The 46,473-nt window shown below is 72.9% G+C and carries 36 protein-coding genes and 1 pseudogene (1 of these 37 running past the window's edge); 13 read left to right on the forward strand and 24 right to left on the reverse strand.

The genetic code is table 11. The annotated features are described in order from the left end of the window. Both ACFYP4_RS29395 and ACFYP4_RS29400 read right to left on the reverse strand, forming a co-directional pair. Positions 1-3,314, reverse strand: partial view of an amino acid adenylation domain-containing protein gene (locus ACFYP4_RS29395; RefSeq protein ID WP_388789465.1) — the beginning only. Its footprint begins 3,943 nt before the window's first position; only the first 3,314 of its 7,257 coding nucleotides appear in the window; it begins with the start codon at positions 3,312-3,314; the stop codon falls past the left edge of the window. A 64-nt stretch (positions 3,315-3,378) separates the two neighbouring features. Beyond that, entirely contained in the window at positions 3,379-9,663 is a 6,285-nt protein-coding gene (locus tag ACFYP4_RS29400) for an amino acid adenylation domain-containing protein (RefSeq protein ID WP_388789468.1), read from the reverse strand. Positions 9,664-9,946: 283 nt separating this feature from the next. On the opposite strand from ACFYP4_RS29400, the gene ACFYP4_RS29405 reads away from it, so the two are divergent. Next, entirely contained in the window at positions 9,947-10,243 is a 297-nt protein-coding gene (locus tag ACFYP4_RS29405; RefSeq protein WP_358850608.1) for a hypothetical protein, read from the forward strand. 86 nt (positions 10,244-10,329) lie between these two features. On the opposite strand, the gene ACFYP4_RS29410 is transcribed toward ACFYP4_RS29405, so the two are convergent. The 6 genes from ACFYP4_RS29410 to ACFYP4_RS29435 all read right to left on the reverse strand — a co-directional run bounded on the left by ACFYP4_RS29410 (position 10,330) and on the right by ACFYP4_RS29435 (position 20,475). After that, positions 10,330-12,543, reverse strand: a complete 2,214-nt coding sequence (locus ACFYP4_RS29410; protein ID WP_388789471.1) for a SpoIIE family protein phosphatase — start codon at positions 12,541-12,543, stop codon at positions 10,330-10,332. A 42-nt stretch (positions 12,544-12,585) separates the two neighbouring features. Further along, a complete protein-coding gene (locus ACFYP4_RS29415) occupies positions 12,586-12,969 on the reverse strand; it encodes an STAS domain-containing protein (RefSeq protein WP_358850610.1) in 384 nt (127 codons plus the stop codon). Between the two features lie 109 nt (positions 12,970-13,078). Further along, positions 13,079-13,384, reverse strand: a complete 306-nt coding sequence (locus tag ACFYP4_RS29420; RefSeq protein ID WP_358850611.1) for an STAS domain-containing protein — start codon at positions 13,382-13,384, stop codon at positions 13,079-13,081. Then, on the reverse strand, positions 13,384-17,361 hold the full coding sequence (locus ACFYP4_RS29425) for a SpoIIE family protein phosphatase (protein WP_358850632.1): 3,978 nt from the start codon (positions 17,359-17,361) through the stop codon (positions 13,384-13,386). The genes ACFYP4_RS29420 and ACFYP4_RS29425 overlap by 1 nt, the downstream gene beginning before the upstream one ends. Positions 17,362-17,826: 465 nt before the next feature. Further along, entirely contained in the window at positions 17,827-20,106 is a 2,280-nt protein-coding gene (locus ACFYP4_RS29430; protein WP_388789475.1) for a heavy metal translocating P-type ATPase, read from the reverse strand. Between the two features lie 84 nt (positions 20,107-20,190). Next, entirely contained in the window at positions 20,191-20,475 is a 285-nt protein-coding gene (locus tag ACFYP4_RS29435; protein WP_358850613.1) for a heavy-metal-associated domain-containing protein, read from the reverse strand. A 182-nt stretch (positions 20,476-20,657) separates the two neighbouring features. On the opposite strand from ACFYP4_RS29435, the gene ACFYP4_RS29440 reads away from it, so the two are divergent. From ACFYP4_RS29440 to ACFYP4_RS29455, 4 genes and pseudogenes are all read left to right on the forward strand, one after another. Continuing rightward, positions 20,658-21,635, forward strand: a complete 978-nt coding sequence (locus ACFYP4_RS29440) for a hypothetical protein (RefSeq protein WP_388789478.1) — start codon at positions 20,658-20,660, stop codon at positions 21,633-21,635. A 116-nt stretch (positions 21,636-21,751) separates the two neighbouring features. Further along, on the forward strand, positions 21,752-23,410 hold the full coding sequence (locus tag ACFYP4_RS29445) for a molybdopterin-dependent oxidoreductase (protein WP_358850615.1): 1,659 nt from the start codon (positions 21,752-21,754) through the stop codon (positions 23,408-23,410). Between the two features lie 135 nt (positions 23,411-23,545). Beyond that, positions 23,546-24,196 carry a fasciclin domain-containing protein gene (locus tag ACFYP4_RS29450; RefSeq protein ID WP_358850616.1) on the forward strand — a complete coding sequence of 217 codons (651 nt, stop codon included), beginning with the start codon at positions 23,546-23,548 and terminating at the stop codon, positions 24,194-24,196. A gap of 21 nt (positions 24,197-24,217) precedes the next feature. After that, positions 24,218-24,382, forward strand: a pseudogene (locus tag ACFYP4_RS29455) (anti-sigma factor domain-containing protein); the annotation flags it as partial. Positions 24,383-24,390: 8 nt separating this feature from the next. On the opposite strand, the gene ACFYP4_RS29460 reads toward ACFYP4_RS29455, so the two are convergent. Beyond that, on the reverse strand, positions 24,391-25,293 hold the full coding sequence (locus tag ACFYP4_RS29460; RefSeq protein WP_388789482.1) for an endonuclease/exonuclease/phosphatase family protein: 903 nt from the start codon (positions 25,291-25,293) through the stop codon (positions 24,391-24,393). A gap of 132 nt (positions 25,294-25,425) precedes the next feature. Here ACFYP4_RS29460 and ACFYP4_RS29465 point away from each other — a divergent pair, with 132 nt between their 5' ends. Continuing rightward, a complete protein-coding gene (locus ACFYP4_RS29465; RefSeq protein WP_388789485.1) occupies positions 25,426-26,334 on the forward strand; it encodes an NAD-dependent protein deacetylase in 909 nt (302 codons plus the stop codon). A gap of 156 nt (positions 26,335-26,490) precedes the next feature. Here the strand turns inward: ACFYP4_RS29465 and ACFYP4_RS29470 are convergent, their stop codons facing one another. Then, the gene (locus tag ACFYP4_RS29470) at positions 26,491-27,267 is read right to left on the reverse strand and encodes a crotonase/enoyl-CoA hydratase family protein (RefSeq protein ID WP_358850619.1); all 777 of its coding nucleotides are present in this window, start codon (positions 27,265-27,267) and stop codon (positions 26,491-26,493) included. A gap of 72 nt (positions 27,268-27,339) precedes the next feature. Here ACFYP4_RS29470 and ACFYP4_RS29475 point away from each other — a divergent pair, with 72 nt between their 5' ends. The 4 genes from ACFYP4_RS29475 to ACFYP4_RS29490 all read left to right on the forward strand — a co-directional run bounded on the left by ACFYP4_RS29475 (position 27,340) and on the right by ACFYP4_RS29490 (position 30,473). Continuing rightward, complete coding sequence (locus tag ACFYP4_RS29475) at positions 27,340-28,704, forward strand: PLP-dependent aminotransferase family protein (protein WP_358850620.1); 1,365 nt, start codon at positions 27,340-27,342, stop codon at positions 28,702-28,704. A gap of 191 nt (positions 28,705-28,895) precedes the next feature. After that, positions 28,896-29,168, forward strand: a complete 273-nt coding sequence (locus ACFYP4_RS29480) for a GlsB/YeaQ/YmgE family stress response membrane protein (protein ID WP_358850621.1) — start codon at positions 28,896-28,898, stop codon at positions 29,166-29,168. Between the two features lie 45 nt (positions 29,169-29,213). After that, positions 29,214-29,666 carry a SpoIIE family protein phosphatase gene (locus ACFYP4_RS29485; protein WP_388789514.1) on the forward strand — a complete coding sequence of 151 codons (453 nt, stop codon included), beginning with the start codon at positions 29,214-29,216 and terminating at the stop codon, positions 29,664-29,666. 648 nt (positions 29,667-30,314) lie between these two features. After that, positions 30,315-30,473 (forward strand): hypothetical protein, encoded by a 159-nt coding sequence (locus ACFYP4_RS29490; protein ID WP_358850622.1) that lies wholly within the window; start codon positions 30,315-30,317, stop codon positions 30,471-30,473. 242 nt (positions 30,474-30,715) lie between these two features. Here ACFYP4_RS29490 and ACFYP4_RS29495 read toward each other — a convergent pair whose 3' ends face one another. The 9 genes from ACFYP4_RS29495 to ACFYP4_RS29535 form a co-directional block, all read right to left on the reverse strand. Next, positions 30,716-31,609, reverse strand: a complete 894-nt coding sequence (locus ACFYP4_RS29495; protein WP_388789488.1) for a lasso peptide biosynthesis B2 protein — start codon at positions 31,607-31,609, stop codon at positions 30,716-30,718. Further along, entirely contained in the window at positions 31,606-33,498 is a 1,893-nt protein-coding gene (locus ACFYP4_RS29500) for an albusnodin/ikarugamycin family macrolactam cyclase (RefSeq protein ID WP_388789491.1), read from the reverse strand. Before ACFYP4_RS29500 ends, ACFYP4_RS29495 begins: the two co-directional genes overlap by 4 nt. 17 nt (positions 33,499-33,515) lie before the next feature. Then, a complete protein-coding gene (locus ACFYP4_RS29505; RefSeq protein WP_358850625.1) occupies positions 33,516-33,935 on the reverse strand; it encodes a lasso RiPP family leader peptide-containing protein in 420 nt (139 codons plus the stop codon). Between the two features lie 159 nt (positions 33,936-34,094). Continuing rightward, positions 34,095-35,285, reverse strand: a complete 1,191-nt coding sequence (locus ACFYP4_RS29510) for an ROK family transcriptional regulator (RefSeq protein WP_388789494.1) — start codon at positions 35,283-35,285, stop codon at positions 34,095-34,097. Between the two features lie 270 nt (positions 35,286-35,555). Further along, on the reverse strand, positions 35,556-36,128 hold the full coding sequence (locus ACFYP4_RS29515) for a dihydrofolate reductase family protein (RefSeq protein ID WP_358850627.1): 573 nt from the start codon (positions 36,126-36,128) through the stop codon (positions 35,556-35,558). Positions 36,129-36,397: 269 nt separating this feature from the next. Continuing rightward, positions 36,398-36,592: an antitoxin gene (locus tag ACFYP4_RS29520; protein ID WP_358850628.1), complete on the reverse strand. Its 195-nt coding sequence runs from the start codon at positions 36,590-36,592 to the stop codon at positions 36,398-36,400. 92 nt (positions 36,593-36,684) lie between these two features. Then, positions 36,685-37,074: a VOC family protein gene (locus ACFYP4_RS29525; RefSeq protein ID WP_358850629.1), complete on the reverse strand. Its 390-nt coding sequence runs from the start codon at positions 37,072-37,074 to the stop codon at positions 36,685-36,687. Positions 37,075-37,270: 196 nt separating this feature from the next. After that, a complete protein-coding gene (locus ACFYP4_RS29530) occupies positions 37,271-38,497 on the reverse strand; it encodes a cytochrome P450 (RefSeq protein ID WP_358850630.1) in 1,227 nt (408 codons plus the stop codon). Between the two features lie 162 nt (positions 38,498-38,659). Then, entirely contained in the window at positions 38,660-38,899 is a 240-nt protein-coding gene (locus ACFYP4_RS29535) for a hypothetical protein (protein ID WP_388789498.1), read from the reverse strand. Positions 38,900-39,327: 428 nt separating this feature from the next. Here ACFYP4_RS29535 and ACFYP4_RS29540 point away from each other — a divergent pair, with 428 nt between their 5' ends. The 3 genes from ACFYP4_RS29540 (at position 39,328) to ACFYP4_RS29550 (ending at position 41,777) form a co-directional block, all read left to right on the forward strand. Then, entirely contained in the window at positions 39,328-39,852 is a 525-nt protein-coding gene (locus tag ACFYP4_RS29540) for a hypothetical protein (protein WP_388789501.1), read from the forward strand. Between the two features lie 201 nt (positions 39,853-40,053). Continuing rightward, positions 40,054-40,809, forward strand: coding sequence for an alpha/beta fold hydrolase (locus ACFYP4_RS29545; protein ID WP_358855992.1), 756 nt, complete (start codon positions 40,054-40,056; stop codon positions 40,807-40,809). After that, the gene (locus ACFYP4_RS29550; RefSeq protein WP_388789504.1) at positions 40,806-41,777 is read left to right on the forward strand and encodes a BTAD domain-containing putative transcriptional regulator; all 972 of its coding nucleotides are present in this window, start codon (positions 40,806-40,808) and stop codon (positions 41,775-41,777) included. Before ACFYP4_RS29545 ends, ACFYP4_RS29550 begins: the two co-directional genes overlap by 4 nt. Here the strand turns inward: ACFYP4_RS29550 and ACFYP4_RS29555 are convergent. From ACFYP4_RS29555 to ACFYP4_RS29575, 5 genes are all read right to left on the reverse strand, one after another. Continuing rightward, positions 41,735-42,523, reverse strand: a complete 789-nt coding sequence (locus ACFYP4_RS29555) for an ABC transporter permease (RefSeq protein WP_358855994.1) — start codon at positions 42,521-42,523, stop codon at positions 41,735-41,737. The genes ACFYP4_RS29550 and ACFYP4_RS29555 overlap by 43 nt on opposite strands. Further along, on the reverse strand, positions 42,520-43,521 hold the full coding sequence (locus tag ACFYP4_RS29560) for an ATP-binding cassette domain-containing protein (RefSeq protein ID WP_388789507.1): 1,002 nt from the start codon (positions 43,519-43,521) through the stop codon (positions 42,520-42,522). Before ACFYP4_RS29560 ends, ACFYP4_RS29555 begins: the two co-directional genes overlap by 4 nt. 287 nt (positions 43,522-43,808) lie before the next feature. Beyond that, positions 43,809-44,651: a DUF4097 family beta strand repeat-containing protein gene (locus tag ACFYP4_RS29565; protein WP_358855996.1), complete on the reverse strand. Its 843-nt coding sequence runs from the start codon at positions 44,649-44,651 to the stop codon at positions 43,809-43,811. An 81-nt stretch (positions 44,652-44,732) separates the two neighbouring features. Next, positions 44,733-45,251, reverse strand: coding sequence for a hypothetical protein (locus ACFYP4_RS29570; protein ID WP_358855997.1), 519 nt, complete (start codon positions 45,249-45,251; stop codon positions 44,733-44,735). 343 nt (positions 45,252-45,594) lie between these two features. Then, on the reverse strand, positions 45,595-46,473 hold an 879-nt coding region (locus ACFYP4_RS29575), incomplete at its 5' end, for an alpha-isopropylmalate synthase regulatory domain-containing protein (protein WP_388789511.1).

Genomic DNA, 46,473 nt, shown 5'->3' on the forward strand with positions numbered 1-46,473 from the left:
GAGAAGGGGGCGGTGGGGGCGGGGGCGTCGCCGGCGTCGGTGACGAGGGTGGCCAGGTCGGCCAGGGTGCGGGCGCGGAAGACGTCGGCGACGGTGAACCCGAGTCCGGCGAGACGGCCGAGGCCCACCAGGCGCAGCGCCAGGATGGAGTCGCCGCCCAGGTCGAAGAAGTTGTCGGTGCGGCCGACGTGCTCGACGCCCAGTACCTGGCTCCACACGGCGGCCAGGGCCTGCTCGCGGGGCCCGGCGGGCGGTACGTGTGCCCGGGGCCCGTCCGAGACGGGCCGGACCGCGGTCAGCGCGGCCCGGTCGACCTTGCCGTTGGCGGTCAGGGGCAGGTGTTCGTGGCGGACGAACAGCGCCGGGACCATGTGCTCGGGCAGGGTCAGCCGCAGTCCCTCGCGCAGGGCGGGCGGGTCCAGGGGGCGGCCCTCGGGCGTGACGACGTGCGCGACCAGGCGGGCGGTGCCCTCCTCGCGGCGGGCCACCACGGCGGCGTCGGTGACGCCGGGCAGCGCGCGCAGGGCGGTCTCGATCTCGCCGGGCTCGATGCGGTAGCCGCGGATCTTCACCTGGTGGTCCGCGCGGCCGACGTAGCCGAGCTGTCCGTCGGGCAGCACGCGCACCAGGTCGCCGGTGCGGTACATGCGGGCGCCGGGGGCCCCGAAGGGGTCGTCGAGGAAGCGTTCGGCGGTCAGCTCGGGCCGGTTGAGGTAGCCGCGGGCCACGCCGCCGCCGGAGACGTACAGTTCGCCGGTGCTGCCGGGCGGCACGAGCCGGCCGAAGGAGTCCAGGACGTAGCCGTGCTGGCCGGCGAGCGGGCGGCCGACGGGCGAGCGGACGCCGGCGTCGATGTCCTGCTCGGTGATGGTGCGGATCGTGACGTGCACGGTGGTCTCGGTGATGCCGTACATGTTCACCAGCGCGGGGCGGTGTCCCTCGGTCGTGAACCAGTCGCGGTAGTCGCGTACGTCGAAGGCGTCGCCGCCGAAGACGACGGTGCGCAGGGCGAGGTCCGCGAAGCCGGCGCCGGTGTCCTGGAGGTGGGCGCGCAGGCCCTTGAAGGCGGCCGGGGTCTGGTTGAGGACGGTGACGTTCTCCTCGCGCAGCACCCGGTGCACGGTTGCCGGGTCGCGTACCTCGTCCGCGCCGAGCACGACGACGCGTGCGCCGCTGGTGAGCGGTGCCCACAGCTCCCACACGGAGAAGTCGAAGGCCGGCGAGTGCATCAGGGTCCACACGTCGGCGGGGCCGAAGTCGAAGTGCCGGTCGGCGGCGTCCAGCAGCCAGGCCAGGTTGCCGTGGGTGATCTCCACGCCCTTGGGGCGGCCGGTGGAGCCGGAGGTGTAGATGACGTAGGCGAGGTCGTCGGGGGCCGGGCGGAGGTCGTCGCTGTCGGCCGGGGTGTGGGTGTCGTCCGCGTCGAGCGGGACCACGCGGGCGGGCAGTCCCTCGACGGCGGGCCGGGTGGCGGTGTCGGTGACGATCCACTCGATGCCGGAGTCGGTGATGGTGAACTCGCGGCGCGCTCTGGGGTGGGAGGGGTCCAGGGGAAGGTAGGCGGCGCCGGCCCGCCAGACGGCGAGCAGCGCGGCGGCCAGGTCGGGGGTGCGGTCGAGGCAGACGCCGACGAGGGAGCCGCGGGTGACGCCGGCGGCGCGCAGCCGCCGGGCCAGCGCCGAGGCGCGGGCGTCGAGCTGGGCGTAGGTGAGGGTGCGTCCCGATCCGCTCACCGCGACCGCGTGGGGTGTGCGGGCGATGTGGCCGGCGAGGCGGTCGGCGGCGGTGCGCGGGGCCCGGGCGGTGTCGGTGCCGGTGTTGGCGGGGCCGTTCGGGCCCAGGAGGTGGGCGCGTTCGGCGGGGGTGAGCGGGTCGACGGTGCTGAGCGGGGTGTCGGGGGCGGCGCAGAACGCCTCCAGCAAGGTCACGGTGTGCCGGGCGAGGGCGGCGACCGAGGCCTCCTCGAACAGGTCGGGCCGGTAGACGAACACCAGGTCGGTGCGTCCGTCGCCGTCGCGCAGATCGAGGGTGAGGTCGAATTTGGCGGTGGTGAGGTCGATCGGGTACGGCGTCCCGCTCGCCTGCCCCAGGTCGAAGCCGGACGGTGTGGTGTCGGTGTGCGTGCACAGCACCTGGACGAGCGGGTTGCGGGCGAGGTCGCGTTCGGGGCTGAGTGCGTCGACGACCTGCTCGAAGGGCAGCGACTGGTGCTGGAACGCCTCCAGGACCCGCTCCCGGGTGCGGGCGAGCAGCGCGGCGGGGGTCGGGTCGTCGGAGAGGTCGCCGCGCAGGACGAGGGTGTTGACGAAGAAGCCGACGAGCTGCTCGGTCTCGGCCCGTTCCCGGTTGGCGACCACGGTGGCGACGGCGATGTCGCGCTGTCCGCTGTGGAAGGCGAGCGCGGCCTGGAAGGCGGCCAGCACCGTCATGTAGGGGGTCGTGCCGGTGCGCCGGCCCAGCGCGGTGAGCGCGTCGCTCAGCGCGGGTGGCAGGGTGAGGCGGTGGGCTGCGCCGCGGCCGCCGGGGGTGTCGGGGCGGGGGTGGTCCGTGGGCAGTTCCAGCGGGGTGAGGCCGGCCAGCCGGGTGCGCCAGTGGTCCAGGGCGGCGGACTGGTCGCTCTGGCGCTGCCAGATCGCGTAGTCGCTGTAGTCCAGGGGCAGTTCGGGCAGGTGTGCGGCGCGTCCCTCGCGGCGGGCCCGGTACAGCTCGGTCAGGTCACGGACGACGAGGCCCAGCGACCAGCCGTCGGAGACGATGTGGTGCATGGCCAGGACCAGCACGTGGTCGTCGTCGGCGGCGCGGACCAGGGTGGCCCGGAAGGCGGGCTCGCGGGCGAGGTCGAAGGGCCGTAGGGCGGCGGTGTGCACGGCGGCCGACAGGCGCCGTTCGCGGTCCCCGTCCTCCTCGCACTCCTCGCCGCTCACCTCGGTCACGTCCAGGACGGTGCCGTCGGCGGGCAGGACCTGCTGGTGGGGGATGCCGTCGTGCTCGGGGAAGATCACGCGCAGCTGCTCGTGCCGGGCGACGAGGTCCGCCACGGCGGCGCGCAGGGCCGGCAGGTCCAGCGGGCCGGTGAACCGCCAGGCCGCGGGCAGCAGATAGGTGGGTGCGCCCGGGTCGAGCCGGTCCAGGAAGTACAGGCGCTGCTGGGCCGCGGACAGCGGGATTCGCTGCGGGCGGGGCCGGACCCGGGCCGGGCCGTCCTCGCGTACGGCGGCCCGGCCGCGCAGTCGCTGTTCCAGCAGGCGCCGGGCGGCCGGGGACAGGCCGCCGCCCGCGGCGAGGGGGCCGGGACGCACGTCGGATGTGGTCATGGGGGCACTCCGATCCAAGAACTGGGGAGAGGAAGTCGGGCAGGGGCGGGCGCGGGCGACGGGGTCAGAGGCCGGCCGTGAGGGACAGGTCGATCTCCTCGTCGCTCAGCTGCGAGATCAGCTCCAGCAGCCGGCGCTCCACCTCGGCGGCGAGCCGTTCGACGGTGGGGTGCTCGAACAGGTCGCGGACCTGCAGCGGGCAGTCGAAGGCGGTCCGCAGGCGGGAGGCGACCGACACCGCGCGCAGGGAGTGGCCGCCCAGCGCGAAGAAGTCGTCGTGGACGCCGACCCGGGGCAGGTCGAGGACCTCGCACCAGATCTGCGCGACGACCGTCTCGGCGGGGGTGCGCGGTGCCACGAAGGCGTGCGGTGCGCGTGCCACGGGCTCGGGCAGGGCGGCGGTGTCCAGTTTTCCCTGCACGGTCAGCGGCAGGGCGTCCAGCAGGACGAACGCCGACGGCACCAGGTAGTGGGGCAGGTGCTCGCGGCAGTGCCGCTCCAGGGACTCCTGCGAGAGGCGGGTGCCCGCGGTGTAGGCGACGAGGGCGGCCTCGCCGTGCAGGGTGCGCACCACGACGGCCGCGCCCCGCACTCCGGGGTGCCGGCGCAGCACCGCCTCGGCCTCTCCCGGTTCGACGCGGAATCCGCGGATCTTGACCTGGTCGTCGTTGCGGCCGAGGAACTCCAGCTCGCCGGTGGGCAGTCGGCGTACGACGTCGCCGGTGCGGTAGAGCCGGCCGCCTCGTCCGCCGAACGGGTCGGGCACGAAACGCTCGGCGGTCAGTGCGGGACGGCCCAGGTATCCGCGCGCCAACTCGTTGCCGCCGATGAGGAGTTCGCCGGGTACGCCGTCGGGGGTGAGTTCGCCCAGGGCGTCGACGACGTAGGTGCGGCGGCCGCCGAGGGCGCGGCCGATGGGGACCCGGCCGTGCGGGGCCGCCTGGACGGTGTGCGCGGTGGCGGAGATCACCGCCTCGGTGGGGCCGTAGGTGTTGATCACGGGTACCGCGGGCAGGTGCGCGAACCACCGCTCCAGGGGGTCGGCGGGCAGTGCCTCTCCCCCCGTCACCAGCAGCCGCAGGGAGGCCAGTCGGGGTGCCAGCGTGTCCAGGCGGGCGACGAGTTCCGCCCAGTAGGACGGGGTGAGTTCCATGACGGTCACCCGCTCGGCGGCGACCCGGGCGGCGAGTTCCTCCGGCGCCCAGATCTCGTCCGGGCGCACCACCACCGTCGCCCCGGCGCTCAGCGCGGGCAGGATCTGCTCCAGCGAGGCGTCGAAGGAGGTGGAGGCGAAGGTGAGCACCCGGTCGTCCGCGGTCAGCGCGAACGCCTCGCGGGCGGTGGCCACGTGGGCGTCCAGGGCGTGGTGTTCGACGCCGACGGCCTTGGGGCGGCCGGTGGAGCCGGAGGTGAAGATGACGTAGGCGAGGTCGTCGGGGCGGGGGGTGTGCCGGGGGCCGTCGGGGGCCGGCCGGACCCGGCCGACGTCGATCGCCGTGGCCCCGAGCCGGGTGGCCTTGTCCCGGGTGCCGGCGTCGCACACCACGTGCCGCACCCCGGCCTCGCGGAGCATGTACCGCAGGCGTTCCTCGGGGATGCGGGTGTCGAGGGGGACGTACACGCCGCCGGCCCGCCACACGGCGAGCATCGCGGCGACCGGCCACACGCCGCGGCCGACGCACACGCCCACGGCGTCGCCGGGGGCCGCGCCGGCGTCGGCCAGGGCTGCGGCCAGTCCGCCGGTCAGGGCGTCCAGCCGGGCGTGGTCGAGGGTCGTGCCCTCGCAGACGACGGCCGGGGCGTTTGCCCGGCCCCGCACCCGGAACCGCGGCGCGGGCACCGTGTCCCGGCCGGCCCCGGCCACCAGGCTCTGCCGCTCCCCGGGCGAGAGCAGCGGTGCCTCGTCGACGCGTGCCGCGGGGTCGGCGACGAGGGTCTCCAGCAGCCGCCCGACGTGCCGGGCGAACCGGGTGGCGGTGGAGGGGTCGAACAGGTCGGCGGCGTACTCGACGTTGAGGGCGAAGCAATCCTCCCGGACGACGAAGGTGGCGGTCAGGTCGAACTTGGCCGAACCCCAGGGCAGCGGGAAGTCGGTGGCGGCCGGCCCCGGCCGGGCGGAGCCGCCCGTGGAGGCGTCCTGGACGTCCACCATCACCTGGAACAAGGGGTTGCGGGACAGGTCGCGTTCGGGGCGCAGCCGCTCCACGACCCGTTCGAACGGCACCTCCTGGCGGTCGAAGGCGCCCAGGACGACGTCCCGCACCCGGTCCACGAGCCCGGTGAACGTCGGCCGTCCGGACAGGTCCGTGCGCAGCACGACGGTGTTGACGAAGAAGCCGACCAGGGGCTCGAGTTCGAGCCTTCCGCGTCCGGCGACGGGTGTGCCCACGGACACGTCGCTCTGCCCCGACCAGCGGGACAGGACCGCCTGGGCCGCGGCCAGCAGCACCATGAACCGGGTCGCGCCCAGCTCGCGGGCGCAGGTGTCCACGCGGTCGAGGAGAGCGGTGGGCAGGTCGACCTCCACGGCGCCGCCCCGGCCGGTGAACGCGGACGGCCGGGGCCGGTCCGTGGGCAGCTCCAGGGCGGGTGCGTCCTCCAGGGTGCTTTCCCAGTAGGCGAGCTGGGGTTCCAGGGCGCCGCTGTCGGCGCGTTCGCGTTGCCAGACGGCGAAGTCGCCGTACTGCACGGCGAGCGGCGGCAGCTGGGCGCGCCGGCCCGCGCGGCGGGCCTCGTAGTGCTGGGTGAGTTCGTCCAGCAGCAGGCCCTTGGACCAGCCGTCGGTGACGGCGTGGTGCAGGGCGAGGAGTACGACGTGGTCGTCGTCGGCCAGTTCCCACACGCCGGCCCGCAGCAGGGGCGGCCGGGTGAGGTCGAAGCGGCGCGTGGCCAGGGTCACGGCCCGGTGCCGTACCGCCTCCAGGCGGGTCTGCTCGTCCGGGGCCCCGGGTGCCTGCTCCCAGTGCAGCGGGACTCCCACCGGGTCGCAGATCCGCTGCACGGGGCGGCCGTCGGACTCGACGAGCGCGGTGCGCAGCACCTCGTGGCGTTCCACCAGGTCGTCCAGGGCCTGCTGCCAGGCGGTGCGGTCCAGGCCGCCGCGGGTGCGCCAGCAGTACCACAGCAGGTAGGAGTCGCCGCGTTCGGAGGTGCGGTCCAGGAACCACAGCCGTTCCTGGGCGAAGGACAGCGGCAGCGGCCGGTCGCGGTCGACGGGCACCACCTCGCTCGCGCCACAGGCGCGGGCGGCGGCCACGCGGGGGGCGAAGCCCCGGACGGTGGGGTTCTCGAACACGGTGCGCAGTTCGATCTCGCGGCCCAGGCGCTGGGCGATGCGGGAGACCGCCATGGTGGCCAGCAGGGAGTGGCCGCCCAGGTCGAAGAAGCTGTCGTCGATGCCGATCCGGTCCAGGCCGAGGACGTCGGCCCACACCTCGGCGACGAGTTGCTCGGTCTCGTCGCGGGGTGCGGTGCTGGCGGGGTCGGCCGTGCGGGCGGGGTCGGGCAGGGCGGAGCGGTCGAGTTTGCCGGAGACGCCGACCGGGAGGGCGTCCAGGACGACGAAGTCGGAGGGGACGGCGTAGTGGGGCAGATGGCGTGCGCACCAGGCGCGCAGGTCCGCCCGGTCCGGCGGGCGGGGCGCGTCCGGGGCCGGTACGACGTAGCCGGTGAGGCTGCGCCCGGTGGCGCGGTCGGGGCGGGCGGCGGCCGCGGCGATGTGCGGGCAGGCCCGCAGCACGCTCTCCACCTCGCCGAGTTCGATCCGGAAGCCGCGGATCTTGACCTGGTCGTCGCGGCGGCCGAGGAATTCCAGTTCTCCGCCCGGTGTCCAGCGGACGAGGTCACCGGTGCGGTAGAGGCGGCCGCCGGGCGGTCCGTAGGGGTCGGGGACGAAGCGTTCGGCGGTCGGGGCGGGGCGTCCCAGGTAGCCGCGGGCCACTTCCGTGCCGCCGATGAGGAGTTCACCCTGGACGCCGACGGGTACCGGCTGGTCGTCGGCGTCGACCACGTACACGCGCCGGCCGCCGAGGGGACGGCCGATGGGCACGGTGTCGGCGGGCGGGTCGTCGGCGTCGTAGGTGGTGGCGGTGACGGTCGTCTCGGTGGGCCCGTAGGCGTTGCACACGCGCACCCAGGGGACGGCGGCCCGCCAGGTGGCGAGGGTGTCGGGCGGGACGGCCTCGCCGCCGAGGACGAGCAGCCGCAGCGGGGCGAGGGCCGCGGCCAGGCGCCGGTCGAGGGAGAGCGTCAGTTCGGACCAGTAGGTGGGGGGCACGTTGACGACGGTCAGGGCGTGCCGCTGGACGATCTCCGGCACCTGGGTGGGCAGCCAGGGCTCGTCGGGGCGCATGACGACGGTGGCGCCCGAGGTGAGGGCGGGCAGCACCTGGTCCAGTGAGGCGTCGAAGGAGAAGGAGGCGAAGGCCAGCACCCGGTCGGCGGCGCCGATGCCGAGCCGCTCGCGGGTGGCGGCCACGTGCGAGGCGAGCGCGGCGTGTTCGACGCCCACGGCCTTGGGCCGGCCGGTGGAGCCCGACGTGAAGATGACGTGGGCCAGTTCGCGGGGGTGCGGGTGGTGGCGGGGGCCGTCCGTGGCCGGGGGGAGGGTGGTGACGTCGACGGTGACCGGTGCGAGCGCGGTGGCGGTGGCCGCCGTCGCGGGGTCGGTGAGCACGCAGGTGAGGCGGGCCTCGTCCGCCATGAACCTCAGCCGCTCGGCGGGGAGTTCGGGGTCCAGGGGTACGTACGCGCCGCCCGCCCGCCAGATCCCCTCGATGGCCGCGACGGACCACAGGCCGCGGCGCAGCAGGACGCCCACCGGGCTGCCGGAGCCGACGCCGGCGGCGCGCAGCGCGGCGGCGAGTGAGCCGGTCATGGTGTCCAGTTGTGCGTAGGTGGCGCTGTCGTCGCCGCAGAGCAGCGCGGTGGCGTCCGGGTCGCCGGTGAAGGTGAGCGGCGGCGCCGGGTCCGCGGGCCGGTCGGGAGCGTGGTGCCAGTCGGGGCGGGGGCGGGCGGGCGCGCCGGGTCCGGCGGGCAGCGCGCGGGCCAGGTCCTGCACGGGGGTGAGGGGGTCGGCCAGGACGGCGCGCAGCAGCGCGACGTAGGCACGGGCGAACGCGCGCATGGTGGCGGCGTCGAACAGGGCGGTGGCGTACTGGAGGATGGCGGCGATGCTGCCGTCGGTGCGCAGGGTGAGGTCGAGGAAGACGTCGAGCGGTGTCCCGGTCAGCGGCGGCTCGACCAGCGTCACGTCCAGGCCGGGCATCTCCACCGGGCGGATCGGGGTGTTGAGGAGGGTGAACGACGCCTGGGCCAGCGGGTGCCGGGACAGGTCGCGGGCGCCGCCGAGCGCGCCGACCACGAGGTCGAAGGGGGCCTCGGCGTGGGAGAGGTCCGCCAGTGCCCGCTCCCGCACCCGGTCCAGCAGTTCGGCGAAGCCGGGGCGGCCGGCCAGGTCCGTGCGCAGGACGACCGTGTTGACCAGCGGGCCGATCAGGGCCCCGGCACCGCGCTGGGCGCGGTCGGCGAGCGTGCTGCACACGGCGACGTCGGTGCGGCCCGACCAGTGGCCCAGGAGCGCCTGGTAGGCGGTGAGCAGGAGCATGTAGCGGGTGGCGCGCCGGGATCTGGCCAGGGCGTCGACGGCGGTGACCAGATCGGCGGGCAGGTCGAAACGCACGACGTCACCGGAGCCGTCCCAGACACGGGGCCGGGGCCGGTCGGTGGGCAGGTCGAGCGGGGTGAGGCCGGTGAGCCGCTCACGCCAGTGGCCGAGCAGGCGTTCCAGGCGTTCGCCGCGCAGGCGTTCGCGCTGGGTGCGGGCGAGGTCGGCGTAGCGCACCGCGGGCGCGGCGACCGGCTCGCCGCGGTATCCGGCGGCCAGTTCGTCCAGCAGCACCCCCCACGACCAGCCGTCCACGGCGATGTGGTGCACCTCCACCAGCAGCAGGTGCTCGTCGGGTGCCACGCGGGCGAGCGTGGCACGGAGCGGGTGCTGGGCGGACAGGTCGACGGGGCGGTCCAGGCACCGGGCGAACAGGTCGTCCGGTCCGGTTGCCTCAAGGTGCTGAAGGACGAAGCCGGCGGGGGCGTCCACGACCGGCACCGGCTCGCCGTCGACGGCGGTGAACCGGGTGCGCAGCACCTCGTGCCGGGTCACGATCCCGGCCAGGGACCGCTCCAGCCGGGCCGCGTCGAGGGGGCCCCGCAGCCGCAGGACCAGCGGGAGCATCGATGCGGTGGAGTTTTTGGCCAGCTGGTCCAGGAACCACAGCCGGCGCTGCGCGAAGGATGCCGTGCGGGTGTCGACGTCGTACGGTGCCCCTTCGGGGGCAGGGCCTGCTGTCACTGTGAGCCTCCAAGCCGTGTTTTGCAGCAGACTGCCGCCGGCCGGAGGACGCCCATAGGGAAGAAGGCGCAGTACCGCGAGCAGACCGGGCTGCCGTGACGGCCGTACGGCGTGCTCTTCCACCGGTCTTTCCGGGGCGTGGATCCGGTGATGCCCGATCGGGGCGGGGAGGCGGGATGGTTTCCCGCAGAGGGGTACTCGCTGATGCGGGACGCGCGTCGACCGGCGTGGTCCCAGCCGTGGAGTGCACCACGTGCTTCGCACAACGGATCGGACTCCTGCCATGAGCACTGCGAACCCGGACCCGGCCGGCCACCGCCCCGGCGGCGCCGCCGCCGGACAGCACACGCGCCGCCTGGCGACCGAGACCAAGTCGGCCCTGAAGACGACGGAATTCTTCGTCTACGTCGCTGCCGTCATCGCCGTCCTGATCGCCTCCCTGGTGGTGGGGAGCGAGGACGGGCACCTCGACTACTTCCGCGCCGACAAGGCCTGGTGGTACATCGTGATCCTCACCGTCGGCTACATGATCAGCCGCGGGCTGGCCAAGTCGGGAAGCCGGGACCACTACGATTCCTGACCCGCACCACACCGCGGGCCGCTTCCCGACGACTGCGCCCTGCTCCGGATGCCCGCAGGTGGGCCCGCCGGGCGACGGCGCTTCGGTCAGGACGGGCCAGGGGGCCGGCTCCTCGGCTGCTCGGCGGTGATGACCAGGGCGGCCTGGTCGTCCTCCACTTCCCGGCCGTCCATGAAGCGGCGGACGTCTTCGGCCACGGCCCGGACGACGTCGGCCGCGGCCGACCCGCGCGGGACGGAGGCCATGGCCGTGGCCAGGCGTGCCTCGCCGTACTGTTCGGTGCCGGTGGCCCTGCACTCGGTGATGCCGTCGGTGTACAGCAGCAGGCTCTCGCCGGGGCGGAGCGTGAGACGGCGGGCGGTGAGCCGGAGCGGGAGGCCGGTGCCGAGCAGCCCGCCGGATGCCTCGACCGTGTCGACCACGTGGCCTGCGTCCAGCAGCAGGGGCAGCGTGTGCCCGGCTCGCACGAGCTCGACGGCGAGTCCTTCGGCGGCCGGTGCGAGATGGCCGTAGACGAGGGTCACGAAGCCGTTGTTCTGGTGGGCGTAGCGGTCGTTCAGGGCCTTGTCGACGGCCTTGACGATGTCGACGGGGTCGTCGAGCAGCGAGGCGACGGCACGGGCGGTGTGGCGGACCAGGGCGGTGGTGGTGGCGGCCATGGCGCCGCGCCCGCAGACGTCGCCGAGGATGAAGGCCCAGCTGCCGTCGTCGCGTTCGAAGACGTCGTAGAAGTCGCCGCCGACCTCCAGCCCTTCACCGGCCGGGTGGTAGAAGGCGGCGAGCCGGGCGCCGGGGACGTCGGGCAGGTCGGGCAGCAGCAGGCCGGTCTGCAGGTCGCGGGCGAGGGCGGCGCGCTGCGCGTACTGACGCGCGTTGCGGGCGGCCGACGCGGTGCGGCGGGCGAGTTCCTCCGCCAGGGCGATCCGGTGACCGTCGAAGGAGTGGCCGTCCGCGGACAGCAGGGTCACGGCGCCGAAGGGCCGCCCGCGGTCCACCAGCGGGACGCAGACGTACCCGGTGACGCCCAGCTCGTGCCAGGGGCCGGGTCCGGTGGGGGTACGGCGCGCCACTTCCGTCAGCCCCGAGCTCAAAACGCGCGCGACGGCATCGTCCTGGGCCGGTACGCAGGCGGCGAGCAGGCTGCGTGCCTCCTCGCTGCGCGCGGCGGTGGCCACCCGCTGCACGCGTCCGGCCTCCAGGATGTCGACGGTGGCCAGCGGGGCCAGCGCCGGGCTCGCCAGGGTGGCCAGGCGCTGCAGTGTCTGTCTCTCGTCCAGCCGGCGGCCGGCCAGGGCGGTGCTGGCGGCCAGCAGGAAGGCGAGGTCGTCGCGGGCGGCCTTCTCCCGTGCGTCGGCCGCCTGCCTGGCCTGTTCGGCGTGGTGCCGCTCGATGGCGAGGGCGGCGGTGTCGGCGAAGACGCGGGCCAGTGCGAGGTCGGTGTCCTGAGGGGCGCGGGGGGTGCGGTGGTACATCGCGAAGGTGCCCAGGAGCCGGCCGTCACGGGCGAGGATCGGTGTCGACCAGCAGGCGGCTAGTCCCGCCCGGCCGGCGAGGTCGCGGAAGTCCTTCCACAGCGGGTCGGTGGCGATGTCGTTGACGATCACGTTCCTGCGCCGGTGCGCGGCGGTGCCGCACGAGCCGACCCCTTCGCCGGTGGCGATGCCGTCGATGGCCTGGTTGTAGAAGTCCGGCAGGCCGGGAGCCGCACCGTGCCGCAGGTGCCGGCCGTCCTGGTCCGCCAGCAGTACCGAGACGATGACCTCGGGGGTCAGTTCCTCGATCGTCCTGCACATGCCGTCCAGCACGTCCGGCAGCGGTGCCTGGCGGGCTATCTGTTCCAGCAGGGCGCGCTGTTCGGCGGCAAGCCGCCGGGCGTGTTTGACCTGTGTGGTCTCCACGCCCACCATGCGCACGCCGATGACGTTGCCGCCGGCGTCGCGCCGGGCCTCGTAGGTGAAGTCGAAGTACGCCTCGTGGGCGTCCGCGCCGACTCCGATGACGACACGGGTGTCCCGGCCGACGTGCCGCTCCCCCGACCGGTACACCTGGTCCAGGAGTCCGATGAAGCCCTGGGCGGCCAGCTCGGGCATGAGCCGCACCAGCGGCACGCCGGTGCGTTCCCGCCGTCCGCCTCCGATCGCCGTGAAGAAGGCCGGGTTCGCCGCCTCCAGCACGTGCGCGGGGCCCGTCATGGACGCGAACAGCGCGGTGGACGTCCCGAACAGCAGCGACAGGTCCTGGTCGGTGTCCTGGATCCGGCGGGCACCGCTGCCCGCCCGCCGCTCGTGCTCAGCCCTCATGTCGTCCCCATGCCGACCACCTGCCCCGAATATCGCCGGCCATCATCGGCCGGTGCCGGCATCGTCGGCCTCGGTGCGGGCGGCCCGGCCGGCCAGCGCGTCGGTGACGGTGGCGTGGACGGGCAGCAGCGCGGAGATGCCGGTGATCGTCACCATGCGCATGAGGCGGTCGGGGACGTCGGCGAGGCGGAGCGAGCCGCCCGCCTTCTCCGTCTCGAGCAGGAGGGTGATGAAGGTACTGAGCCCGGTCGAGTCGACGAAGTCCACTCCCGGCAGGTCCAGGACCAGGTGCGGAGTTCCTTCCTGCACGAGGCCGCGGACATACGCGCGCAGGGTCGGCGCCGTGTGCAGGTCCACGTCTCCGGCGACGGTGACGACGATGTGGTCGCCGATGTGCCGGGCGGTCATGTCGAGAGTGTCGGACATGTCTGTCATCACTCCTGGCTGGGGGTCTCGGGCGCTGCGGTGGTGGCGTCCTGGCCGGTGGCCGGGGCGGGGCGGGCGTCGCCGCGGGGGGCGCGCGGTGTCGCACCGGTCATGGCTGCGGCCCGCTGTCGGGGCCGTGGACGGTGGTCAGGCCGTCGAGGCCGGAGACGGTGATGACGGGCTCCAGCAGGTGCGTGACGATGAGTTCCAGCCGGGCGGCGTGGGCGAAGAGGACGCTCAGCCCGGCGCTGTCGAGATACTCCACCCCCGTCAGATCCACCACGAGGGGTCCCGGGCTGTCCTGGAGGGCATCGGCCAGGGAGCCGGCGTTGCTCATGTCGATCTCGCCGCTGACGGTCAGCCGGGCAGTACCGTCCGGGCGTCTGCCGGGGGTGATGGTCAGGGGGGTGGTCATCAGGCGATCCTCATCTGCATGTCGACGGTGGTGCCGGACGGGCCGGGGGTGAGGGTGACCTGCTGCGCCAGGGCCCTCATGAGGGCCACACCCCGGCCCCGGTGGGGGTTGAGGTCGGGCTGCGGGACCTTCCACCGGCCGCTGTCGGCGACCGTCAGGCGCAGGTTGTCGACGAAGGCCTCCGCACGCAGCCGCACGGTTTCCCCCGGAGCGTGCCGGTGACCGTGTTCGATGGCGTTGGCGCACGCCTCACCGGCGGCGATGAGAACGTTCTGCACGGTGTGCACGGGCAGGTCGCACTGGGCGAGCCAGCCGCGCAGCGCCTTGCGGACCGGCGCGAGCTGGGAGGACTCGGCCGGGAAGGTCATCTCCAGCGGTGCCGGGTGGCGGTAGAGGAGCAGCGCGACGTCGTCGTCGTAGCCGCCGTCCGGTGCGAGCCGTGACATCACCTGGGTGGCGAGGTCCTCGACCGGCACGTCGCGGCCCTCCTGCACGGCGTCGCCGGCCTGGGCGATCCCGGTTCCGAGCGGGCGTCGGCGGCGTTCGACGAGCCCGTCGGTGTACAGCAGCAGCGTGCCCCGCGCGGGCAGGGTGCACGCGGCTTCGGGGCGCTGTCTGCCCGGCCGGACGGCCAGGGGCAGGGAACGTCCCTGGTCCAGCAGCAGGGTGGTGCCGTCGGGGTGCGCGAGGATGCCCGGCGGATGCCCGGCGCTGGAATAGGTCAGCTTCCCCGTCGCGGGGTCCAGGACGCCGCAGAACACCGTCGTGCACAGGGCGCCCGGAACGCTCGCGGCGAACTGGTCGAGCGCCATCAGGGTCCTGGCGGGGCTGGCTTCCTGGAGCATCAGCGCGCGGCAGGCGCTGCGCAGCTGCCCCATCACGCTGGCCGCCTCCAGGCCCCGTCCGACGCAGTCTCCGACGACGATGCCCGTGCGCCCGTCCGGCAGGGCGACGGTGTCGTACCAGTCGCCCCCCACTTCCAGCGGCGGGGTCGCGGGCTCGTACCGCACGGCGAAGCCGGCGGGGAGTGTGGAGGGGCCCAGGATGGCGCGCTGCAGGGCGATGGCGGTCTCGCGCTGCTGGTCGATCTGGTGGGCCCGGACCAGGCCCTGCGCCAGATGACCGGCCAGCAGCGAGAGCAGAAGCTGGTCCTCGGAGGTGAAGGGGCGGTCTTCGCCCAGGTCGATCCACACGGCGAGCGGTCCGTCGGGGTGTTCCAGCAGGACACCGGAACCGGTGCCTTCGACGACCGGGGTGAGCGGGGGCTGCCGGCGCAGTCCGGTCAGTGCGTCCCGGCGTTCCGTGGGCAGGTCCTCCCACCGCAGGTCCGGGTCGGTGGCCGTGAGGGCCGGTACGTCCCCGCGTGCGAAGACGGCGGCCACCACGCTGCGGGCGCGCCACAGGGTCTTCAGTTCGGCGAGGGCGCCGGACAGCGCCTCGGGCAGACTGGCGGCCCGGGACAGGGACGTGCTCACGGCGGCCAGTGCGGTCTCGCGCTGGACGGCGTAGTGCTCGGCGGTGACGTCACGGAAGGTGCCGACGGTGACCCGGCGTCCGGTGTCGGGGTCCTGGGCCTTGTTGTAGGTGACGGCCACCCACAGCCGGTGGCCGTCGCGGTGGGTGACGGGGACGGTGTAGGAGCCCTGCGCACGTTCCAGCAGGTCGGCGAAGGCTTCGCCGACCTGACGGTGTGCGTCGGGGTCGGTGGCGGCGTCGGGCCACCAGGGGTGGACCGGTGCGTAGGGCAGGTCCTCGGGGCCGTGGCCGAGGATGTCGGTGAACGCGGCGTTGATCTCCACGACGGCTCCCGACTCGTCGCAGACGAAGAAGGCCTCCTGGAGGGAGTCGATGAGCGCTGTCCGCCAGCGGACGTGATGGCTGCGCAGCCGGGCCAGTTCGACGTTCGCGCGCACACGGGCCAGCAGCTCGGCGGCCGCGAAGGGTTTGACCAGGTAGTCGTCGGCGCCCGCCTGCAGTCCCTCGATCGATGCCTCCTGCCCGGCCCTGGCCGACAGCAGCAGTACGGGTACCGAGGCCGTACGCGGGTCCTCGCGCAGCCGCGCCACCAGTTCCAGCCCGTCCAGCCGGGGCATCATCACGTCGCTGACGACGAGGTCGGGGGTGTCGCGGCGGATGGAGTGGAGGGCCTCGGCACCGTCGCTGACGGTGGTGACCTCGTATCCCGCCTTGGCCAGGATGCGGGTGAGGTACTCGCGCATGTCGGCGTTGTCGTCGGCCACCAGCACCCGGGCGAGGACACCGGGCTGCGGGTTGGGCTCGGTGTCGTCCGCCCCGGGCCGCACGGTGTCCTGCGCCGCGGGGGCCGGCTCGCTCGCCGGCAGCCAGCGCAGGGCCTCCTGGACGTAGGGGTCGGCGGTGGCGGAGGCCGCGGCGGGGCCGGTGGCCTCCGCCACCGAGCCGGGCGCCAGATGAGCCGTCCCGAGCGGCAGCCGGACGGTGAAGGCGGTGCCTTCGCCCTCCGTGCTCTCAGCCGTGATCGTTCCGCCGTGCAGGCCGATCAGCTCCTGCACCAGGGCCAGCCCGATGCCGCTTCCCTCGTTCGAACGGGACCGGGCGTTCTCTATGCGGTGGAACCGCTCGAACAGCCGGGGCATCTCCGACTCCGGCACGCCGATCCCGGTGTCGGCGACGGTGACCACGGCGTGTGTGCCGTCGCCGCGCACGTCCACCCGGATCGCACCGTCGAAGGTGAACTTGAGCGCGTTGCTCAGCAGGTTGAGGATCACCTTCTCCCACATGCCGCGGTCGACGTACACCGGCTCGTCCAGGGACGGGCAGGACACCTCGAAGGCGAGCCCCGCCTTCTCCACGGCCGAGCGGAACACGCTGGCCAGTTCTGCGGTGACCGCGGCCAGGTCGACCGGCTCGTAGCGGGCCTGCGTGCGGCCCGCCTCGATGCGGGAGAAGTCCAGCAGTGTGTTGACCAGCTTGCCCAGCCGCAGTCCGTTGCGGTGGATGACGTCGAGTTCCTCCCGTACGTGCTCTCCGGTGCCGGCGAGCTGGGTGCGGAGCTCCCCGAGGGGTCCCATGATCAGGGTCAGCGGGGTCCGGAACTCGTGGCTGATGTTGGAGAAGAAGGTGGTCTTGGCACGGTCCAGTTCGGCCAGTTCCTCGGCCCGCCGCTGCTGCGCCTCGTAGCTGCGTGCGCTGCCGATGCGGGAGGCGATGTGTCCCGCGGTCAGCTCGACGAAACCCCGGTAGCTCTCGTCCAGCACGCGGTAGCGGTTCAGTGCCGCCACGCAGAAGCCGTAGGGGGAGGCGCCCTGCTGCAGCAGCGGGACCACGAGCGCCTGCTCGGGCGGTTCGGGCCAGTCGCCGCGGGGCAGGTCCGCGAAGGCGTCGCCGGTGAGCGGGACCAGGGCGGTCTCCCCCCTGCTCAGAGCGGCGACGGGCCACAGCGCGGCGGGGTCGTCGAGGGGCAGCGTGAGCGGTGCGGCCGGATGGCCCGCGCCGATGCCGGCCGCGCCGGCGAGCCGCGCCGTGGCGCCGTCGAAGAGATAGGTGAGGGTGAAGGGCAGGTCCCTGCGATTGCGGTCGAGCTGCCGGTCCGCGAAGGCCAGCACCTCCTGCTCGGTGCGGATCACGCTCGGGTCCGAGCCCAGGTCCCGCAGGGTGGCCATGCGCCGCTCGCCGATCACGCGGTCGGTGTCCTCGCTGACCACGCACAGCATGCCCACCACCTTGCGGGCGTCGTCGCGCAGGGGACTGTAGGAGAAGGTGTGGTACGTCTCCTCGCTGTAGCCGGAGCGCTCCAGGAACAGCAGCAGCCCTTCGTCCCAGGTGGCTTCGCCCGTGCTGAGCACGGCTTCGATGCGCGGGCCGATGTCGTCCCAGATCTCCGCCCACACCTCGTTCGCCGGGCGGCCCAGCGCCCAGGGGTACTTGCGGCCGAGGGTGTCACGCCGGTAGGCGGCATTGCAGAAGAAGGTCAGCTGCTCGCCCCAGGCCATCCACATGGGAAACCGGGAGGACAGCAGAATGCTGACGGCTGTCTGCAGGCTCTGCGGCCACTGCTGCGGTGGGCCGAGGGGTGTGGCCGCCCAGTCCACCGCGGCGAGATCCCCGCCCACCTCACGGTCGGCGGCGAACACGTCGCTGCCGGCCGCGGGCACCTGCGGTCCGCGGCCGGCCTCGTCCCAACGCTCCACGCGATACCCGTCCCCTCACGCCGGCCCGCCCCGCGGCCACTGTTCCGTCGTACACGCACCCGAACGTCACCTGACCGCGTGCCTGTGCCTGTCTGCCCCGTAACCGTCGTCCGACGCCGGCAAAGACCTGTCCGTCTTCGCAGGCCGAGGGCCTCTTCCGGTCCGGGCGGACATTGTCCCAGACGGGCGGACGGATGATTCGGTACGGGGTCGGCGGCCGGACGTGCCGTCGCCCCCGCCCGGGTGGCCGGGGCGGGGGGAGGCGGGCGGGGCTCAGCCGCCGGCGCGGAAGGAACGCAGCCGCAGGCTGTTGCCGACGACGAAGACCGAGGAGAAGGCCATGGCCGCTCCGGCGATCATCGGGTTGAGCAGGCCGGCCGCGGCCAGCGGCAGGGCGGCGACGTTGTAGCCGAAGGCCCAGAAGAGGTTGGACCTGATGGTGCCCAGCGTCCTGCGGGACAGGCGGATCGCGTCGGCCGCCGCCCTGAGGTCACCGCGGACCAGGGTCAGGTCGCCGGCCTCGATCGCGGCGTCGGTGCCGGTGCCCATCGCCAGGCCGAGGTCGGCCTGGGCGAGGGCGGCCGCGTCGTTGACCCCGTCGCCGACCATGGCCACGCTGTGGCCCTCACGCTGGAGGCGCTTGACGATGTCGGCCTTGTCCTCGGGCATGACCTCGGAGACGACCTGCTCGATGCCGACCTCGGCGGCCACCGCTTCCGCGACGGCCCGGTTGTCGCCGGTCAGCAGGATCGGCGTCAGCCCGAGGGCCTTGAGGCGGGTGACGGCTTCGGCGCTGGTGTCCTTCACGGCGTCGGCGACCTCCAGGACCGCGCGGGCTTCCCCGTCCCAGGCCACCGCGATCACGGTCCGCCCCGCCGCCTCGGCCCGGTCCTTGGCCTCCTTCAGCGCGGCGGGCAGTTCGATCGCCCACTCGGCGAGCAGCCTCTCGCGCCCGACGAGGACGGCGTGGCCCTCGACCATTCCCTGGACGCCGAGTCCGGGAATGCCGGCGAAGTCCGTGGGGGTGGGCAGGGAGCCGGCCCTGGCTGCGGCGCCCTGGGCGACGGCCTGGGCGATGGGATGCTCGGAGGCGTGCTCCAGCGCGCCCGCCAGCCGCAGGACCTCGTTCTCCTCCCCGCCGTCGGCGGTGTGGACGGCCAAGAGGGTCATCCTGCCGGTGGTGACGGTGCCGGTCTTGTCCAGAACGATGGTGTCCACCTCGCGGGTCGACTCCAGGACCTCGGGCCCCTTGATCAGGATGCCGAGCTGGGCGCCGCGGCCGGTGCCCACCATCAGCGCGGTCGGCGTGGCAAGGCCCAGGGCGCACGGGCAGGCGATGATCAGTACGGCGACCGCGGCGGTGAACGCGGCGGTGAGACCCGCGCCGTTGCCCAGCCAGAACCCGAGCGTGGCGAGCGCGAGCGCGATGACGACGGGCACGAACACGGCGGAGATCCTGTCGGCGAGGCGCTGGGCGGCGGCCTTGCCGTTCTGCGCGTCCTCGACCAGCCGTCCCATCCGGGCCAACTGCGTGGCGGCGCCGACGCGGGTGGCCTCGACGACCAGGCGGCCCCCGGCGTTCAGGGTGGCACCGGTGACGGTGTCGCCGGCCGAGACTTCGACGGGGAGGGACTCGCCGGTCAGCATGGAGACGTCCACCGCGGAGGAACCCTCGACGACGGTGCCGTCGGTGGCGATCTTCTCGCCCGGCCGGACCACGAAGCGGTCCCCCACCCGCAGCTCGCCGGTCGGGACGCGCTCCTCACGGCCGCCGCGTAGCACGGTGACGTCCTTCGCGCCCAGTTCCAGCAGCGCCTTCAGCGCGGCGCCGGCCTTTCGCCTGGACCGTGCCTCGAAGTAGCGGCCCGCCAGGATGAACGCCGTCACACCGGCCGCGGCCTCCAGGTAAATGTTCCCCGAGCCGTCGGAGCGGGCGATGGTGAACTCGAAGGGGTGCGTCATCCCGGGCATGCCCGCCGTGCCGAGGAACAGCGCCCACAGGGACCACAGGAACGCCGCCGACGTGCCGACAGAGATCAGCGTGTCCATGGTGGCGGCGCCGTGCCGGGCGTTGGTGAACGCGGCCTTGTGGAAGGGCCAGGCCGCGTAGGTGACCACGGGCGCGGCCAGGGTCAGGGAGAGCCACTGCCAGTAGTCGAACTGCAGGGCCGGAACCATCGCCATCGCGATGACCGGCACGGACAGCAGCACCGCGGTCACCAGGCGCAGACGCAGCGGCCGCAGCCCGTCGTCGGCGCCCGGCCTCCCGTCGTCGGCTCTCGCGCCCGTGCCGGAATCCGGCCGGGAGGGTTCGGGTACGCGGGCGGTGTAGCCGGTGGCCTCGACCGTGCCGATGAGGTCCTCGACCGGGACCGAGGCGTCGAAGGTGACCTTGGCCTTCTCGGTGGCGTAGTTGACCGTGGCGCTCACCCCGTCCATGCGGTTGAGCTTCTTCTCGATCCGGGCCGCGCACGAGGCGCAGGTCATGCCGCCGATGGCGAGTTCGACCTCGGCGGCGACGGCGGCGACGGTGGTGGTGGCTGCGGTGCTCATGCGTGCTCCTGGTGGCGGCGGACGGCCGGGGCCTTCGTGGGGCCCCGGCGGGCCCGGGACGAGGAAGAAGGGGCGGGGAGCGGGTCAGGCCGCGCGGCCGGTGACCTGGTAGCCGGCGTCGTCCACGACGGCGGCGATCACCCGGTCGTCGAGGTCGGCGGCGCTGGTCACGGTGACCTGGCCGGAGGCGAGGTCCACCTCGACGCCGGCGACGCCGTCCACGGCGCCGACCGCCTTGGTGACCGTGTCCCTGCAGTGGCTGCAGGTCATACCCGCCACCGCGTACACGGTGCGGACGCCGCCGGTGGTCACCGGCGAAGCCGCGGTGGTGGAGCAGGTGTTGTCCGGGGAGCAGCAGGACGAAGACATGTGGTCCTCCAACGGAGATGGATACCCCATGGGGGTATCGTCGAGTGATCCAGGTATACCCCCGCCCCGTATGGAAAAGCAATCTCCGGCCCCGCTTGCATTGATACCCCCCGGGGGTATGCTCTGGTCCATCGAAGGCTCCAGCGCGCCGCTCCGGCGCACGCATGTCACGGGAGATCACCATGAACACCGCAGCCAAGACCGGCCTCTACGGCGCAGCCCTCGCGGTGGCCTTCACCGGCGCCTACGGCATGGGAGCGGCAGCCGGCCCGCTCACCGGCGAGGCCGCCACCGCCCCGCACGCCGCTCACCGGGAGGGAGACGGGAGGAACCACGAAGGCCGGCCCACCGGGCAGACGCCGCCCCTCCCGGGCGGACTGCAGATCTCCCAGGACGGGTACACCCTCGACCTGCTGACCCCCCGCCTGACCGCCGGCCGGACCACGGTTGTGCGTTTCGCCGTCAAGGACGAGGCCGGCAGGGCCGTCACCGGCTACACCACCGCCCACGACAGGGAACTGCACCTCATCGTGGCCTCACGCGATCTGAACACCTACCGCCACCTGCACCCGACCCGGGCCGCCGACGGCACCTGGAGCACCCCGGTCGACCTGCCCGCGGCAGGCGACTACCGCGTCTTCGCCGACTTCACCCCGGCGGGGCGGGGAGCCGGGCCCCTCACGCTGGGGGCGGACCTCGCCGCCGCCGGCTCCTACCTGCCCCAGGAGCTGCCCCCGCAGAAGGCCACGGCGGAGGTCGACGGCTACACCGTCACCCTCGACGGCGGCCTCACAGCCGGCAGGACAACCGGCCTGGCACTGAGCGTCGCGAAGGACGGCAAGCCCGTCACCGACCTCGAGCCCTACCTCGGCGCCTACGGACACCTGGTCGCCCTGCGCGCCGGAGACCTCGCCCACCTCCACGTCCACCCCGAGGGTGAACCCGGCGACGGCACCACCGAGCCCGGCCCCGGCATCTCCTTCATGGCCACCGCCCCCACCGACGGCACCTACCGCCTCTTCCTCGACTTCAAGCACCGAGGCACCGTCCGCACCGCCGCTTTCACCCTCTCCACCACCGGCCGCCCCGCCCCCGCCGCACAGCACCAGGACCAGGACCACACGGGCACCGGCACCGGCACCGGCACGGGACACCACTGACCAGCTCACGGCGTGATTGATACGAAGCTGCGCGGCGAAAGGTTTGGTCCGAAACCCAGGTTCCTTCGATGGGGTGAGCGGCCAATCCAAGAGCCGGTCCGTGCCGGATTCCCCATGTGAGCGAAGACCGGAAAGTGCCGAGGGCCCAGCCCGCCCGGCGTCGTTGTCTGCTCGGGGCCGTCAGCGGCCTCGTGGCGGGTTACACGGCGCTGGCGGTCGCAGAGCTGGTGTCCGCGGCCGTGCGGCCGCAGGCAGGACCCGTGGTCGCGGTGGGGTCCGCCGCCATCGACCGCACACCGGCCGCGGTCAAGGACTACGCGATCCGCCACTTCGGCACCAATGACAAACTCGTCCTGCAGCTCGGCATCCTGGCCGCCCTGACGGCTCTCGCCCTGCTTCTCGGAGTACTGGCCGCATACCGGCGCAGGACCGGGGCAGCGGGCGTGCTGCTGTTCGGAGTGGTGGGCGCGTGGGCTGCGACGAGCCGTCCCGACTCCACGAGCTGGACGGACGCCCTTCCCTCCGCGGTCGGCGCGATCGCCGCGGCCGGCGTGCTGTACGTGCTGATGGGAAGGCTTGGCCCCGCCGGGGCCGCACACACGCCCGCGCCGGACCCCCAGCCGCGCGGGGACACCCCCGCGGCCGTCGGGCCGGCCGGTCCGGCCGCCGCGACGCGGGAAGCAGGCTGGGACCGGCGCGGGTTCATCATCGCGGCCACCGCCGCCGCGACGGCCTCCACCGCCGCGGGGGCCGTCGGGCGGACGCTCAACAACTCCCGCGGCCAGAGCGCCGTGGCCTCACGCGACAACCTGGTCCTCCCGGCTCCGGCGTCGGCCGCCGCCCCGGTGCCGAAAGGGGCTCAGCTGCGCATCCCCGGCGTCAGTTCGTTCGTGACACCGAACAAGGACTTCTACCGGGTGGACACCGCGCTGGTCGTACCGAAGGTCGACGCCGGCACCTGGCGGCTGCGGATTCACGGCAAGGGCGTGAGCCGCCCCATGACTCTCACCTTCGACGACCTGCTGCGCCGTGAACTCGTCGAGCGGCACATCACCCTGACGTGCGTCTCCAACGAGGTCGGCGGCCCGTACGTGGGCAACGCCCGCTGGATCGGCGTACGGCTCGCCGACCTCCTGACCGAATGCGGAGTGAAACCGCCCGCCAGGGGCGGCCCGGCCGACCAGCTGGTGGCCCGTTCGGTCGACGGCATGACCATCGGGAGCCCGGTCGAGGACGTCATGGACGGCCGTGACGCGCTCCTCGCGGTCGGCATGAACGGCGAGCCGCTGCCCTTCGAGCACGGCTTCCCGGTCCGCATGCTGGTGCCGGGCCTGTACGGCTACGTGTCGGCCTGCAAGTGGATCGAGGACATCGAACTCACCACGTTCGACGCCTACGACCCGTACTGGGTGAAGCGGAAGTGGGCCCGCAGGGCGCCCATCAAGACCCAGACGCGGATCGACACCCCCAAGCCGTTCGCCCGCCCCGCGGCCGGAACCGTCATGGTCGCCGGGGTCGCCTGGGCCCAGCACCGCGGCATCGACAACGTCGAGGTCCGCATCGACGACGGCCCCTGGCAGCGGGCCGACCTGGCCGCCGAGGACACCCGCGACACCTGGCGCCAGTGGTCCCTGCCCTGGAAGGCCACCCGGGGCGCCCACACCCTGACCGTGCGGGCCACCGACCGCACCGGCCGGACCCAGACCCAGCGGCGCACCCGCACCATCCCCGACGGAGCCAGTGGACGGCACTCGGTGGTGGTCACCGTCGACTGACCACGCCCGCGGGTGGCCACCGTCGGCTGACCGCGCCCGCCCCCCTCCACGACGCGCCCCTCCCCTCTGATCCCCGATCACAACCTCCGCATCACATCTCAAGATCCCCGTTCACATCCCAACAGGAGACATCTCATGAACACCCGTATCCGCCGTGCCGCCGTAGCCGTCGCCGCCGCCGCCGTCCTGCCCATCGCCCTGACCGCCTGTTCGGACGACGGCAAGGACACCTCCTCCTCCAGCTCCGGCAAGTCCTCCTCCGCCGCGAGCGAGAAGGCCACCGACAGCCCCGCCGACACGGCCGCCATGGACGAGCCGTTCGGCCCGGCCTGCTCCACGGTCCCCAAGAACGGCGCCGGCTCCTTCAACGGCATGGCAAAGGACCCGGTCGCCACCGCCGCCTCCAACAACCCGGCCCTGTCCACACTGGTGACCGCCGTCAAGAAGGCCGGTCTGGTCGACACCCTCAACAACGCCGAGGACATCACCGTGTTCGCGCCGACCAACGACGCCTTCGCGAAGATCCCCAAGGCCACCCTGGACAAGGTCCTGGCCGACAAGGCGCAGCTGACGAAGATCCTCACCTACCACGTCGTGGGCCAGAAGCTCACGCCCAAGGACCTGGAGAGCGGCTCCTACCCCACCCTGGAGAAGTCCGAGCTGACCGTCTCGGGCTCCGGCGAGTCCTACACCGTCAACGACTCCGCCAAGGTCGTCTGCGGCAACGTCAAGACCGCCAACGCCAACGTGTACATCATCGACACCGTCCTGATGCCCAAGAGCTGACCGGCGGATCGCGACGGCGGCACCATGCGGCCGGCCGGACTCATCAACGCCCGGGATGCCGTCTCCGCCGTCCTGATGAGCGGGCAGGTCGGCGACGCGTCCGGCATGGGGCTCACCCTCGAGCCCGCCGGGGGCTCACCCGAGCCGACGTCCTCACCGATCGTCCTGATGCCATTCCCCGCCTGACATCCGCATCACCGCTGCCGCACGCGGCGCGCGGTGTCCGCGGTGCCGTCCCCGCCCGGGCTTCCGGGCCGGGGACGGGAGACGCTCCGCAGGTCCGCGTGGAGCAGGTGGTGGTCGGAGTACGGGGTGGGATGCACGCGGTGCTCCAGCGGTGCGAGGCCGCGCAGAAAGACGTAGTCGAACGTGCTCTGCCAGTCGGTCGTCGGCTCGCACGTGCCGGCGGACGAGGGACTGCACCGGGGGTCCGTGTCCGCGGCCAGTGCCCACATCCCGGCCAGTTCGGGGGCGTCCGGCACGGCGTTGAAGTCGCCGAGGACGATCGCGCGGTCGTACCGGGCGACGGCTGCGGCGAGTACGCCGGTCTGGGCTGCCCGCACCGTCTCCTGGCGCCGCTGGGCGAGGTGGGTGTTGAAGACCCGGACGGGAAGGCCGCCCACGGTGGTGGTGACGGCCATGTACCCGCGGTCCTCGGAGCCGCCGTCGGGGTACTCCACGCTGACGGCGCCGGTCATCGGCGCCGCCGACAGAACCGCCTGGCCGAAGGCCCCCGGGCTCCACAGCGCTCCCCCGCAGCGTCCCCAGTCGCGCAGCACCGTCCCGTACTCGACGTGGTAGACCAGCCCGTACCGGCTCTCCAGATGGTCCCGGATCCTCTCGACGTCCCGCACGCACGCTTCCTGCAGGCCGATGACCTGGGGCGCGTACGTGGCGATCGCCGCCGCCCGGTCGGCGTTGTCCGCCTCGCAGGGGTTGCAGATGTTCCACGTCATGACCCGGTTCGGTACGACGTCCGCGGCGTCCACGGGCAGCGGTCCGGCGAAGGGGACCCCGCTCGGGGTGCTGGGGCCGAGGAGCACCGTGCAGGCCACGGCCAAGGCACCCGCGAGCAACCGCGTGCGCCTACCGAACACCCTCGCCTCCCCGCAGCGGACGCCGCCGGCAACCGGCGTCTGACGCCCCAGGGTAGGGGACGGCGTCGCCGGCATCAGGGTCCGGGGCCGCGCTCACCTCTGCTTGAGGGGGGTGTTCCGTACCCTTGCGGCATGCGGATGCGTCCCACTCTGAGCTGGACCCCCACCGGGGACCTGCCGCCGGGCACCACGGACCTGGAACCGGTCGCCCGGGCGCTGGGCGCCGGCGGTGTGCTGGTCCTCAGCGGGGCGGGCCTGTCCACGGAGTCGGGGATCCCCGACTACCGGGGCGTGGGCGGGAGCCTGAGCCGGCACACCCCGATGACCTATCAGGACTTCACGGCCGGTGCCGCGGCCCGGCGCCGGTACTGGGCGCGCAGCCACCTCGGCTGGCGCACCTTCGGCCGCGCCCGCCCCAACGCCGGGCACCGGGCCGTCGCCGCGTTCGCGCGGCACGGCCTGCTCACCGGTGTGATCACCCAGAACGTCGACGGCCTGCACCAGGCCGCCGGCAGTGACAGCGTCGTGGAACTCCACGGAAGCCTGGAGCGGGTCGTCTGCCTGTCCTGCGGCGCCCTGAGCCCGCGCCGCGCACTGGCCCGGCGGCTGGAGGAGGCCAACGCGGGCTTCGCGCCGGTTGCCGCCGGAGTCAACCCGGACGGGGACGCCGACCTCACCGACGAGCAGGTCGGGGACTTCCGCGTGGTGCCCTGCACGGTCTGCGGCGGCATCCTCAAACCGGACGTGGTGTTCTTCGGCGAGGCCGTTCCGCCGCAGCGGGTCGAGCACTGCCGCACGCTGGTGCGTGAGGCGGCCTCGCTGCTGGTCCTGGGCTCCTCGCTGACGGTGATGTCGGGGCTGCGGTTCGTCCGCCAGGCGGCCGGGGACGGAAAGCCGGTACTGATCATCAACCGGGACCCGACCCGGGGCGACCCGCACGCCGTCACCCGCGTCGCGCTTCCGCTGGGCGCGGCCCTCGCCGCCCTGGCCGACCGGCTGGGCATCCCCGCGGACGGCGGGGCGGCGGCCGGGGCGAGGTGACGGGCCGGGCGCGGTCCCCCGCCCGCGCTCCGGCCGAGCCGCCCCCGGCGCAGCCGGCGACGATGCCCCCGGGGCCGCGGACGCGGCAGAGCCGACATCTGTTTCCGTACTGCGCCGGTTCGCCGACGGGTCCGGCGCCGTCCGGGCGGGTGTCGTTCAGCGGATTGGGGCCCGGCGGTCGAGGAATCGCCGCAGCCCGTCGCGTACGCCGTCGGTGGGCACGGTGGCGGCGAAGCAGGCCGCCTCGACGGCGAGTCCCTCGTCGATGGGCAGGTTGACGCCGCGGGTGACCGCGCGCAGGCAGGCCGCCACCGCCGTCGGCGCGTGCCGGACGATCCGGTCGGCCACATCCCTTGCGGTGTCGAGGAGCTCCCCGCCCGGTACGACGGCGTTGACGAGGCCGATCTCCGCGGCCCGGGCGGCCGGGAGCGGATCGCCGGTCAGGATCATCTCGAGGGCGCGTTTGCGGCCCACGTGCCGCGGCAGCCGCTGGGAGCCGCCGAAGGGAGGCGGGAAGCCGAGGGAGACCTCCGGTTTGGCGAAGGTGGCGTGCTGGGCGGCGATCGCCAGCGGAGCCGCCTCCGTGATCTCGCAACCACCGCCGTAGGCGAGGCCGTTGACGGCGACGATCACCGGTTTGGGGAATTCCTCGATCCGCCGGGTCAGCGCCTGGCCCCGCCGGACGATCTCGCGGAGGGCGCGCTCGGGCCCGCCGGCGATGCTCCCCGCCAGGGACTCGATGTCCGCGCCGGCGCTGAAGGCCCTGTCCCCCGCGCCGGTCAGGACGATCGCCCGGACGCAGTCGTCGGCTTCCACGCGGTCCAGGCACGCGAGCAACGCGTCGATCGTCGGGTAGTCGAGGGCGTTGAGCTTGTGTTCCCTGTCGATGGTGACCGTGACGACGTGCTCGTCCCGGTCGATGTGGACGGTCATGACGTCCGCTCCGTTCCGTCTGGGCTGGGACGCAGCCGACGCTAGGAGCCGTAATCTGTGACGGTCCACTCATTGTCCTGGATACAGACGGGTACGGTGTCCGTGCGGCCGGCGTCCTACAAGGCGATCGTCGACGAGTTCGCCGCGCACATCAGGTCCGGCGCGCTGCAGGCGGGCGCCCGCCTGCCGACGCACCGCACGCTCGCCCGCGAACGGCGGATCGCCCTGGCCACGGCCACCCGGGTCTACGCCGAACTCGCCGCCATGGGCCTGGTGGTGGGGGAACCGGGCCGCGGGACGTTCGTGCGGGTGCGGCCCGCCTACGACGGCCTCGAACCCTCGCGTGTCCTGCCGGTGCCGCGGGTCGCGGACCTGTCGTTCAACCAGCCGCAGGACGAGGGCCAGGCCGCCCGGCTGCGGCAGACGCTGCGGGAGCTCTCCGTCTCGGGGCAGGCCGGGGCGCTGCTCCGCCAGGACCCGCCGGGCGGGCGGCTGCGCGAGCGGGCTGTCGTGGCGACGTACCTGCTGGGCCGGGGGATCGACACGGCGCCGGCGAACGTCCTGCTCACCAACGGCGCCCAGCAGGCGCTCGATTGCGTGCTGCGCTCCTTGACCGTGCCCGGTGACGTCATCGCGGTCGACGCGCTCAGCTACCCCGGCATCAAGCTGCTCGCCGCCGCCCACGGGCTCGACATGGTGCCGGTCCCGGTCACGGCGTCGGGGCCCGACCTCGCCGCGCTCGACGGCCTGTGCCGCACGCGGCCCGTCCGCGTGATCTATGCGATGCCGACCCTGCACAACCCGCTCGGCTGGGTCCTGGACGAGGAACAGCGGGAGCGTCTTGTCACCCTGGCCCGTGCACACGACTGCGTGATCCTGGAGGACGGCACCTACGCCTTCCTGGAAGCGTCGGCGCCTCCTCCCCTTCAGGCCCTCGCTCCCGAACGCACCTGCTACGTCGCCGGACTGTCGAAGAACGTGGCTGCCGGTCTGCGGTTCGGCTTCGCCGTCCTGCCCGGCCACCACGTGGCGGCCGTCACCAGGAGCCTGCGCGTGGCGGCCTGGGGTGCTCCGGGACTCATGACCGCGCTCGCCACCGGCTGGCTGGCCGACGGCAGCGTCACCCGCTGGGAAGAGGACCGCAGGGGTGACGCGGCCGCCCGGCAGGGCATCGCCCGCGCCGCGCTCGCCGGGATGTCTCTCACGGCGCATCCCGTCTCCTACCTGGTCTGGCTCGGTCTGGAGGCGCACCAGCGCCCGGACCACGTCGCGGCGTTGCTCGCCCGGGCGGGCATCCTCGTGTCCACCGCGGACGCCTTCGCCACCGGCGCCCACCGTCCGCGGGCACTGCGGCTGGCGCTCGCCACGCCGCCCAGGGGCGAGCTGGGGATTGTGCTGCGGCGCCTGCGGGACGTGCTCGACGCGATCCCGCCGTGACGGGCTGTCAACGCCCTGCCCGGCCCGGCCTGTCCGCCGGCGCCGGGCCCGTGCGGGGTGCGGACGCCGGCTCGCCGTCCTTCCGGACCGGCGGCCGGCGGGACCGCAATACGAAGGAGACGTTTGTTCGGGCGCGGACGGTGCAGACGGTGTGCTGACACAGTCTTTACACGATCAGACGGAGACACAGCATGGGCATCATCGCGTGGATCATCATCGGCCTGCTCGCCGGCGCCATCGCCAAGGCCCTGATGCCGGGCAAGGACCCGGGCGGCATCATCATCACCATGCTCATCGGCATCGCCGGCGCCCTGCTCGGCGGCTGGCTCGGCAAGGTCGTCTTCGGCGTCGACTCCATCGACGGGTTCTTCGAACTCTCCACCTGGATCGCCGCGATCCTCGGCTCCGTCATCCTGCTCGCCATCTACCGCCTCGTCACCGGCAAGCGCCACCGTCACGCGTAACACGCCAGGCGGCAACACCCCGACACACGCGGACGGCTCCCTCCCCTGCTCGCAGGGTGGGAGCCGTCCGCGTGTGCGTTCCGTACTTCTACGACATCGTCCCCACCAGTCCCCACCACTGGGGCCTGGTCATCGGCGACGTCTGCGGCAAGGGGCCCCCAGGCCGCGGCCCTGACCGGCCTGGTGCGGCACACCGCCCGCGCCGCCCGGCGGTGGGACCCCGAATCCCGCAGCGTCCTGCGGGCCGTCAACGCCGCGATCGTCGCCGACCACCCCGCCCAGCGCTTCTGCACGGCCGCCTACGCCGACCTGGACCTCAGCACCTCACCGGCCCGCCTGCGCCTGACTCTGGGCGAGGACGGCATCCGCGACATCCTCACCCGTACCCACCGCTCGTCCGCCGCCGCCACCGTCGCCGCGCTCGAGGAGGAAGTCCTCGGCTACAGCCCGGTACCACCGGGCGACGACTTCGCCGTCCTGGCCCTGCGCATCACCTGAGCCGCGCGGGCGGCCGGCCGCCGAGCACACGGCGATCCGCCACCGCGCCGCGGCACCCTGATCCCGCGATCCGCGGACCTGTTCCCGCCACGCACGGTACGGCCGGACCGGGCCTCGCCGACGCACCGTCAGCGCCGGCTTCCCAGCACCCAAACACCCATCCTGCAAGGTGACTTACGTCACACCGCAGGGATGTGGGGTGCCCGTTCGTGTGCGGGAGCCGCCGCACCGCGTCTCGTACGTCGCGTTATTCGATGCGCGCGGCCCGCGCTCACCCTCGGTCCGCCTTCGAATTCGGGCGGCACGGCGCTGCCGGGCACGGACCGAGGGCGAAGAGCGGTCCGCCGGGGCCGCCCGGGCGGGAGGGCTGCCCGTGCCGCTCCCGCGCGGGTGAAGCGGCGGACGGAGAGCGGTCTCAATTTTCGTTTAACGAGCCGCCGTCATCGACTTCCCACCGCATTCCAGCAAATCGAAGTACACACAGGAGCGGGACCAGAAAATGGGGATCCTGGTGCACATGAGAGTCCGTCAAAGGCCCATTGCCTTCCGGTGGATCGGCGGCAACACTGGTCTTTACACGGAGTCGATGCCGCATTCCCGTATCCCCGGGAAAGGGTGTCGGCGCGTGGGAAAGTGAGGTGAAGTCGGATGGGCATGGAAATGACGATGACCACCCGCTGGACGGTCTCCGTGCACTGGCAGCACGTGCGGATGGTCATCATCGTCATCGTCCTCGTGCTCCTGAGTGTGACGACTCATGGGCACGGTGACACGACACTGCTCGACGCGCTGTTGCCGCGCGTCTGAGGGATGGTCCGATCCCTGCGGGGGGCGGTTGCCGGGTGACCGGTGACCGCCCCTTCGCTTTGTCAGGTTAGCGCACAAAGCCTGGTCACTGAAGGGGAATCCACTCGAATTCTCCGCGGCGCTCTTGGAACTATCCGGTAGTGAGCGCTCCGGAGTGTCAGGCGTGTGCGAATTGAACGGCGTACGGCGGGAAGGGATCACGGGCGGCGGCCCGTCACCGGTTCCGGTCGCGCAATGCGTGATCACACGGAAAGGACGCGACGGAATTCGGCGTTGCCGTACTCGCCGGGTGATGTGACGGGGACTCCCTGCGCCTCCACCCAGGCGTGGAAGCGGTAGGGGTCGTCCGCCGTGCCGAGGCACCACACCGCGCGCCGGCCGGTGAACGCCAGGACCGCGAGGGTGGCGAGCGAGAGTTCCAGGCACGCGGCCCGCCCGGGATACAGCTGGGCGGCGCGCCGGACCGCGGCGAGCGAGGCGGCCGCCTGACTCGGCGTCGCCTCCCGCCGGCACCAGGCGTGTGCGGTCCAGGTCACGGTGCGCAGGACGGCACGCAACGGCAGCCGGATCAGCAGGAGGGCCCCGAGGAGGCCGAGCAGGCCGAGGGTTGCCGCCACGGCGCCGCGGACGGTGCGGGCGTTGTCCGCCCGCACCGGGGAGGCGGCCATGGTCATCTGCGCTGCCGGCAGCGGGGCTCGGGCCCCGGGCGGGCCCGGCACGGCGGCCCTCCCGTGCTCGGGTGCCGGGGACCGCGCCGGTGCGGGCGCCGCGGGCGGAGCGGAAGCCGCGCGTACGGCGGGAGCCGGGGGCGCTGCGGCCGGGTTCGCCTGCTCGCGGATCCCCGCCGCGGGGGTTGTCGGCGCGGGGGCTCCGGCAGCCAGGAGGCCGCGGCCGATCAGGTCGTCGGCGAGCCGGCGGGCGTCACCGCGGAGCCGGTCGTGGTGCAGGTCCGGGTAGCGGCGGGCCAGGACGAGGACCGCGGAGTCGAAGTCCCCGCTGCGGCTCCATTCCCGCCACAGCGTCCGGGCGATCGGGTTCATCGCGAAGCAGTGGCCCGAGCGCACGTCCAGCAGGACGCTGCCGCCGTGGGGCGAGGTGCTCTCGCGGACGTGCTCGGAGGCGCGCAGCCGCGTCATCGCCGCTCCTGCGCGCTGTCGTGGGCCGTCAGCCACATGTCCGCTGCGAGCAGGCGGTTGAGCGCCGGGAACGGTACCGGGAGTCCAGCGACCGCGCGGTCCAGTGAGGCGATCACCCGCGACGGTTCGATGATGTGGAGGTCGGCCAACGGGGATCGGGCGAGCCGTGCTCTGATGTCGGCCGCTGAGCGGCGGGCGCCCCGGTAGTTCTCGGCCGCGTAGTCGCCCTTGGTCCTGCGCCGCAGCACGGGCTGCGGGACCAGTCCGCTCAGCGCGGCTGCCAGCAGCGGCTTGGCGGTGTACGGGTCGGTGCGGCGCGGCAGTGGGAGGCGGGTGCAGGCCCGGACGACGTCGCTGTCCAGGAAGGGGGCCTGCGGCCAGATCCCGAACGCGCGGGCTGTGGCGGTCAACTGGGCCTGTACGGCTGCGGAGTTGCGCAGCTCGCACAGGACGGCCCGGGTGCCTGGTGTCACGGGTGCGGGCGCGCGGCCGGCCGCGTGGGCGCACTCCTGTGCCCGTTCGGCCAGGTGGCGGCGGGCGTCGGTGGTCAGCCAGGCCGTCTCGGGTCCCGGGGCGGGCCACCAGGCGACCGCGTCCGCCCACTGCGGCGGGTGGTGCGGGGGGTGGTCCAGCAGCGTCGCCAGTTCCCTCAGTGCCTTGTGCACGGGTGTGCGCGTCAGGCGCAGGGCCCGCACGACCAGGCTCGCCGGGGAGAGCTGCCGCATCCGGGCCAGCGCACGCGCGTCGTGGACGAGCCGGCGCGCTCCGGCGCTGGCTGCGAGGTCGGCGAGGTAGGAGGGCGGTGCCGCCAGCAGGGCGTCGCCGCCCTCGCCGGTCAGGTGGATGCCGGGGCCACCGTGCGCGATGTGCTGGAGTCGCAGCCGCAGGCGGGCGCCGATCACCGCGGCCGGGTCGGGCTGGTCGGTGGGGCGCTGCGTGTGCATGGCGCTGTAGGGCAGTGCGGCCTCGGTGCCCCGGGTGACGGCCAGCCGGATCGCGGGGGTCCGCTCGACGTAGGCCAGGGCGTGTTCGAGGTCGCCCGCCGGCGCGTCGGGGTGATGGTAGACGAAGGCGTCCAGGGGCCGGCCGGCCGTGCGGGCGGCCAGGAAGGCCAGCGAGGTGGAGTCCAGTCCGCCGCTGAGGTCCGAGGTGAGCCGCGGGGCACTGCCGGTGCGCAGGGTCACCGCGCGGGTCAGCGACGACCGCAGGCGGTCCGCGCTTTCCTCGAACCCCGCAGCGGGGTCGGGGCCGAGGTCGTCGTACGTCCAGTGGGTGAGAGTGCCGCAGGGTTCGATCCTCAGGGCCTGGCCGCCGCCGAGGCGGCGGACACCGGCTAACGCCGTTCTTCCTTCGGTGAGTTCGGGTACGGCGGGGCAGAAGATCTGCGCGGCGAGTGCTGCCGTGTCGACGTGGGCGGCTGTTCCCGACAGCATCGCCGCGGTCCTTGCCCGGGTGGACAGGGCCGTGCTGTGGCCGTGCTGGGCGTAGTAGAGGGGAAACTGGCCCGCCGGGTCGGCGTACGCGGTGAGGTGGCCGTCGTCCTGGATCACTATGAGCAGGTAGGCGCCCGGCCACCGGGTCAGCCTCTCCCAGCGGCCGTCTTGCGCCGCGCCGCGCAGGTCCTGAGCCATCGTCGGCTCGTCCGCGAGGCACTGGCCGACCGCGACGAGCCGTGCGTGTGCGCACTGGGCGGTGCGCACCTCGCCGGGGTGCCAGGGGCCCCAGGACCACAGGCGGCGTTCGCCGGGCCACACTCCGGTGGCCCAGCCCGGTGGCGGGGGCGGTGTCGGTGAGAGGAGTCCGGCGAGGGTGGGGCCGTGCGGAGGAGGGAGGGCGGAGGGTGGGCAGTGGATGCCGGGGGACGCGGCGGGTGCCGCAGGACGGGGCATGACAGCTGTCCGCGGTCTCAGTAGTAGTACTGGGCGTTGGCGTCGGCAGCGCCGCTGGGGGAACTGCCGAGGGTCACTTCGCGGACGTGGCCGAGGTCGACCAGCATGGGCGGCTCGTAGGCTGCCGGTTCATCCGGGGACGGCTCCGCGCCGGGCCCTGCCGTTTGTCGCTGGTATCCGGAATCCTCGTGCGGGGATACGGCAATAGGCTCGTAGGTCATGGGGCCGCCTCGGGTCTGGGGCATCGGCTGCCCCGGAAAAAAAGGGTCGGAACGAAAAGACGCGTGCGCCCGCGATTCGGGCAGCGCCGGGCCCAAAGTGTAGCCATTTCCCCACCGCGCCCGGTGCCGAACCGGTCCGTCGGCGTCAGTGCGCCGACCTGGCGGTTCGTGTCTTTCGTGCCCGGCGGACGGAGGATTTCCCGTTCCCGCTGTCATGTCCGCGAGCTCTGCGCGGACTCATTCGACGTATGCCGCTCACTCATTTGAAGAGGCACGGCGGTGAATCGGGGACCATTGCCGTCATATCGAAGCTGGGACGGTGCGGGGAGGGAGCCGGACTGTCGAGCGTCCCCGGGGGCTGTCCCTTCGCGGGTCTCAGGAGCTGCCCGCGTCCTCCTTGCCGCGGAGTCCCAGGACGAGGGCACCCTGCGCTTCGGCCTGGGTGCCCAGTTGGCTGAGGGCGAGGGTGAACTCGGAGCTTTCGGCGACGGCGCCGGGCAGCGCGAAACGCCGCAGTGACTCGTTGCAGCCCTCCAGCAGGAGCGGGCACTGGGCGAGCTGACCGCCGATGACGACGAGGTCGGGGTTGAGCAGGTTGCACAACTGGGCCAGGGAGTGGCCAAGGCGTCTTCCGGCGTCGTGGATCACCCGCATGCAGACCGCGTCCTGCCCGTTGGCGGAACTGATGACCTGCTCCAGCGTCTCCGGTGCGGGCGCGCTGTTGCGGGCGCGCGCGGCGCGGACCTGCGCGATCAGCGCGTCGGCGCCGATCACCGTCTCCAGGCAGCCGCGTCCGCCGCACTGGCAGACCGCGCCGTCCGGGTCCACGGTGAGGTGCCCCAGCTCCCCGGCCATGCCGCCGTGGCCGCGCAGCACGACGTTGTGCACGATGATCCCGGCGCCGACACCTGTCGACGCCTTCACGTAGACCACCGTTTCGGCGTTCTCGCGTGTGCCGTAGGTCTGTTCCGCCAGGGCGCCGAGGTTGGCGTCGTTGTCGATGAAGCCGCGCACGCCCAGCCACGAGCCCAGGTCCTTCGCGGGGTCGTCGCCCGTTCGCCAGGGAGGCAGGACCGGCGGGGTGAAGTCGCCGGTGCGCGGGTGGATCATCCGGGGGACGGCGATGCCGAGGGAGAACACGTCGGACCGCTGCCGTCCCGTTCCCTCGATCGCTTCGTCGATCATCTGCCTGACCTCGGGGAGAGCCCGGTGCCAGCCCCGGCTGACGCCTTCCGAGCTGACCCGCGAGGTCACCTGGTCGAATTCCTTGTCGAGTCTGCGGGCGACCACGGTCGTGTGGTTGAACCCGAGGTGCACTCCCACGCCGACGTCGTGCACCGGCGACAGGCAGACCTTGCCGCGTTCCTTGAGGCCGGGCACGAGTCCGGCCGCCACGAGTTCGCGCACCGAGGCCGACACCGTGGCCTGCGAGAGCAGGGTGCGGTGCGCGATGTCGGCCTGGGTTCCGGACTTGATCGCCACGGCGAGCAGTACTTTCCTGCGGTTGGCCGTCCGGGTGGGTCCGGCCGCCGGAAGCCGGCCTAAAAGATCACGCGCGTCCGCCATTGGTCCCCCAGCCGTGGTATCCGCACTCGATTTTTTTATGATCGAAACGGAAATAATACCAGTCGGACCTTCAATTCGAACCGGCTTCGGCTTCGAATAATGAGGGGATCAATGGGGCCGTTGGGGCGTCCGGATACGCGCATTCGATCTGCCCGGCGGCCAGAACTTGGCTGAAATTGTCGGGATGGAATCGATAGGTTGGGCATTTTTGCGTTGTGTGCTCAGCCATCGATCACTGTTGACCGGGTGGGCTCGCCGGGAGCCGTCGCGTCAGCGGACGACGTCGAAGACGTTCTTCTGGAGGCCGTTGGCGTACGCCTCGTGTTCGACGAGCTTCAGCTTCTGGGTGTCCTTGTCCGTGGTGCTGAACAGGCGCTTGCCCGCGCCGAGCAGCAGCGGGAAGACCAGCAGGTGGTAGCGGTCGATGAGGCCGGCGTCGGAGAGGCTCTGGTTCAGGGCGGCGCTGCCGTGCACGATGATCGGGCCGCCCTCGGTCTCCTTCAGCGCGGCGACCTCGTCGAGCGAGCGCAGGATCGTCGTCTCGCCCCAGTTCGTCACCAGGTTCTCCTCGGCGAGGGTGGTGGAGACGACGTACTTCGGCATCACCTTGTAGTCGGCGAAGTCCTCCATGCCGGGCCACACCGGGCTGAACGCCTCGTAGCTGACCCGGCCCATCATCATCGCCGCGGCTTCCTGCTGCTCCCGGCCCTTGATCTCGAACGCCTCGGGAAGGAACTCCATGTCCTTGAAGGTCCACCCGGCGTTCCGGTAACCGGGCTCGCCGCCCGGCGCCTCCACGACGCCGTCGAGGGAGATGAAGGCGGTACTGATCAGGGTACGCATGTGAAGTTCCTCGATGTCTCGCGTCGCCGGCTCTCGGCAGGTCCGGAAGGCGCGCTTCTGCCGCGTCCACGGCTGCCGCGTACCCACCATGATCCATGACCGCGGACGGGGGAGAAACTCATCGGTCGTGGCCGGGGTGTTGGTGACGGCCCCGCCGACGTCCCGTCCGGAGACGGTCCGCGGGCCCCGCCGCGAGCCGCCCGGCACATCTGCTGCGACGAGCGCCCCCGGCGCAAGGTGCCGGGGGCGGGCTCGGGCTCGGTGGGGTGTCAGCGCTGCGTCGTGCCGTCGCTTCCGTAGGAGCGGCGTGCGGCGTCGGCGGCCTTGTCGGTCTGGGCGTCGTACTTGTCGCCCGTACGCTCATCGACCATCCGCTCGGCGCTCTCCACACCCTTGTCGGCCTGGTCCGGGTGGCTCTTCGCCATGTCCTTGGCCTTGTTCGCCATGTCACCCAGCTTGCCCATGTGATACCTCCCAGGACGGTGGATATGCCGTACCCAGCCGCAAGTACCCCATGTGCGGGCGGCAAACACACAGTGCACCGGCATGCGTCCGGTCAGGGGCGGCGGCTTGCCAGGACGCAGAACTCGTTGTTCTCCGGGTCGGCGAGCGTGACCCAGCTTTCGTCGCCGCTCTGGCCGACGTCGGCGTGGCGGGCTCCCAGGCCGAGGAGGCGGCGGACCTCTTCGCCCTGTTCCCTGTCGGTCGGGTTGACGTCGATGTGGAGCCTGTTCTTGACGGTCTTGCCCTCGGGCACGCGCGCGAACGTCAGCGTCGGCGGCACCGGGCCCGGGCGGTTCCTGCCTTCCGGAACCGCCGGGGAGCCGATGGTGACGAGCCCGTCCTCTTCGTCCTGCACCTCGTAGCCGAGGACCGAGCACCAGAATCGGGCCAGGGCGCGGGGATCGGCGCAGTCGATCGCCAGCTCGGTGAACTTGCTGGTCATGTCGGCACCTCCCGTCACGTGGCGGATCGGCCCGGCGGATCGCCGTCGGCACGACGTGGAGCCTATCGGCGGTGGATCATCCGATCCATCACCTTCCCCGGCCCGCACGGCAGTTGACCGGCGGGCGGCGGGCGGCCGGGGCGCTGTCCGGAGGGCGCCCCGGCCGGTTCCGGCCCCGTCCGGTGCGGTTCCGGGGTCAGGGAGCCGTTTCGGTCCAGGTGACCGGCAGTTCGTGGACGCCGTAGATGTTCATGTTGGTCCTGAGCCTCACTTCGCCTGCGGGGACGGCGAGTTCGAGGGTCGGGAAGCGGCGCAGCAGTCCCGCGAAGCCGGCGCGCATCTCGAGTCGGCCCAGTTGTGCGCCCAGGCACTGGTGGATGCCGTGGCCGAAGGTCAGGTGGCCGCGGGCCTTGCGGTGGATGTCCAGGGTGTCGGGGTTGTCGAAGTGCGCGGGGTCGTGGTTGGCGGCCAGCAGGGAGACGACGACGGTGGAGCCCTGCTCGATCGTCTCGCCGCCGAGTTCGATGTCCTGTGTGGCGTAGCGGTAGAAGATGTCGGCGACGGAGAGGTAGCGCATGAGTTCTTCGACGGCGTCGGGGATCAGGTCGGGGTTCGCGCGCAGTTCGGCCGCCTGCTCGGGGTGCTCCAGGAGCGCGAAGGCGCCCAGGCCCAGCATGTTGGCGGTGGTCTCGTGGCCCGCGAGCAGCAGCAGGAAGGCGATGCCGGTCAGTTCTTCGACGGTGAGGTCCTCGCGGGCGGCCAGGTCGGACAGGATGTCCTGGCCGGGGGCGGCGCGTTTGCCGGTGACCAGTTCGCCGAGGTAGGTGGTCAGGCCGGTGTAGGCGGCGATCTTCTTCTCGAGGTCCACGTCCTTCTCCATGAACGTGGCGGTGTTGGTCTGGAAGCTGTGCCGGTCCTCGTAGGGGACACCGAGCAGTTCGCAGATCACCAGCAGGGGTACCGGCAGCGCGAACTCCTTGACCAGGTCGACCGGCGGGGTCAGGCGCGTCATCTCCTCCAGTTGCCGTTCGGCGATGTCGGTGATGCGGCTTTCGAGTTCCTTCAGGCGTTTGACGGTGAAGGCGCCGGTGAGCATGCGCCGCAGCCGGGTGTGGTCCGGCGGGTCCATGCTGATGAACAGGCCCGGCACCTGGGGGGAGGGTTCGGTGACGGCGGGCATGCCGGGGACCTCGTACGGGATGTGGAGGGGGCCGATGTCCTGGCGGGAGCTGAAGCGGGTGTCGGCCAGGAGCCGGCGGGCCGCGTCGTAGCCGGTGACCAGCCAGCCCTTGTGGCCGTCGGGGAAGACCATGGGGCTGACGGGGCGTTCCTCGCGCAGCCGGGTGATGTCGCGGGGCGGATCGAAGGGGCCCGCGTCGCGCTCCATGGGCAGGCTGTGGGGGGTGGAGGGCGTCTGGGTCATCAGGCTTTCCTCTCGTGGGGGCCACGGTCGCCGGCGGGGCGGACCTGCGGCGGCCTCGGCCGCGCCGCACAGGTGGCCCGGGCCGGGCCCGGGGCCGCGCGCGCAGGTGCGGCGGTGTCCGTGCCGGCGGCCGGAGTGGGGGCTGTGTCGGCTGGTGGTGGGTCAGGCGGCGTCGAGGGCTTGGGTGATCTTGTGGGTCATGGCGGTCTGGGCGGGGGAGGGCTGGTTCTTGTGGGCCTGGGTGGAGGCGTCGACGGCGACCAGGACGGTGGCGCGGAAGTTGTCGGCTTCTTCGGGTGCCTGCTTCTTCAGCAGCTGTACGGCGGCGGTCAGGGCGGGCAGGACGCGGTCGGCGAGTTCGGCGGTGGACTTGCCGCCGAGGTTGCCCACCGAGGACTTCACAGGGTGGTCTTGTCCTGGTCGTTGAGGGTGACCGACATGGGGGGCTCCTTCTAGGTCGTACGCCGCCGTGCCCGGCGCCGCTCCGATTTCGTGGCCCCATCATGGCACACAAGTGGCGCCACGGCGACTCGATCTGCGCCATGTGCAGGCCGTGACGAGTGTGCCGACCTGAGACGATCCGTAAAACCGCAGGTCATTTACCTGTCGGGCCACACCCGAAAAGGTCAAGCCGGCAAAGCAACGAGCCGCTATGGCCTGAATGTTCCGGACTCCTGACTCCACAGCGCCATGGGCAGCCGGGGTGGCACATAAAAGACTCCACACGACACCACTTGTGTGCCATGCTGGTGTCGTCCACAGCGCACTCCCCCGGCTTCGCAGCCTGAGAGGTGCGCGTTCACGGGGTGAGCCGGCAAAAGGGGCGGATCATGGAGACAGCACGGAGCCAGCAGCAGACGGCACCCGGCGCGTTCGCCGCCTTCGCCCGCTTCGTCCTGTGCGGCGGCGGGGTGGGGCTCGCCTCCAGCTTCGCCGTGGCCGCCCTCTCCTCCTGGATGACCTGGGCGCTTGCCAACGCCGTGATCACCGCGGCCTCCACGCTGCTGGCCACCGAACTGCACGCCCGCTTCACCTTCGGCGCGGGCCGGCGCGCGACCCGGCGCCAGCACGTGCAGTCGGCCGGGTCCGCGACGGCCGCGTACGCGGTGACGTGCCTGGCGATGTCCGTCCTGCAGCTGCTGGTGGCGGCGCCCGGCGCGGTGCTCGAGCAGGCCGTCTACCTGTCCGCCTCCGCGCTCGCCGGCGTCGCACGGTTCGCGGTTCTGCGCCTGGTCGTCTTCGCCCGGGGCCGCTCCCGGGCCGCGGCCACCGGGCCCGCCGCCCCTCCCGTGCTCGCGGCCGTGGCCCGGGCCTCGGCGCCGGCCGCCCCCGCGGCACTCTGCCACGCCGCCTGAGCCTTCCGGGCACGAAGACCCCGCGCGCGGGCGGGCCCCGTCGGCGGGCGGACGCTCGAGAACGCGTGCAGGGCACTTGGAGACCCGCTCGAACCGGCGGCCGGGGTGGCTGCCGGGCGGCTATCGTCCAACTCCCTACCCCTGCTTCCGGGATCCAGGTCCTTGGGCCGGGCGCCGGAGTGTCTCGCCGATGGAGTCGCCATGCCGCAGGCCGAAGAGCCTCAGCTGCGTCTGTTCGTGTTCCACCACTCCGGCGGCTCGCATCGGATGTACCGCGACTGGCTGTCCTGCTTCCCGGCGGGCTGGGACGTGCAGGTCCCCGACGCGCCGGGCCGCGGTCCCGGCGACAGGCGTCCCGCGCTGAGCGACACGGGCGCTCTGCTCGAGTACTTCCTGCACGAGCTGGACAGCCGGCTGACGGGCCGCTTCGCGTTCTTCGGTCACAGCATGGGCGGTCTCGTCGCGTACGAACTGACCCGCCTGCTCATCGACCAGGGGCGCACACCGCCGGTCTGGCTCGGCGTGTCCGCACGCGGCACACTGCACCCCGACGGGGACCCCACCCGCCGGCACCTGCTGTCCGACGAGGACCTGCGCCGGGAACTGGTGGCGATGGGCGGCACGTCGTCCTCGGTCCTGGACCACGAGGAACTGTGGGACCTGTTCCGGCCGACCATCCGCGCGGACCTGCGGATCAGCGAGACCTGGCGCACCCGGCCCCTCGCCGCGCCGCTGCCCGTGCCCCTGTCGGTGTTCGGCGGCCTCCACGACCACGTGGCGCCGCCGGAGCGGCTGGACGGCTGGGCGGCCGCCTCCGAGCACTTCCTGGGCCTGCACCTGTTCGACGGCGGCCACTTCTACTACCAGGACCGGCTCCCGGAGGTCGCCGGGCGGATCCAGGACGACGTGCGCCGCGCCCTGCTGCTGGGCAGGGCACCGTCCCGGACGACGCGGTGAGCGTCCTCGGTCTCGCCGCACCGGCCCCGGTGCGCGGCAGGTCGACCGAGTTCCGGCTGCTCGGCCCGGTGGTCGTGCACAACGGGGCGACCGGGTCCGGGATCGCGCCCTCCGGCGCCAAGCAGCGGGCCCTGCTCGCCACCCTGGTCATCCACGCCGGCGAACGCCTGCCCGTGGACCGCCTGGTGGAGGAGCTGTGGGGCGACCGGCCCCCCGCCAACGCACCGAACGCCCTCCAGGCCCACGTCGCCCGGCTGCGCCGGCTGCTGCCCGCCCCGGGCCACGCCTGGATCAGCACCCTGCCCACCGGATACCTGCTGGCCCTGGGCCACGCCTCGACCGACGTGGAGCGCTTCACCCGCCTGTCCCGCCAGGGCAGGGCCGCGGTCCCCGACGACCCCCGGTACGCGATCGAACTCCTGGGCCAGGCCCTGTCGCTGTGGCAGGGCCTGGCCCTGCAGGACAGCCGCCACGGCCCCATCTGCACGGCCGAGGCGGACCGCCTCGAGGAGCAGCGCCTGTCCGCGCTCGAGTCCCTGTACGAGGCGAGCCTGAACTGCGGCAGATACGCCGAGATCACCTGCGACCTGGAACGGCTGACCTCCGACCACCCGCTGCGCGAGCGTTTCTACGACCTGCTGATGACCGCCCTGTACCGCAGTGGCCGGCAGGCGGAGGCGCTCGGCGTCTACGAACGCGCGCGCCGCCATCTGGTCACCCTGCTCGGCGTCGAGCCGGGCCCGGCCCTGCGGTGCCGCATGGAGGCGATCCTCCACCACTCCCCCACGCCGGCGGCAGGGCGTCCCCGCCCGGTGGACCCGGCCGCGGAGATGGCGCACCTGCAGACCCGTATCGATCAACTGGTGCGGGACCAGAGGGCCTTGCTCCGCAGGGTCCAGGAAGCGGGCGAGGTCCGCCAGCCGGGCTACTTGGGGTCGCTGTTGAACTTCGAGGCGGACCAGAAGTAGCCGAGCGCCGCGAGGCCGGCGCACCAGGCGAGGGCGAGCCACCCGTGGTGGCCGATCCCGCTGCCGAGGAGGAGTCCGCGCAGGGTCTCGATGGCGGGGGTGAAGGGCTGGTACTCGGCGACCGGCTGGAACCAGCCGGGCATGGAGTGCAGGGGGACGAAGGTGCTGGAGATGAGCGGGAGGAAGATCAGCGGCAGCGCGTTGTTGCTGGCGGTCTCGGCGCTCGGGCTGACCAGGCCCATCCCGACGGCGATCCAGGTGAGTGCCAGGGAGAACAGCGTGATCAGGCCGAAGGCCGCGAGCCATTCCAGGACGGTGGCGTCGGTGGACCGGAAGCCGATGGCCACGGCGACGGCGCCGACGAGGACCACGCTCATGACCGACTGCAGGACGCTGCTGACGACGTGTCCGACGAGCACGGAGCCGCGGTGGACGGCCATGGTGCGGAAGCGGGCGATGATGCCCTCGGTCATGTCGTTGGAGACGGACACCGCGGTGCCGACCGTGGTGGAGCCGACGGTCATCAGCAGCAGGCCCGGCACGAGGTAGGCGATGTAGTCGGAGCGGTCGGCGCCGTCGCCGATGCCCGCGCTCATCGCGTTGCCGAAGACGTAGACGAAGAGCAGCAGCAGCATGACGGGCGTCAGCAGCAGGTTCAGGGTGAGGGAGGGGTAGCGCCGCGCGTGCAGCAGGTTGCGGCGCAGCATGGTGTTCGAGTCGCGGACGGCGAGGGACAGGGCGCTCATCGGCCGGTCTCCTTGGGCTGGTGGGGCAGGGTGTTGTCGGTCAGGGCGAAGAACACGTCGTCGAGGTCGGGGGTGTGCACGGTCAGCTCGTCGGCCTCGATGCCGGCGGTGTCGAGCCGGTCGAGGACGGAGCGCAGTTCGCGCTGGGTGCCGTCGCTGGGGATCTGCAGGGACAGCGCCTCGTCGTCACGGGCGGCCCCGTGCAGCACGGCGGCGGCCTGCTGGTAGGCGGCCGGGTCGGTGAAGCGCAGCCGCACGTGTCCGCCCGGGACGAGGCGCTTGAGTTCCTTCGCGGTGCCTTCGGCGGCGATCCTGCCGTCGTGGAGGACGGCGATGCGGTCGGCGAGTTCGTCGGCCTCCTCCAGGTACTGGGTGGTGAGGAAGACGGTGACGCCGCCGGTGACGAGTTCGCGGATGATTCCCCACATGGTGTGGCGGGAGCGGGGGTCGAGGCCGGTGGTCGGCTCGTCGAGGAAGATGATCCGGGGGTTGCCGACCAGCGTCATGGCGATGTCCAGGCGGCGCTTCATGCCGCCGGAGTAGGTGGAGGCGGGTTTCCTCGCGGCCTCGGTGAGGCCGAAGCGCTCCAGCAGCTCGGCTGTGACGCGGCGGCCCTCCTGCCTGGGCAGGTGGTGCAGGTCCGCCATGAGGAGCATGTTCTCCTCGCCGGTGATCAGGCCGTCGACGGCGGAGAACTGTCCGGTGACACCGATCGCGGCGCGTACCCCGTCCGGTGACGTGGCGATGTCGTGGCCCGCGACCTGTGCCCGGCCGCCGTCGGCGGTGATGAGGGTGGAGAGGATCTTGACGGCGGTGGTCTTGCCGGCGCCGTTCGGGCCGAGCAGGGCGAACACGGACCCGGCCGGGATGTGCAGATCGATGCCGTCCAGGACGGTCTTGTCGCCGTACGACTTGCGCAGAGCGGTGGTGGAGACGGCGGCCGGCGGCTGCGGGTGGCCGTCACCCTGCTTGGACATGGGCATGACAGAAGAAGGCATGGAGCCCTCCGTTCGAAGGGTGAAGTGGGCTGTGGGTGGGGCCGGTTGAGGAGGGGCACTCAAGGCCCCGGCTCGGCGCATGCAGGTGGCGCTCAGGCCTCGGCGCGGCTGAAACGGGTGGCGCTCAAGGCCCTGGCGCGGCTGAAACGGGTGGCGCTCAAGGCCCTGGCGCGGCTGAAACGGGTGGCGCTCAAGGCCCGGCGCGATGGGTGCGGGTGGCGCTCAAGGCCTCGGCGCGGCTGAAGCAGGTCGTACTCGTGTCTTGGCGCGGCGGACCGAGCCGGTGCTCAGGCCTTGGCGCGGCGGATGTCGATGTTGCCGTGCCGGGTGCGGGCGCGGACCTTGACGGTGTCCTCGGTCGCCTCTCCGCTCTCGGACACGGTGAGCGTGTTGCGCACCTGCCCGGAACCGGAGCTGACGTCGAGCCAGGCGGCGGTGCCCTCGCGGACGCCGACGTCGATGGCGCCGTAGGAGGTCTCCAACTGGACGGTGCCGCGGGCGACGTCACCGACGCGCAGGGTGCCGTGGGCGGTGGTGGCGGTGACCGAGTCCTCGGCGCGGGCGATGTCGATGTCGCCGTTGGCGCCGCTGACCCGCAGTTCGCCGGTCGCGGCGCCGACGGTGGTGGTGCCGTGCGAGTTCTTCAGGACGGCGGGGCCGTCGAGGAGGCCGACGCGCACGCTGCCGGAGCTGGTGGTGATGTCGGCGGCGCCCTCGACCCGGTCGACGGTGATCGATCCGTGCGATGCCTTCAGATGCAGCGGGCCGGTGGTGTCGAGGCGGACGTCACCGGAGGAGGTCTTCACGCGGACCTCGCCGAGCCGGCCCTCGCCGAGCACCTGGACCCAGGCGCCGGTCATGTCCAGGCGCGAGCCCGCGGGCAGTTCGACCGTGACGTCGACGGTGCCGGTGCGGCCGAACAGGTTGGACTTGGGTGTCCTGACGGTCAGTGCGCCGGCGCTGTACGCGACCGCGGTCTGGCCGGCGGCCCGCACGTCCAGGTCCTTCTTCGGGTCGCGGGGGCGCACCTCGACGACCGTGTCGGTGCGCTCGCCCGCGGTGAACTGGATGGAGCCGGCGTCCACGTGTGCCGTCACGGAGATCGCTGCGGGAGTGTCGAAAGAAGGCATGGCTGCCCCGTCCTCTTGGGTTCTCAGGGCGTCCCCGCTGGTGGGACGTGGTGTGGGTGAATCGGTGCGGGCGGGCCGCGCTCAGCGGACCCAGCCGGTGAAGCTCTGTCCGACGCTCTTGGCCTTCTCCGTCGTACGGGGCCGGGTGCCGCCGTCGACCGCGGCCGACACGGCCCGCACCAGCCACGCGTTGACCGACAGGCCCTCGCGGCTCGCGGCCTCCTCGGCGCGCGCCTTGAGGTGGGCCGGCAGCCGCAGGTTGACGCGGGCGGTGCCGCCCTCGTCGCCCTCGGCCGGGGCCGATGCGCGGAACGCCTCGGCGGGTGCGGCCGGCTCCGCGGGGGCGCCGCCGTCGGTGGGCGGCAGGGTCACCACGAAGTCGGGGTCGAGCCCGCGCAGCCGTACGTCGACCGAGCCGGGGGCGAGTTCGCGGGTGATCTCGTCCATCGCGGCGGAGAGCACGTTGAGCAGGGTCAGCCGCGTCGCCGACTCCAGGGGAACGGTGAGCCGCTCGGCCAGCTCGCGGGCTTCGTCACCGCCGGCTTCGGCGGCCACCGCGAGTTCGCGGCGGAGGGTGTCGACATACGGCGTGAGATCCATGGCACCATCATTGCACCACGGTGGTGCCACACGCAAGCCGTCTGGCGCCGTGTGAGCGAGGGACTTTCGGGACGATCTTCTGACCTGCGTCAACGCGGCGAGGGCGGTCCGGGCCATCGTGGCACCACGAGTCTTCAGGAGGCGTAGGCGGAGCCGAACGACGTCAGGTGGCACCACGTGGCGCCATGGGGGTTCACGAGGAGGCGTCCCGGCCAGTCGCCGGGCGCGCGGCGCGAAGTGCCGGTCGCATCAGGGCACTTGCCGGACCGGCACACCGGGGCGAGGGAGCCGGTCCGGCGCGGGGGCCTGCCGAAGGCCTTCACGGCCCCTCCCCCGCGGCGCGCTACGGGAGCGGCTGGACGCCCGCCCGCAGCAGACCGTACGTGTACGCGTCCTCCAGGGCCCGCCAGGACGCGGCGATCACGTTCTCGGCGACGGCGACCGTGGACCATTCGTCCCGGCCGTCCGTGGTGGAGATCAGGACGCGGGTGGCGGAGGACGTGCCGTGCCTGCCCTCCAGGATGCGCACCTTGTAGTCGACCAGCCCGAACTTGGCGAGCTGGGGGTAGATCTTCTCCAGGGCGACACGCAGGGCGCGGTCCAGGGCGTGGACGGGGCCGTTGCCCTCGGCGGTGGCGATGATCCGCTCGCCCTTGGCCCACAGCTTGACCGTGGCCTCGTTGGCGTGGGTGCCGTCGGGGCGGTCCTCGACGATGGCCCGCCGGGACTCGACACGGAAGTAGCGGGGGGCGCGGCCCTCGGCCTCCTCGCGCAGCAGGAGTTCCAAGGAGGCGTCGGCGGCCTCGTAGGTGTAGCCCTGGAGTTCGCGTTCCTTGACGCGCTCGACGACGCGGGCGACGAGTTCGCGGTCGCCGCCGAGGTCGACGCCCAGCTCCTTGCCCTTGAGCTCGATGGAGGCGCGGCCGGCCATGTCGGAGACGAGCATCCGCATGGTGTTGCCGACCTGTTCGGGGTCGATGTGCTGGTAGAGGTCCGGGTCGACCTTGATCGCGGAGGCGTGCAGGCCCGCCTTGTGGGCGAAGGCCGAGACGCCGACGTAGGGCTGGTGCGTGGAGGGGGTGAGGTTGACGACCTCGGCGATCGCGTGGGAGATCCGGGTCATCTCCCGCAGCCTGCCCTCGGGCAGGACCTTCTTGCCGTACTTGAGCTCCAGGGCGGCGACGACCGGGAAGAGGTTGGAGTTGCCGACCCGTTCGCCGTA

The organism is Streptomyces sp. NPDC005551 (genome assembly GCF_042871785.1).
Classification (GTDB): Bacteria; Actinomycetota; Actinomycetes; order Streptomycetales; family Streptomycetaceae; genus Streptomyces.

Bases quoted from the DNA above. Each gene is read 5' to 3' on its own strand.
- ACFYP4_RS29405 (WP_358850608.1), top strand. From the start codon at position 9,947: ATGAGCACTGCGAACCCGGACCCGGCCGGCCACCGCCCCGGCGGCGCC.
- ACFYP4_RS29410 (WP_388789471.1), bottom strand. From the start codon at position 12,543: ATGAGGGCTGAGCACGAGCGGCGGGCGGGCAGCGGTGCCCGCCGGATC.
- ACFYP4_RS29415 (WP_358850610.1), bottom strand. From the start codon at position 12,969: ATGTCCGACACTCTCGACATGACCGCCCGGCACATCGGCGACCACATC.
- ACFYP4_RS29420 (WP_358850611.1), bottom strand. From the start codon at position 13,384: ATGACCACCCCCCTGACCATCACCCCCGGCAGACGCCCGGACGGTACT.
- ACFYP4_RS29425 (WP_358850632.1), bottom strand. From the start codon at position 17,361: ATGTGGATGGCCTGGGGCGAGCAGCTGACCTTCTTCTGCAATGCCGCC.
- ACFYP4_RS29430 (WP_388789475.1), bottom strand. From the start codon at position 20,106: ATGAGCACCGCAGCCACCACCACCGTCGCCGCCGTCGCCGCCGAGGTC.
- ACFYP4_RS29435 (WP_358850613.1), bottom strand. From the start codon at position 20,475: ATGTCTTCGTCCTGCTGCTCCCCGGACAACACCTGCTCCACCACCGCG.
- ACFYP4_RS29440 (WP_388789478.1), top strand. From the start codon at position 20,658: ATGAACACCGCAGCCAAGACCGGCCTCTACGGCGCAGCCCTCGCGGTG.
- ACFYP4_RS29450 (WP_358850616.1), top strand. From the start codon at position 23,546: ATGAACACCCGTATCCGCCGTGCCGCCGTAGCCGTCGCCGCCGCCGCC.
- ACFYP4_RS29465 (WP_388789485.1), top strand. From the start codon at position 25,426: ATGCGGATGCGTCCCACTCTGAGCTGGACCCCCACCGGGGACCTGCCG.
- ACFYP4_RS29470 (WP_358850619.1), bottom strand. From the start codon at position 27,267: ATGACCGTCCACATCGACCGGGACGAGCACGTCGTCACGGTCACCATC.
- ACFYP4_RS29480 (WP_358850621.1), top strand. From the start codon at position 28,896: ATGGGCATCATCGCGTGGATCATCATCGGCCTGCTCGCCGGCGCCATC.
- ACFYP4_RS29490 (WP_358850622.1), top strand. From the start codon at position 30,315: ATGGGCATGGAAATGACGATGACCACCCGCTGGACGGTCTCCGTGCAC.
- ACFYP4_RS29495 (WP_388789488.1), bottom strand. From the start codon at position 31,609: ATGACGCGGCTGCGCGCCTCCGAGCACGTCCGCGAGAGCACCTCGCCC.
- ACFYP4_RS29500 (WP_388789491.1), bottom strand. From the start codon at position 33,498: ATGCCCCGTCCTGCGGCACCCGCCGCGTCCCCCGGCATCCACTGCCCA.
- ACFYP4_RS29505 (WP_358850625.1), bottom strand. From the start codon at position 33,935: ATGACAGCGGGAACGGGAAATCCTCCGTCCGCCGGGCACGAAAGACAC.
- ACFYP4_RS29510 (WP_388789494.1), bottom strand. From the start codon at position 35,285: ATGGCGGACGCGCGTGATCTTTTAGGCCGGCTTCCGGCGGCCGGACCC.
- ACFYP4_RS29515 (WP_358850627.1), bottom strand. From the start codon at position 36,128: ATGCGTACCCTGATCAGTACCGCCTTCATCTCCCTCGACGGCGTCGTG.
- ACFYP4_RS29520 (WP_358850628.1), bottom strand. From the start codon at position 36,592: ATGGGCAAGCTGGGTGACATGGCGAACAAGGCCAAGGACATGGCGAAG.
- ACFYP4_RS29525 (WP_358850629.1), bottom strand. From the start codon at position 37,074: ATGACCAGCAAGTTCACCGAGCTGGCGATCGACTGCGCCGATCCCCGC.
- ACFYP4_RS29530 (WP_358850630.1), bottom strand. From the start codon at position 38,497: ATGACCCAGACGCCCTCCACCCCCCACAGCCTGCCCATGGAGCGCGAC.
- ACFYP4_RS29540 (WP_388789501.1), top strand. From the start codon at position 39,328: ATGGAGACAGCACGGAGCCAGCAGCAGACGGCACCCGGCGCGTTCGCC.
- ACFYP4_RS29545 (WP_358855992.1), top strand. From the start codon at position 40,054: ATGCCGCAGGCCGAAGAGCCTCAGCTGCGTCTGTTCGTGTTCCACCAC.
- ACFYP4_RS29555 (WP_358855994.1), bottom strand. From the start codon at position 42,523: ATGAGCGCCCTGTCCCTCGCCGTCCGCGACTCGAACACCATGCTGCGC.
- ACFYP4_RS29560 (WP_388789507.1), bottom strand. From the start codon at position 43,521: ATGCCTTCTTCTGTCATGCCCATGTCCAAGCAGGGTGACGGCCACCCG.
- ACFYP4_RS29565 (WP_358855996.1), bottom strand. From the start codon at position 44,651: ATGCCTTCTTTCGACACTCCCGCAGCGATCTCCGTGACGGCACACGTG.
- ACFYP4_RS29570 (WP_358855997.1), bottom strand. From the start codon at position 45,251: ATGGATCTCACGCCGTATGTCGACACCCTCCGCCGCGAACTCGCGGTG.